The sequence below is a fragment of the Methanosphaera sp. BMS genome (assembly GCF_003268005.1).
Taxonomy (GTDB): domain Archaea; phylum Methanobacteriota; class Methanobacteria; order Methanobacteriales; family Methanobacteriaceae; genus Methanosphaera.
On the sequence record NZ_CP014213.1, the window covers coordinates 980411 to 1038081 of the forward strand.

The window sequence follows — 57671 nt, forward strand, 5'->3', positions numbered from 1 at the left end:
ACACTAATTTGACCTTCATTTAATACTGCATTGTTTCCTTCAACCGTTAGGGTTATACCTCTAAATATGAATGATTTATTGTTGAATGTTCCATCAAGTATCAATGTACTATCTGAAACCACTTCGGTATTTATCAATTCCCCATATTCATCAAAGAACTGACTGTATGTGTCGTCAGTTATGGTGAATGACTGTGCCGTTTTAATGCTTTTTGCATTTTTAACATCCCCCAGGGTATTTTCACCTGAAGGTAATTCATCCATATTTTCATCGTTGACTATGCTTGTAGCTGTATCTTTCTTAACTTCTTTTGTTTGAATGTTCTTGTTGATATAATCATTATTATTATCGACAACCGTATTATCCACATCACCACTTATCGTGTCATCGGCGATACCTGTGGTATCTGTGGCCATACTATCTTGAGCATCATCTGCTGCTACTGCAGAGACTGTTACAAGTAATATGAGTACTGTTGTCAATAAGAATAATCCTTTCATATTCTTATACATAATATTCATCTCATGAGTTAAAATTATTAATCAAAAATGTTTTATTTCTGATTAATGATTATATATATGTCTATATTACTATTAAATACTTACTAAAGCTTGGATTAAATAATAATATCCTAATAGTTTATAATACAGTGAATAATTCATTTATATCGTTTAATTTTATAAAATCATAAATAATTTCTATTAATAATTAAATATTTGGTGTATTGTTTATTCTTAATAAAGCCTTAAAGAACTATTAAAAAAGTAGATATAATACATGTAATAATAATAAAGTTTGAAAAATCCAATAAATATCTAAAATAAAAATGAATAATCGAATAAAAAAATAGTAAAAAAGATAGGATAAGAAAATCATTATTTTTTTTTATCCCATCGAAAATAATCAATCTATTCTGTAATTGTAAATTTTTGCTCAGCAGTTAAACGTTCTCCGCCCATGGTTACGGCACTTAACGTGTAATCTTTTGCCTTCATACCTTCAGGAATTACATAATCAACAGTTGCAATTCCATCAACGACTTTAGCATAGATTACCTTACCGTTAGCATCCTTAAGACTTTTACCGTTTATCTTAAATACAACTTTTGTAGCATCTCCGGTAACTTTTACTGTAAATGTTACAGTCTGGCCAACTTTAGCCGTTACAGGCTCATTTTCAAATTCAATACTAGCCTCATCATCCTTGATTAATAATGTTGAGGTGTTTTGAACTTTTGCAAATCCTGCTGAACCAGCATATACAGCGGTAATGGTATAGTTTTGACCTGCAAGATCTTCAGGTACAGTGTATTCGACTGAAGCTACACCGTCAACTACCTTAGCATAAATTACTTTACCGTTAGCGTCTTTGACTGTTTTACCGTTTACCTTAAATGTTACTTTACCAATGTTGATGTTGTTTCCGAGCATGTCTTTAACAGTTGTTGTGAGTGTGACTGTTTCACCAGCGTTAGCTGTCACTTCAGACACATTCAGTACTGCCTGGTTACTGACTACAGGAATAGTTACTGTAGCTGTGGAAGGCTGGTATGAAGTGCTTGAAGGGATAAATTCAACCGTTAGCTCCAAGTCTCCGATAGTTGTTGGTGTGTATACAACTGTGGTTGTATTGCATGTTTGAGATACTGCAAATTGCTCACCATTTATATATATTGCAAATGTACCGTTAACTTTCTTATTGTCAGATCCAAGGGTACTGACGGTAATGTCATTTTCTACATTTACATATAACTCTTCCGGAGCAACAATGATGTCTGTGGTATATGGTATGTTACTTGTTATTACATTTGTCGTACTTGACTCATCACAAGATACTGCATTATCTCCCATTGCTTCCTGAGCATAGAATGTGTTTGTTTTGATGGTGTTGCCGTTTGAGTTAATCAAGTCAACCGTATTGGCTGAGGTTGTGTTTGCCTTTGTATTTGTAATGTTTGAGTTTTCCACGTTTTCAAGTATGAAATTGTCATTGTTTGATATGAATGCTCCATTATATATCTGTGATGTGGTCATGTCTTTAAAGATTACATTAGGACCGTTTGTCACAGTATAATTTAATTCGTTATATACACGGGTGTAGTTTCCATTTGCTGAGTATACACCAGCTGTTGTAGGCTGTACACTATCCCATGAATAGAAATCTGTTTCGTTTGTCTCTCCGTAGATTTTTAATGTGTTACGGTATAGGTATACGTTATTGGTCATTGATAATCCAACACCCATAGCATATGTACCTGTAACTGTAATATTGTTATATGTTATGTTAAGGTTTTTGAATATTATTGGAGTACCATAATCGGAACCTGCAATCTGTGCTCCATAAGCATTTACTGATTCTACGGTAATGTTGTTGTAGTTTACTTTGAAGTTTGATACTTCAGGTTCTCCCCAGACATTTGCAAATACACCATAAGCGGTTACAAGAGATTTTAATGTAATGTTATTGTATAATATTGCATTGTTTGTCATTGGAACTTCCAGTATGTTTACACCATATGAATAGTACACACTGTCAATGTTCACCTTGTTGTATGAAAACTCATTGTCGTTAGCGTTTACACCTAGGCTTAATCCATATAGATATCCACTACCTACTGCAGTCAGGTTGTTTCTTGTTACGTTGTTGTTTTTGGCTACCCCTAATTTTCCATTGATGGTAATAAGGTCAGTTGATCCGAAACCCTCCTCATTTGTATCGATATATGTTACATTGTTGTATCGAACTATGTTATTGCTTGAAAGTATTGCAATACCGATTACAGGTGATATTGGAAGATCAGAACTATAATCTATAGAAGATGATGGTCCTGTAATGTCAATGCTGTTGTATTCCACAGTGTTTTTATTACCTGTTATGTATACTTCACGTGCAAGTGCATTTGTGAAATTCTTGATAATTTTTGAGTTTCTTAAGATGTTTCCATCTGTTCCAAATATTACACTGTTGTTTAGTTGGCTATTGTTGAATGTAACATTTTCAACTACTGCCCTACCATTAGCGACAGTTACTATCTGACCGTTGTTTAGTACTGCATCGTTACCTTTTATTGAAAATACCGTATCATTAAATACGAATGACTTATTGTTGAAGGTTCCTTCAAGTATCAATGTACTGAAACTGGATAGTTCTGTACTGTTAACTTTACCGTTTTCATCAAAGTACTTACTGTATGTTTCATCGGTTATGGTAAATGTACCTGTTGTTGGCTGGTTATCTTCAATTACGGTTGTTGTTTTTGTAGTTTTTACAGCATCATTACCTGCCTTACCTGCTGCATATATGGTGTTGTTTGCTACTACAACCCCATCTGTTGTGACAACTACCGCCGTTTCATTGGTGGTGTTTATCAGGTTATCTTTTATTGTAACGTTAGCTGCGCTAACTGCTATAGCACCGGTAATGTTGTTGTTTGTTATGTTTGAGTTTTTACCGTTTGAAGATATGGTTATTTCACTTAGGTTAAGATTTGATAGGTTTATAGGCTGGGATACTGTTGTTAAACCTGTAGCTATGCTGTTGGTAAATGAAATATTTGCACCGCTAAGTGTTACATTGAATAATGTATTGTTATTTGCGGTTACATTTGCCTGAAGTGTTACTTTACCTGTTCCGTAATGTACGTTACCATTAAACACACCATTTGCACTTACGGCAACATTTACGGTTCTGTAGAATTCATTATCTATGAATGTACCGTTTGTACCGGAACTGGCTGATCCTCCACTGTAGAATTTGTTACCTTTAATTAATGTACGGGTAGCCATGTTCTGTAACGGATTGCTTATTCCACCGCTTCCACCGATAACTGTACAGTTAATTACATTATTGTCAAAGTTGGTCATGGTGTAACCAGCAGGCATATCCTGAGTATTGTATGGGTTACCTACATATAATAGGTTTCCAACGTTACCTTCACCCTGAACTGTACAGTTTATGATTGTACAGTTGTTACATCCTGTCCATACGAATGATGAACTTCCACCATTGTTTTCTGTGTAGATGGTACAGCTGTCCATCGTAACATTATTACAGTATCTAAGAGAGGTCTGACCTACTCCTCCACCAACACTTGCATCTTTTACATACATTGTCATGTTATACAATACTGAATCATAGAGATTATGTACCCAACATTCGGTATTGTAGAGGTATAATCCACTAATGTTGGAACCGGATGCTCCATTTCTGATTGCAAATAAATTACCAGGATTTTCACCTAATAGACTTCCAGATTTTGTATGTAAACTAATAACTGCATCCTGTGTAGATGATATTACATTAACGGGTTTGTTTATTTCCAATGAATGATTTTTATCAATAGTTCCCTGGAAATCCAATATGTCTCCTTCTGCAATGGAATCGGATAGACTATATTTTTCTCCGCCAAATATTTCATCCACATTATCGTTGTTTACTATGTGTGTTGTTGCATCTTTTTTAACTTGCTTTTCTACATTTTTATTTATATTATTACTTATACTTTTATCAACGACAGCACTGTCGGCCGTATTACTAGCCGCATCATCAACCGATACGGAAGTATCTGCAGCCACATCACTATCAGCATCATCGACCGCTGATACGGCCGCGATACCGACAAGTAGCATGAGTACTGTTGTCAATAAGAATAATCTTTTAATATTCTTATGCATAATTTTCATCTCATGAGTTTAAAGATTATTAATCAAATTTAATTAAATATTGATTAATGATATACTATTTGTATAAATAAATATTAATGATTTACTGTTAGTTTCTATAATACAATAAAATAATAATAATGCATATAAATTAAAAATAATTAAATATATACCAATAAATTAAAAAATAAATAATAAATTGCTTGTTTGATAAAATCAACATATATAACAACACACATGAAAAAAATAACCTTTATCACGCGAGTTTAAAAAGAAAAATAGTATTTTAGTAATGCAAAAAAAATAAGATAAAAAAGAGGATTTTAATGTGAATTATCAAGCACTACATCCTCATCCTTATGGCTAATATTTATAATCGTTGAATCATCATCCACACTAAACAATCCATAGTTGATTACAAGATAATTATTAACACCCATATTGGAAAGGGTAGTGTTGAAAAGATACAATGACGCACTGTTATATAAAGTGGCATTAACCTTGGCCTTGTTTAACGTGAACCTTGAACCGGTAACGGTAACACTGGCCTTAGAATTGTCGTCAACGTTATACAATCCACTACCCACATGACACGTATTATTCTTAACGGCACATACATTCATCCTTAAAGAGCCAATATTATATATTAATCCATACACCGCCCTATTATGATTAACAGTCGTGTAGTTCATGATCAAATTACCGCTATTATATATCGTACCATTACGTGTGGCCTTGTTCTTATATATGTTACCCTTATATATGCTGGCGGTAGCACCACGTCTATTGAAAATAACAGAGCCATATACGGCAGTGTTAAACTTCATCGTAGGAGTATACAAGTCAAGATAACCGCAGTTGTAAATACAGCCGCCCATCTTCAGTGCCACATTATGGTTATAATAATCCTTAGCAGCCTTAAAGACCCTGCAGTTATATAAAACCGCACCCTTAGCTGCAGTATTATAACAGAAACTATTATTATACGAGACAATCTTAGCATTATTAAGAATAATGCCCAAGCCATCGGACGTATTGTTTGTGAATACATTACCGGTTAAGTTAACATCAAACCTATTGTATAATACGGCACCGCTACGGCCAGTATTGTTCTCAAAGAGATTGCCCACTATTTCAAGACGATTCTTGGAACCATAATAATGACTGGTATTTGTCAGATTAATAATGTTGGTCACACTATTAGATAAAAAGCGGTTATGAGATATCCATGAATCGCCAAAATTACTGCATCCGTAAAATAGGATGTAGTTAACGTCATTGTCCTCAAAAAGGTTATCCGAGATATTAAGTAACTCATAATCATGCATACTATATATGACACTGCCCCTATGATTAACGTTGGACGTGAAGTTACAACGGACAATACTTACATTAGCCTGCTGATAAATACGGATAAACGAATCATTATACTGATAAGGATTATCAACACCATCAGAACCATCAAAGCTGTTACCCTTGAAGAGTGAATCGCCTATAAAAAGATTATACTCACTGGAAATGTAGGAACATGAATTATTAGTAAAGCTACAGTTAACAACCGTCAAGTTATCATAAGCATAAATAACATAACTGTCACCGACAAAACTGCAATTGTTCAACAATAAATTAATATTACCAAAGATAGATACACTTGAATTGGTAAAGGTACAGTTGTTAAATGACAAACTTGAAAAAGCGATAGACCTCTCACTATCCATCTCATAAACCGTTTCAAACACGCCCTCAAATGAGACATTTGAATCAAGCACATTCAGGTTATTAACCACAATTATAGATTCACGAAGACCAATATCAAATGAATAATTATTCGTCACCAACGTATTATCGTTAGCCTCAATAGTCAATGACCGCTTAAGTCCACTGCAACCATAAACATCAACAGTAGCGTTAAACGAATCACCGGCAACATAACTAGAATTATTCATATTGATAGTCCTATTCCTACGGACATTCGAATAATTCCTAATAGAGTTACATAATGAGTCATAATCATCAACGGTCACGCTTGGATGAAGATAGTCATTGAGCCTGCGTTGAATTTCATCATCACTCAATGAAGAAGAACTACCCGGCAAATCAGACAGATAACTCGAATCAAGTACATTGCTACGATAAGAAGTACCGGCAGAGCTATCATTCAAATCGGCGGCACAAACACAGCCCACCATGAAAGTCAATAAAAACAATATAAAAACTATGAAAAAGCCATGCGACTTCAAAAATAAAACCTCCCATTAAATTAATAACAATTACTCATCAATAAAAGTAATATCTACATATAGATATATGATTAAAATGCTATATAAAAATAATCAATAATAATAACTTAGCAAAAAAGGATACAAAAAAATATGGAAAGAAGATGAAATCACAACATCCCACTGATTCTTGAATATGAATGATAATTTAAGAAATGTACCATTAATTACATGATACTAACTAAGATATGATAAATGAAAAACGAGATAATAAAAGAGTCATTTAACTTAAAAAATGGTTTTTAAGTTTAAAATATAAAAATAAATATTTATTTGATTTACTAATCATTAAACAAATAAATATTCCCTTTAAAATTCACAAAGTGAAACAATCCAAACAATCCACTGTCTTGCTGATTGAGCACGTCTACGTAAAGTAACTTCCGAATTGATATGATATAATTTCATATCTTTTATAATTTCATATATCTCATCACTTGAGGGAACATGACTTGATACAATAAAACGATAAAATATATCATGAAATGGTTTGTGACTTAATATTAATTCAACAATTATCAAATTTCTAGTTCTTTTATCTAAATTAAATAAAACTTCACCTAGCACTGTTAATTCAGTTCCACTATCTAATATATACAAATAGCGTCCAGCACTAATATAGAAATTAAAGTGTCGTGGTTTAAGATTATGTTTAATTTTCAATTCTTCAATTGACATATTATTTTTTATCGAAAGACAAAAATTTACAAAATTGTTAAAGTTATCCACCTGTGGAAATGGACATTGAGGTTCATCGATAATTTTAACTCGTTTATAAATCTTTAATATCTCTCCTATTGTTATTTTTTTTCTACTTTCATTATTATCCTTCATTTGTACGCCCCCTTCAAAATTCAACCCATTTATCTTCTATGTCATTATACATTATTCAAAATTGTAAATCATAACTACATAGGATCACTTGGTTTAAATCTGCATCAATAAGGATTTATTGTTATTTAATAAACATGCATCAGTACTTTCATAATCTCAAGCAATTTTAGTCTTTGAGAAGAACCTGTTTTTAATTTTTTGTTAAATGAGGTTAATTAATCAGAATATGTCCATCAAAACCAATTTATGATTCAAGATATAAAATTTTTCATTTCTTTCATTTAATCCGGCTTCTAATATACATTCATTATGAATTTACAATATATTACATAAATAAGAATCAATTTTTAAAAGACATATTGTAAAAATTAGAGCAATTTCTACTTTTAAAAGAATCATAAAAAATAGGTTCAACTAAAAAAAAACTTTTTTTACCTCATTATTTATTTTCTATTAATTAAAATACATTATAAAAACATTATTTTTGCATATATAACTTTATGATTTCAAATATAAAAGGTTAAGGTTTAATTAATTAATAATCATTATTAAAACTTATTTTTAGAAAAAATTAATGATCATTTTTTTAAATCACATTGAAAACATTTTTATAATCGTATTGATCATGATCCTTTTAGATCTATTTTTGACACGAATATAAACTATATTTTTACAGTATTTTTTTAAATTATAACGGATTGAAATATTTCTAAATGAATAAAGAATAATAATTGTTTTTTAATTTTTCTTAATTGTGCAAATAATTAAATGGTTATTCAAATAGGCCTTTTTTAGTAACTTATATATTATAATTTAAAGAGATATTAATATAAACTATTAATAATGAATATGTAGGTTATAATATGTCCTTTAATGATATAAAAAATCAAATAAAAAAAACTTATAATTCTGCTGTGGATAATATTGTAGACGATTTTTATAATATTGTTTTATCTGAAGCCGTACGGTATGATAGAATTTCAGGTTTTTTTAGTTCTACTAGTTTAGCAATTGCCGCGAGAGGTATGGATCATTTTATCCAAAATGGTGGACATATGAGATTATTGTGTAGTTGTAAACTAAGTGAAACTGATTTAACTGCTATCAATAATTCGCAAGATTATAAAGAATACATTTCAAAAGAATTTTTAGAAGATATTGATAATTTAGAAGATGAATTAATCAAAAATCATGTGAAAATGTTGGGATGGATGATTTCTAATGATTTATTAGAAATTAAGATTGGTTTAAACATTAAGGATAACCAGAGTGATTCAATGTTACATATTAAAAAAGGTATCTTATATGATTCTGATGAACAAGCAATCTTATTTGAAGGTTCTGTTAATGAAACCGCATATGGTTGGTATAATAACATTGAATCCTTTAAAGTTTTTAATAGTTGGAATACGAATGAATATATTATGGATGATATAAATATATTTGAAGACTTTTGGAATAATAAAAATGAATCATTAGAAGTAATAGATGTTCCAGATGCTTGTAAAAATAAACTTGTAGAGATAGCCCCAAAAACTGAACAAGAATTCAAAAAACTAAATACATTTTTTAAATCTAAAAAACCAATATTAAGAGATTATCAAAAAAAAGCTATTGATATTTGGATAAAAAATAACTGCTGTGGCATATTTTCCATGGCTACAGGTACAGGAAAGACTTTCACAGCATTATCAGCTTTAGATCAATTAAATAAAAAAAATTCCATATTAAATGTTATAGTTTGTCCTCAAAATCATTTAATCAATCAATGGGAAGATAATATTAAACAATTTGGGATAGATTATAAAGTTATTATAGCAAGTGGAGATAATGGAAATTGGGAAGAAGAAGTATTTGATTCCATAATTGATATAAACTGTAGAATTACTAAAAATATAATTATTCTGACAAATTTTGATATATTTTGTAAAGAAAAATTTATTAAATGTATTGAGGAATATGAAGGCATTTCATTAATTATTGTTGATGAAGTACATGGAGTTGGTTCTGGAGAATATAGTAAAGGTTTACTAAATTCTTATAATTATCGGTTAGGTTTAAGTGCAACACCAGATATAGAAGATGATTTAGAAAGAACTGATTTAGTAAATGATTATTTCATAAATGGTACTATTTATGAATATAGTTTAGAAAAAGCAATAAAAAATGGATTTTTAACACCTTATAATTATTATCCCATATTTATAGATTTAGATGATGATGATTTGGATTTATATATTGAATATACACATAATCTAGCCAGATCTTTTTTTAGTAAAACTAACAAAAATAAAGATTCATTTAGTTATTGGGTTAAGAAAAGAAGAGATTTAATAAATAAGGCTCCTCATAAATATGATTTCTTAATAGAATTTTTAAAAGAAAATGAAGATATTAAAGACACAATCATATATTGTAGTGAAAATAAACAGGTTCAAAAAGTTCAAAAAATTCTTAATGAATTTGGTATCAGAAATCATGAATTTACTGGAAAAACATCCCATTCAAAAGATAAAGACAATACTTCTCAAAGAGATAAGATATTAAAAGAATTTGAAAGCGGTTTTTACAATGTTTTGGTAGCTATTAAATGTTTAGATGAAGGTGTGGATATTCCTTCAGCTAAAAATGTAATTTTAATGGCAAGTACAACAAATACACGACAACACATACAACGTAGAGGCCGTATTTTAAGAAAAAGTCCGGGTAAATCTATTGCAAACATATATGATTTAATTGTATTCCCAGAAGTAAATTTCAATGATAGTATGTTTAATAGTATATTATTTAATGAAATGCGTCGATATGATGAATATGCTTATTTAGCAGAAAATTCAACTGAATGTAGTAAAATAATAATTCAAAAAATGAGGCGATTGTAATGATAGATTATGATTTAGAAATTTTAAATTATATTGATAATTCTGATTTTGAAGAGAATATGAAAATTTTTCTGAAATCGGCAATAACTTATGAATTGTTTGAAGAACCTCGACATTATAAAAACAAGTATGATAAATTAATAGAAAATGCTATAGAGGAATAATATGTATTTAGATTATGTTGAATTGGAGAATTATAGACCGTACTACGGTAAACAGAGAATAAATTTTGGTTTTGATGATAATAAAAATTTAACTGTTATTCTAGCTGAAAATGGTAGTGGAAAATCAACATTTGTAAATGGTATTACATGGTGTTTATTTGGTGATGAAAAACATGATGATAGAGAAAAAACAGAACCATTATATAATAAAATCATGGCTGAAGAATTAGAATCTGAGGATTTTACATCTTTAAATGTTAATATAACAATTCGTTTTTTTGATATCATCAATAATGAAAAAAAATATTTCACAGTTTTCCGGAATGAAGAATATAATAATTGGGGAAATTCTTGGGAAAAAAGTACTCAGCATTTAACCATTGAAACATTTGATGGAAGTGTTTATAAAGATGATATGGCTCAATATAAAATTATTGGAACAATACCTGAGGATATGTTTCAGTATTTCTTTTTTAATGGAGCTTCTTTAAATAACTATTTTAATGAAAATTCAAAGTTAAATCTAAAAGAATCAATTTATAATATATCTCAATTAGATATTATTTCTAATGTTCAAAAACATATCAAAGGATGTTTAGATAAATATAATGCTGATTATAAAAAACTTAGCAATAATCATGAAAAAAATTATAATGGATTAATAAATAAGCTCAATAAACAAAAAAGTGCTAAAGAAAATGAACAAAAGGATAATTATAAAAAAATTGATGAAGCTATTAATAATATTAAAATGTGTGATTTAGAATTAGATAATGTTGATATTAGCGAAGTTGATACATTAACTTCAGATAGAGAAAGTATACAAAAGGAACTTAAAAAATCACAAAATGATTATAATGAAATATATGAAAAATATGAGAAAAAAATTATTCAATTATATCCATTAGTCGTTTTATTTGATGAATTAAGTAAGGCTTATGAAATTACTCATAATGCTAAAAAAAAGAAAACAGCTCCTCCTAAAGTTGAAATTGAACTGTTGAGAGATATTTTGAGTGATGGTATATGTATTTGTGGAACAGATATTAATGAACATGATGAATGTATAAAAATTTTAACTGATAGATTAAATAACACCAGTAATGTAACTAAGGATGATTTTTATGAATATTATTATTTATTCCAAGAAAAATTAAAAGAGTTATATTCAATTCATGATATAGATGATATGAAAAATTCATTAAACTCTTTAAAAGAGTCTATCAGTCTTAAAAAAGATCAATTAAATGATATTTCACAAAAATTATCAAATATGAATGAAGCAAAAATTAAAAGATTAGAAAACGAACGAGTGAAAAATATAAATATTAGAGATAGATTACGAAAAGATAATGAAAGGTTATCGAAAGATATTGAAAAATTAGATTCTGATATTGATGATTTGAAAGATGAAAGAGAAAAACAAACTGTAACTAACAGTAAAGCAAGATCTTTGAATAAAAAAATATTTTTTACAGAAGATGCATTAGAAAAAACAAAATCATTATCTTCTGATGTTGAAATGTTTATAAGAAATAAAGTGAATGAAAACACCAAACAACAATTTACAAAGATTAACTGGAAAAATGATAAATATACTGATGTGATTTTAAATGAGGATTATTCAATAAATATTGCTAAGTACGATGAATATGTCACTCCTAATGATCTTTCTGATGGTGAAGTAAATTTATTAGCTTTATCTTTTATGATGGCATTACATAGTTTAATTGGTTTTGAAATTCCAATTTTTATTGATGCACCATTTGAAAATCTAGATACAAATAAACGTTTAGATTTTGTTCAAGGATTACATGCATTCACATCTAACAAACAAATTGTTTTTTTACTAACCGATAGTCAATATACATCAGATGTTAAATCAGCAATGAAACCAAATGTTTTTAATGAATATCAATTAATTCCTCTAGAAAAAAATAAAACGGTGATAAAAAATGAATAATTCAAATTCTGACAGGATTCCAATCGAAAAAAATAAAAGAAACTTATTCACAGAATTAAAAAAAGATATTGAAGGTCCATTAAAAAATTCTGACATTCGTAGTAATGATATTTATAACTTAGCCATAGCATTTGGTTATAAAAATAAAATTAGAATGCCTATTTCTAAAAAAGATCAATTTATACGACAAGAAAATTTTGGAAAATCTTTAAAGGCTATAATTTACTCTTTAGCTATAAGTAATTCAAAAGAAAACATAGATATATTATCTGAAGATTATGATAAGAAATATCTTGTTGCCCAAGAATTTGCAAATGGTGGCATAGACTTTTTATCAAATAGTTATAAAAGAGATGTCGATAAATTCATTAATAAATTAAGATTAGAAATTTCTAAATTAAATAAAGACGATAAAATTTTAAATAAATTAAAAGAAATGGGAATAGAAGATAATTAAATTAATATTTTTTTATATAATTCCTATTTTTCTGGGACAAGAAATTGTCTTCATTTTTTTCTTTTTAAATACCTATTTAAACTGTGATAAATATTTTATTTAAGAATATTTAATCATGCTGTAAATAGTTATCTTGAAACAATGATACTTCAAACAGTGGGATGATTTATAATATATATATATAAAATCAATTAAATTCATAACATTCGAGGGAATTTACTTTAAATAGTGAATATAATTGAAGAATATATTCAGAAAGGGACACAAACTGTTAGGAAAGAGAAAAAAAGAGAAACTTCTCAAACTTATCACATCATAATTAAGTATTTATAGTAGTGATCATATAATTAATACTAGAATATATAATTATAATATTTCCATTAATTATATTGATCATATTTAAACAATGATTAAATTAATCATATTATCAATAATCAAATTTTTAAAATTAATTTAAGTAACTTCATATTGAATAAAAATTGGGAATATAATTTTTTGAATTGACACTGGTGTAAAAATGTTATTTGAAAATTGGATTAATGAAGATATAAAAAAGGTTTTATTAGTTGAACCTAATTTTCCTATCCCTAATAAAAGTAGAAATCATTCTAATTTTCTTCCAATAGGCTTATTAAAGATTGCCAGTTATTTAAGATCCAAATCTATTGATGTGAAATTAATTCGCTATAAACACGATTCTTCAATACAATCCACATTGGATGATCAATTTGAAGAAAAAAAAGACCGATTTAATCCCGATTTAATTTGCATAACTTCAATCTTTACATATTGGTCCAGTCATGTAAAAGATGCTGTCAGTTATTACAAACATATATATCCAGAGGTACCAGTAATTGTTGGTGGTATTTATGCTTCATTACTTCCACAACATTGTAAAGAATATACTAAATGTGATGATGTCATTGAGGGAATAATACCTGAAGCTGAAAAACTAAGACCTGCATATGATTTAGTTGATGTGGATTATCAAATTTTACATACCACCAGAGGTTGTATAAGAAAATGTGGTTTTTGTGGAGTTTATGTTATTGAACCGGATTGGCTTTATAAAAAATCGATTAAAGAGGAGATATTTAAAAAGAAATTAGTTTTTTATGACAACAATCTTCTCGCTAATCCGTACATAAAAAATATTTTAGATGAATTAATTGAATTAAAAAAAGCTAAAAAAATTAGTTATGTTGAATCTCAAAGTGGTTTTGATGGTAGATTATTGATTAATAATCCAACTTTTGCTAAAAAAATGAAAGAAGCAGGTTTTAAAAATCCACGAATCGCCTGGGATCACCATTATTCTGATGCAGATTTTATCCATAAACAATTAAAAATATTGTTTAATGCTGGTTTTAAGCCAAGAGAAATATCAGTATTTATGATTTATAATTTTGATATAGATTATAATGAAATGGAAGATAAACGTGCTAAATGTTTTGAATGGGGAGTTCAAATAACAGACTGTAGAAATAGACCTTTAGATAAAACTACAGATGGGTATAATCCACGTAAAAGAAAACAGACAAGACAAGAATATCATATCAATCCTAATTGGACGGACTATGAAGTTAGATCATTTAGAAGAAATGTTCGTAGACATAACATTTGTATACGAATGGAAGCTGATTACCATAGTTTTAAATTAGAAAGAAAAGCAATACCTCAAGAAAAAGCGAAAGAATATAGATATAAAAGTTATGAAGAAATGAAAGATATTCTTGATGATGTCTGGACACCAAAAATACCTCATTACATTGAAAAATAAGAAGACAATATTGTATTTACAGTAAATAATTACTGTGTAAATATCATCATACTTGATGAATATTATTTTAATCCCCATTTTTTCCGTGAAAATAAATCATTATAATTTTTTAAAGTAACTAACTATCCCCTATTTCTTGTAATGCTCGTTTCATTTCAGATTTACTGGTTCCTTTTGGGAATTGACCTTCTCTAACCGTTCTTCCATTACTATCAAAGTAAGCATTTAATTCAGAATCATATGTTACACCACTACCTGATGAGGATTTTTTTGTTGTTGATTGACTACTCACCTTTTATGTTGTCTTCTTGGTTGTTTGTGTTTGAGTTGTCTGGTTTTCTGTGGTATTGTTTGTGTTGTTGTCTGTTAGGTTTATTGTTGTTTCGTTTGTAATGTTGTTGTCTGTTGTGTTGTCCGGGTGTATTAGTGAGGTTGCTCCCAGTATTGTTATTGCCAGTAGTGCTATTACTACTGCTGCTATTATTATTACGTTGTTTGTTCTCATTTTTTCCTCCTTTGTTTTGGGTTTGCTTTGTGTTATTTATTTATTATTTGTTTTTGTTTTTTATTTATTTTTTGATATACTTTAAATACATAACAATGTTATACAATCATTTTGAATTTGTTTATAAAATTAAATTGAAAAAGTATATATACTAGTTCTGCCATAATAATTATTATACCTATAGGGGTATAGGTATAGTAAGTAAAACGACTGATGATTAAGTAAACTTGATAAAATTATCAAAAAATATTAATTAATATTTTATTAAGGAGGTCATCGAAATGCTTAAAAATATATTTAAAAAAGTTGGTAAAGCATTTGTAAACATTTGTTTAGCATTCATCATGTTAATAGCATTATTTTATTTAAGGTTTTATGAAACAAAACCTTTTTATGCATCAAAAAAAGATTACATACAATAATACTTTATTAACTTTTATTTAAAGATTATAACCTTATTATTTCACAACACATCACAATTGAAATGATTAATACATTAAATGAAAGAAATATAAGAAAAAAGAAATATAAAGAAAGATAATTAATGTATTTTAATCATTTTAATCACCTTTTTTACAAAACCCACTTTATTAACAATCTATCCCTAAAAAGGATTAAACTTCCACTCGTTTTAGATTATTTTAAATGACTTAAGAATTATTCACATACATCACAAAGTCTTAAATCTTATAAACATATATATTTACTATCAAGAAGTGATTAATTATGAATGATTCAGATTTAATATTGGATTCGATTAACTCAAGATGCAGTACAAGATGCTTCACCGACAAAAAGATATCAGAAGACTCATTGGAAAAAATCATCAAGTCAGCCTTTACGGCTCCATCGGCGTGTAATCTTCAGCCATGGGAATTTATATTGATAACGGATAAAGATACGCTAAGGGATATGGCTGATGTTCATCCTTTTGCATCCATGTTCAAGACTGCCACTGCCGGAATTATAGTATGTGGCAACATGGAAAAATGCATCAAAAATCATGAGGAGTTCTGGACTCAGGATTGCAGTGCTGCTACGGAGAATATTCTTCTTGCGGCAAATAGTCTGGATATCGGAAGTGTATGGACGGGAATATATCCCGTGACGGAAAGATGCAGATACCTAAGCGATTACTTTAATCTGCCCGATAACATCATGCCCTTTAGTCTGATAGCACTCGGCTATCCGGGCCAAAAGAAGAATATCATGGATAAGTATGATGAAAATAAGGTTCACTTTGATAAGTGGTAAAAAAAAGGTGGAGATTTTTAAAGACATGTAGTCTTAATATGATCTTTTTTTTTTGATTTACAGTTGCAATGTTATTGTACAGTTTCCCCTGCAACCGTTGTAGGCACCTCTTGTACCCGTTGAGAGGACAACCGTGTGATTGCCGCTTTTATAGTAGCTTGGTAATGTCACGGTAATGTCTATTGTACCGTTTATTACCTTAAAGAGCATTGCTTCGGAGTTGTTTGTTTTTAACGTTAAACCTGATACCTTGATGGCGAAGATGTTTTCGCCCAGGACGTTATGGTTGTGTTCATCAAGAAGTACTCCTGTTATGCGTATTGTTCTTGTGTTGAATGTACGGTTTACCAATTGTATGTGAGTGTCTGGTCTTGTAAGGTTGAAGTATGTCTTGTTTTCTATACGTCCATAGTTGCTTTTGCTGTAGACTGAAGTTAACTTGACTGCCTTTGCTGACCATCCATCTGGCATAGTAAAATTGATTGATGCCGTTCCGTCTTTTAGGTATGCCTTTACGGTCTGGTTATTTTTATCCTTAACGGTTATGCCGTTTAGTTTAAATATGACATATCCTGTGTTTATTTTTCTGTCATCTATCTTAAGGTTTGCAGTAAAGGTTATGTTGTTTCCCATCTTTGTAATGCTGTCGCTGGTTGTTATGACAAAGTCGACCTTAGGCTTGTATGAAGCGTTCAGGATATATGTGTATTTTTGTATGAACATTCCGTTTACGCTTGTCGGCAGTTGACTGGCGGCTATTCGTCTGTTTGAGGTTACTATGTTGTCTCTTAGATATGCCGTGCTTCTTCCGACATATGCTCCGTTGTCGTTTCCTGCATAGAAGTCTATTGTTGATGTGGTTTCATTGCGTTTGAAGTGATATGTCATTATGTTTCTTCTGTTTATTCCATATGGATCCTTTAGTGTTATCAGTCGGGAGAGATATACTGGGGTGGATGTTTTTAGATCGTTTGCACAATTTCCTTTGCGGTAGTATGTTTTGCTGTTTGGACATACTATGTAATCACCGTAGTTTAATGTGCCTGTATTTATCATTGCTCCGTTACGGTATACTTCAGATCCGTATCTTCCATCGGGTGATTTTATGATGAAGTGTCCTATACCTAGTTGTCTGTGTAGGTTTCCGATGTAGTTAAGGTCACTGTTTGTGATTGATTTTGATTGTATCATTGAAAGTGCCCTTGATTCTATGAGTCTGTTTATGTTTGAATTGTCTGCTCCTCCGGTTCCCACCATCCATCCGTCATTGCTTACAAGTACGTGGAAGAAATAGCTTCCTGTTGTTTTGTATTGCTTGATGAATGAGGTATTGTTGACGACATATATGTCGGCCGTTGAGCCTGTTGAATCTCTTCTGAATGAGATTACTGCCTCATTTTCGGATATCTGCATTATCGTTGTACAGCAGTCGCCTGTATATTCTGTTTCATCAATGTTTTCTTTTTTGTTTGTGGTCTTTTCTTTGTTGATGTTTCCCGTTGACTTGTCGTCGATTCGGCTTTGGATATCTGTTGATATCTGTTTATTGTCGTTTATTTCCTGTGTATGAGTTTCGGCTTGATTTTGCGTGGAAACGCTTGTGTCAGTTTCGTGTGTAATTGTATTGGCTGTTGTAGTGTGATTGTCACTTGCATATGCTGCGGTGACAAATAGCATTATTAATACAATTAATAGAGCTGATTTATATATTTTAATATTTTTACCCCCCAAATTTTAAAAATAAAGTTTTTTATTCTTTTATATGAAATAGTTTATAATTTGTGTTATAAATAGATTCCTTTATATTTTTTTTTTGAAGGATTACTCTTTTTAAAAGGGGTTGTTGATGAGCATAATTAGATTTTATTGGTTTTATTTTGAACAAGTAAGATATTGAATTTGTTTATTAGGTTAGGGGATATTTAATTATTTGTGCTGTTTGAAATTATTTTTAGAAAAAATAGGTTAATGTAAGATGTTTTTGTCATCTTTAGATTGTGGATTATTTGATAATGTTATATGGGATAATCTATTGTTTTTGACATCCCATATTCCCTACACATATTTATGTATTTTTAGAGTGATTTGATTTTTGCTATGTGTATCTGATGTTTTTATCAAACGATTTATTTTAAATCATAGGCGATTTATGATTTATATGGAGTTTGTTTATGTGATTTTTTAATCTTGGCATTACCAATTGCTTTTTTAATATATAGGATTTAATTTTTAAACTTAATTTTTGGGTTTTTTTTCTTTAAACTTAAACTTTATACCTATACCCCCATAGGTATAATAATTATTATGCACTTACTACTATATAAAGATAATCAAAAAAGTTATCAAAAATGGATTAAAAAAGGTCAAAATAAAAGGATTAAAAAACATATTAAACATACAAAAAACATAAAATAAAAAAAGAGAAAAAACAATAATATAACTATAAAAAACCACATCCTCGCCAAAAAAACATTAACAAAAAGATAATCCGGTTTGATTAAAATGACACTTAAAGACAAGATAGACAACATATGTATAAACATGACCACACTACATGGCTATGCATCAATAGAAGACTATCAGGATTACATGATAGATGAACTTAAAGGATACTCCCATGCAATAGTAGTGGGCATAAAAATACCAGACAATATAATAGACAACCTCGAATCACCACAGGGTGAACTGGATTATCAGGATAGCTACAACAGGATAAACAATAAACTCAATCAAATAACCTCAGAACTTGAAAATCTGATTAAAAATGAGGGTTACTCAGCAAAAAGCGTCAATGCATCATACATCATACCCGATGGAAAGCTATACGGTGAACTATCACATAAGATGATAGCAAACCTTGCGGGACTGGGCTGGATTGGAAAAAGTTGTCTGCTTATAACACCAGAGTACGGTCCAAGACTAAGATGGGCCACACTGCTAACGGATTATGATTTGAAAACAGAAAATAATCCGGTGAAATCACAGTGTAACAATTGCAGATTATGCGTTGAAAAATGTCCGTCACACGCACTTAATGACGTTGAATTCAGACCGGAAGATCCAAGAAGCGTACGATATGATGCATACAAATGCAGCGAATACTTTGACAAGCTGGAAAAGATGAACAGGCCAAGACTATGCGGGTTATGTGTAAAGGTATGTCCATGGGGGAAAAAGTCCAACTAAAATAAATTATAAAAAAAGAGATAGGTGGAGTTAGAGTTTCTCTCCACAGTTCAGGCATAAGTCAACAAAGTCCGGATTTGAATGGCCGCACTTGGAACACCTGGTAAGACTTGTCTGTGTCAAGTCCTCCTGTTCTGAGCTTTCAAGGTACTCCTCGAATGAATCCTGTGAAACGGGACCTTCTTTGATATCATCCCGTGAATATTTATTATAGTCAAAGTCAGTACTGGAAACACTATCTGATTGTTCTACAGAAACACTATTTTCCTTCAGGTTACGCTCATTGTACAATAATCCAACCACACGTCCATTGAATACAACAGATAGCGTCATGATAAACGCAAATATTATAACGCCAAATATTGGTATGCCCATCAAGAAGCTGAAAAATGACATGAGTATTGACGTCAGTATTCCCGCTAGAAGCAGTGTCACGTATATCTTCAGCTTACCTATCCTATCTGCCACTTCCCTGAGCTGACCAAAGCTTAACGCGTCGGCAAGGCTATTTGTCTGTGCCAATTTACCGCTGGCAACCACATTAAGTACACTCAGGTATATGCTTATTATAGCAAAGATTATGATGAATATGAATATTACCAATGCAAAGTCAGTATGCAGCTTGACATATTCCGAGAGGAAATATATTATGCCACCTGTTATTCCCACAAGTACAAATTCAACTATGATATACTTTAGTCCGTCAAGCAAAAACAACTTAAGGTTAATCTCCGGCAATACGTCATTCAAGTTAACGGTATGCCTGATGACATTCAGCATTAATCCGGAATAAAATAATGCCAGAAAGATTCCCAGTATGAAATATAATGGAGATAAAACTACAAGAAAATCCAAATCAAAATAGATGATTGATGAAACCGACAGTAGAATTATGATTATTGCAGGTACCGACAGAACAAATAACTGTACAATATCCGAAATTGTGTATCTAAGTGAATCTTTTATTATACTCATTGCATCCATGAATTCTTCCTCCATACTTGTTTAAACAATATAATTTATATAAGTTGATATATTAAAAAGTATTTATTGGCTTGAGCATGATAAAAGATGTGAAAACACTAAAAAAGGATATTGGAAGGGGATTGATGATTATCTTCTGCGTCTGAATCGGAGCAGTCTGCGAAGTATGGCCAATGCCACTATAAACACAAGTATTAATGCTGCTATCGGCAGCATGTCTATTATGAATGAATGATTAACCTTTTCCAGGTAATAGCTTCCATAGAAGTTCATGCTGCTTGAATCCGTATGGTTTTCTGTAATCTTGGCAAATGTACGTACAAGGTCCGGGTAGGCTATGTATGCCCCATTGTATTCTATGTAATCCGGGGCCTTGTTGTTTTCATCCATGTACTGCTTTACGATACCGCCCATCTTCATGTAATCGGATATTGTATATGCATCCTTTGCAAAGAATGAGTAAGTCCATGGAGTGGAAGGTGCTTCATAGCCGGAGGGACTTTCAAGTCCGTTGCCGTTAAGATAACTTGCCGTTAGGTATAATACCTGGCTTGCCGTGTAGCCGTTGTATGTATCATCATATGATGAATCCTCACTTTCATACAACTCTTTGCTTGCCTTTGCCATCTGTGACACGTCAAGCTTATGTGTCAGCACAAGGCCATCATCATATGCCCTGTTGTCATTGTTGTTGTTTATCTTGTCTACTATCTGTTGGGCTATGTACTTGTTTACCTCATCTCTTGACTGTGAGTATGTTCCCTTGTATGCAGCATCCGGATACTCCTGCAGCGGCTGGATATATTCTATTCCGGCATCCTGCAGGTACTTGCCGGGATTGTTTATTCCCGCAAATACGTTTGATGAGTAGTCATCATCCCATGCTCTTCTTATATATCCGTCACTATTGTTTAAGTCAAAGTCTCCGGTGTTTACGTATATTATTTGCTTGTCTGTGTTGACTGCATATTTTGCCAGTATCAGCAGGTTTCCTGCACAGGGATTTGCAACGTTTACTCCCACGTCATAGTTTGACTCTATCAGCCGTGTTCCCTCTCCGGGACTTGGTGCCTGTGAGTCTATGGTGACGGTTATCTGTCCGCCGGACAATTCTTCAACATAGTTTTTTATGGACTTGAGCATATCCAGGTCATTATCTGTATTGGATATGCTGTCTGATGTGAGAAATACGTTTGTAGCACTCACGGTTGAGGTTAATATCAATGCTATAACCAGCAGTATGGATATCTTTTCCTTCATAATAATATTTTTCCCCCTTCTCATTTACTCTTAATATGATTATCTACTTTGATAGACGTATCTTAGCGTCTTCATATATTCCCACGTTTTCTGAGTGGTTTATTTTCATGCAGAGCTTTACGTCCTCTTCTAGTCCTAGTTTTCTTAGCTTGCATCCTCCCCATGAGTCATATATCAGTTGTTGGCTTCTTTTGTGATCTTCGGATAAGATGCTTGCAGCCTGTGCAGATTCATCGGGATGTACATCCAGTTTCATTTTTTCTGCTAAGTTTATTAGCTCTTGTGTTATTATACCCGCCGCTAGTGCATCCTCGATGTTGAAGTTTGTCCTTCTTCCTGCCATTATTATTTCTATTTCATCATTGGCCATTTCCAATGCCTTTTTTGCAACTGAATGTGCGTTTATCATGGATCCTACCAGTACCCTTGTGTCCTCTGATTTTTTCTTTACGTTTTCCAGTACCCGTGTTCCGTTTGTGGTTAACAGTACAAGGGTATCGGCAGTGTTCTGTTGTATTTGATGTGGTGAGTTTGTCAGGTCAAATCCATCTATTGTTTTAAGGTCCAGTTCTCCGGCAAGCAGCGTGTTTTCATCCTTGAGTGATAGTGCCTTATCTATATCGTTTACTGGTATTACCTCGTTGAAGTTGTCCAGTGCCAGGGTTATTGTTGTGGTTGCCCTGAGCTGGTCTATTACTATACATAAGTCCTCCGTTGTAGAGTCAAATAATGATACTTTTATATTCATTTTTCTAAAAACACCGTCCCTTATTTTTATTTGATTGGTCTTGTTTAAATTCTTTTGCATATTAATCTATAATGTGTATTCCACGCTATGACTTCCGCATATCAGTTTCTGATTATCATCATCAATGACACTTTGACCATTAATCATATTGAAGTAAGCGGAATACTTTTTGTTTAACTGCTTGCATGTTTCATATTTTAAAAGTGCCTTGTTTTTCTTATCAATTTCCACTATATCATATACATCACTTGGTGCAAAATAACAGATGCTCACTTCCATGTTTTCATTGGATAATATTACATGTTCAAAGATGACAACACCGAATGAGTATAGCATCTCTATTTCCGACTTATTGTCCTCATCAACCTCTATTCTGGTATGCTGCGTTTCCTTTATTCCTTCGGCCAATTAAATCACCGTCACAAAAATCATTTAAGTTAATCACTAAATTACAGATGCATATGAACGCTTCACATGATGATTATACTATATGTCATATACATCATCGTTTTCAAAGTCATATCCGTCAAGATACTCGAATACCTCATCTACAGTATCAACTACGTAAAATAGGTCCCGGTTATTCTCGGGTATGGTATTTTCCTTTATCATATCGTCAATCATCGACAGAAGCGGGTCATAGAAGTTATATGCATTCAATATTATGATGGGCTTATTGTGACATCGAAGCTTCTTTAATGTTATCACTTCAAAGACTTCATCAAGAGTTCCTATTCCACCGGCCGTTATTATGAATGCGTCCGACTTTTTGATAAATTTCTTTTTGCGTTCATCCATGGACCTGGTGTATATTATATTATCACATTCATTAAATAAGCGTTCAAATCTGGTCATCCAGTCGGGTATGATGGCCTGTATGAATCCGTCATTGTCTGCAACTCCACGGGCGACGCTTCCCATCATTCCATCATTTCCACCGCCGAATACCAGACAATGATTGTTATCGGCTATCATTTGCCCCAATTCATAGCCCAACTTCAAGTATTTTTCGTCAACTTCATTGCTTCCAGAGCCGAATAAACATATTTTCATGATAATACTTCCTAAGTAATATTTTAATTATTTAACTATAAGTATTTTATAATTTCAGATATTACATAAAAGTTATTAAGTATTAGAATAAAACCTATATAATAGGAGATAGAAATGGTAGGCTTTGAAGTAGTTTTGACTATAAATGATTCACATCCGGTTACAAGCAGAAAACTTAAAATACCTTATGGCATTACATTTAAGCAAATGCATAACATTATCCAGATTGTATTCGGATTTGAACATGAGCATGAGTATCAGTTTAAATTTAAGGATTTTGAATTTACTATTGAAGAGATTGATAGATTGGATCCGGAGCTTATTGATTCAAGACGTGAGCCTATCGACAAATACTTTGAATCATTCACGCAGTGCACATATTACTACGGGGACTGGACCATCATCATGGACATTGACGTTATTGAATATGATGAGGTCTTTGCACAGATTGATACCGTTCATGGCAGGTATAATCCTATTGAGGAATGCGGTAACGTTGAGGAGTTCAATAAGATTGTTGACATTAAGAGAAACTCACTTGACTATGATATTGTCAAGTACGGTTTTTATGTGGATAAAATCAGGTTTATTAACCGTAAGATTGTTCAAAAAAAGTTCATGCTTATGTTTAGGGTTCCGTTTAAGGAAGTAAATAATAGGATTGTTAAAGTTGAAATTGATCCTAATTATTCCCTTGATAGATTCTTTTAAATTATAATTTTTTTTGTTAAACTTGTTTTAGTTAACTTTTATTTTTACATCATTATTGTTATCATTCCGTAGAAAACTATTATGAGGAATACTACGGTGATGATTGCCACGATTGCTTGTGTTAGTTTTTCACTCATGAACATAAACCTCCTATAATTTTAGGTATGCCTTACTTTATATATAATTATTAAATTCATCATATATAAAGATATTCAATTTAAAATATAAACCAAGAAAAAATAGAGACAAAATCCATACAATACAAAATAAAAAAAAATATCCAAAATACACAAAAAAAATAATTACAAAAAAGAAATGGTAAAAAATAGAATTATAACAGTTTTTCTGCCCATTCAGCTTCCTTAAAGCCTGTAAGGACAAAGTCATCACATACGATGATGGGCCTTTTTACAAGCATTCCATCGGTTGATAAGAGTTTAAGCTGTTCATCCTCACTCATATCGGGTAACTTATCCTTCAGCTTCTTTTCTCGATATATCTTTCCGCTGGTGTTGAAGAATCTTTTCAGGGTTAAATCACTTCTTTCATACCAGTCCTTAAGCTCCTCATACTGAGGGTTATCCTTGACTATGTCACGGTCCTCATAGTCTATTTCATGTTCATCCAACCACTTTTTGGCCTTGCGGCATGTCGAACACCTTGGATATTCTACGAATAACATTTTCTATTTCCACTCCCACTTGTTTTCATTAGTATATTATATGACTCTTATAGCATTTAATGTTAATATGAGTTTTCAGGCAAAATATTTCAACGGGATAACGGCCAATACAGACTCGATAAAATCACATCCAATAAAACACACCAGCTTAGGACATAAGTTAAACGTTACATACAGCCGGATATGCAAAAACGCTCATTTAATTAGAAAGCAAGCCAATAATCTCTATCATTTTCTAAAAAAATTCATGTACATAACATACATTAAACCTATTTTATGCTTTTTACCATAATGGCATTTTTTACATAATATGTACATAGATATATATACTAACACAGACATAGATAGTATCATGAAAAATTATACAGTTAAAGCTAGACAGAGATATGGTAGCAATTCCATTGATTTAACATTACCGGCTAGTATAAGAAAAGAATATTCAATAAACCATGGAGATATATTCAAAATAAGTCCCATAGAAAAAGATAACGTGTTAACACTTGAATACAGGTTAATCTACCACAATGAGGATGAAGATGAAGAGGAATAATATCTACCAAAAACGAATACAGGGCAAAAAAAATGATATCAAAAGATGTTAACATATATATAAGCTATTTTCATATAGACGAATACTTTAAAAATCTCTTAAATGACATGATAGGTGAAAACTACAAGATAAAATCATCACCCCAGGAATATTATATCAAAAACAATTTCAACTCATACATGGACCAATTAAACACGAACAACAATGAGGAAAACATATTCATAGTACTTGTAGGTACCGATACCTATCGCAGCGTAAACGTGGACTGGGAGTTGGAGTTCGGACTGACACACCATGATGCAATACTGGGATTGTGCCTTCCGACAAATGATGACTACAAGAAGGACGTATGCACCCCAAAAACCACTCCGACAAAACTGTTGAATAACCTGTACACAGGTTACGCATCATATTTTGACTGGACAGACAGCTTTAATGATCTAAGCGAATATATCAATATTGCAGTAAACAACAAACTTCATAGACATGCACTGATATAAAAGAAAAAAATTTAAAACATATTTTAATATAGACAATCCAATAAAGATATTGATTAGAAAAATTTTTTTAAAAAGCACCAAATAAGATTACATTAGGGGAAGGACAAATTATGCAAAGATGTGAAAAATGTGGACAAGAGAATAATAACTATGCGGAACGTTGTGTCTACTGTGGAGAATTCCTGTACATAGCAGTAGATCATGATGACATCCAGTACAATCATCCACGACGAAAAATAAAAAGAAGACATAACGACTTCACAGAGGATATAATTGATGAACTGTCAAACTCCAACAATGAAGCATCAGAGTACATGGACATAGATGACAATCCATTTACACAGGCCATAGAGAAAAACTCATACCATGAAAAGAACAGATACATCAATGACGACTACATCGATGAAAGCTTCATAAACCCGGGCGATTCAAGCTTTCATGATTTGGAAGTGAATAATCCGGATACACTTGAAGAGGAGATAATAGAAGAACTCACCGGCACCCAAGAACAACAGCCACCAAAAAAACAGCACCTGATAGACCTTCAGGATGACTTGAAACGAAAGATCAAAAGAAACAAGACGCTTGAAAACTCGATAGGAATAAGATTCAGCGATATAGATGTAAACGTAACATCCATAAAAAATCCGATAGAGATAACAGGCAGGGCACACTTCAACCAGAACGATATACATGAGGACTATAAGCTCTCGGTCATATGCTATGACGTGCTTCAAAACAAGCTTGACAGAAAGGAGATAATGCTTGAAAACAACAACCACGATGAACACGTGGACTTCAGTATATCCATAACACCGAACATCCACAAGACTGCCATGATAATACTGCTACCGGAGATAATAGAAGAGGACCAAGAGGATACCACAGAGTTTTCATATGACTATAAGAAAGCATCACATGACGTGTCACCAAGCATTACCAATCAAATATTCATAGAAAACATGACCGATATCGAAAGAAAAATAGGAATAAAAATAGACAATACAAGCATACTCTTTAAGTCCGACAGAAAAATAGAAGTGGTAGGTGAAATCTACATCAAGCATCCGGACAAATACACCACCATAATGATAACCGCCACATGCTATGACAAGAACAATCACATCATAGCAACAGAGGCCACCAAGATAAACACCAGAGTTTACCTTGGATTTGACACACTGCGTCTTATCATCAATGACGTTGACGTAAAGAAAATCCAAAGAATAAAGATATATCCGACACTGCAGGGACTTGACTACTAGAAGTTGCCCTAAACTATGACTTGATAGTCAGTAGTCCAGGTATTGGCATCTTGCCTTGTATCTGGCATATTCAAGGGGATAATTATTTTCCAATATCTCCAGAACCCTTCCCTTTACCTCTTTATCATCACTTATTTTTAGAATGTCAACCAATATGTCAAATTCCACCACCTGATTTTTAATCTGCACGGCAAGATAGTCATGATATTCATCATCCCTATTGTACAAGTCCACCAGCCTATATGTCTCCAACTCCAGGTATAACGAGGACAATAAATATGATACACACTCTGTTATAACGGTATCTGCGACAACATCATACTCGTCGATGTTAACAATCAAATCGGTTATCCTGTATATTAATATCTTAAGCTCCTCATCATCAACGATAATCTTGGCCGAGAGCACATCCTCAATGTATTCATAGAAATCCGCCAAGTCATCCAGGCTTTGACTGTTATGACGAAACATCACCCTCAGGTTAAAAAGAAGCAACTTCAGGTAATGATTTGTCCTGTCAGATAATATGTCATTGTTAAGGCTTGTTATATCACCTATATTCAACACGTCTAATTTTTTACTCTTCCACTTCATAAAAAATAAACCCCCCACACACACTTATGAAATATGTAATACTATATATTATATAAGTTTAGCATTATTGATATAATTATCAATGAGCATAAATCCAATTGATATAATTCAATCGTCCATAATTAAAAGTGGATAAAAAAAATGAACAATACCCAAAATTTATATTCAAAAAAGACCTAAAATAAGTATATCTGATAAAAATGAATAATTATTCTATTGGGAGTTGATGAGTTATAACAGAACATAAGACAGAGGGAGTAAAGACAATACTCGGAGATCCACGTATAGCGGTACGTAAAATGAGCGTACCACTTATAATATCAATGCTCTTGGTGAGCATATATAACCTCGCGGATGCAGCCTGGGTAGCGGGACTGGGCTCTGATGCACTGGCAGGGGTAGGATTTGTAACGCCACTGTTTCTGATACTGGTAGGACTGGGAAACGGACTTGGAGCAGGTGCAACCTCATCCATTGCAAAGTATATCGGACAACAGAAGAAAGAAAAGGCAGATAACGGTGGATTACATGTAATTATAATTACTATTATAATATCACTTCTTGTTACCGTGGCACTGCTATTGATATTAAAGCCCATACTGGCCATGATGGGAGCCGGAACAACGACAAGCTACGCATTGGACTACGGCTACCTGATGTTCGGCGGAACGATATTCTTCGTACTTCCAAATGCAATGTATGGAATCCTAAGAGCAGAAGGTGACGTAAACCGTACCATGCATGCAATGGCAATAAGCGGCGTATTAAACATCATAATAGATCCAATATTCATATACGTACTGAATCTCGGCGTAAAAGGAGCAGCCCTAGCCACACTCATATCATCAGGGCTGGTCATAATAATAATAGCATACTGGTTCTACATCAAAGAGGATACCTACGTCAAACCTACAATAGCAAACTATCAATTCAGCCGTGAGATAACATTCGACATACTAAAAGTTGGAATACCTGCAAGCCTTGAATTGTTAATGACGGCAATACTCACGGCGGTTCTATCCACAATACTTACAACCGTCGCATCAACCGATGCAGTGGCAGTCTACACTACAGGCTGGAGAGTGGTAAGTCTGGGTACCATGCCGATAATAGGAATATCCACCGCACTGGTATCCATCGTAGGAGCAAATTTCGGGGCAAAGCAGTTTGAAAACATTAAGCTGGCACATCATTACAGCATGAAGCTGGCATTTCTTATAGCGGTACTTACCGGAGTACTGATATATGTCTTTGCACCACAGATAGTGATGCTCTTTTCATACAGCACAAACAGTGCACACCTTGCAGATTCAATGGTGGGATTCTTAAGGGTGATGACATTCTACTACCTGTTCATGGCATTTGGTGCACCATCCACATTCCTCTTCCAGGGTGTGGGCAAGGGATTGACTGCAATGTTCCAGACAGTACAAAGAACCGTGATATTCAGTATCATATGCTCATACATATTCGCCATACCAATGGCCATGGGCGAACACGGAGTATGGTACGGTATTGTAGTAGGCCAGGCAATAGCCACCATCATTACATTCATCTGGTCAAAGGAATATGTGAAACGATTAATAAAACGTGGAACATAAATAAACCCTCCCCTTAATTTTACTTTTTTTGATGAGAATACACTACTTTTTAAGATATTCAGATTCATTTACCAAGTTCATCGATAGGACATGTTATCCGACAATCACCCCAAATAAAATGACAGTAAATAATTTTAATACCGCCATAAGATTATCAATTAGTTTTCCAAGAAAAATTAATAATAAAATTAATACCATAATATATATACAAGAACAAAAAAATTTTGTTCAACAATATTCAATAATAAAAATGGAAGTATAAAAAGAGGAAAGGCAAACTAAAAAAATTACTGCTTTTTACTACAATAATGGTACTGCTGGTAGGAGTAGCAACGGCAAGTGAGGTATTCACCGATGCAGATACACCCTCCAGCGATACACATGCAATGGTGGAAAAAGCAGTACAGGAAAAACCAACAGTATCACCAGGTGATACAGATACAGTAGAAAATATAAAACAAAAAACGGAGACAAATCAGACAAAAAACATAGAAAAAACCACGAGTAACAACCTAAAAAAGGATACAACGGTAGACTCATGAACTACACTTAACAGTACAATAACTGATGCAACACCAACACTCACCATAACACCATTCGAAGAACCAGTAACCACAGGCTCAACAATAACACTCAATGCAAAAGTAACAGTCAGTGACACACCAATCACAACGGGAAAAATAATTTTCAAAATCAACGGTAAAACATTGAAAGATGCTAACGGTAAGGTGATTTACGCTAAACTAGACTCCAACGGTGAAGTATCAGTTAATTACAACATTGGCAATCTTAAGGTTAATACCTACACTGTTAAAGCAGTATTTACCGATTCCCGATATGACAAAATAGAAAGTGACACTACTATGACTGTTGTAAAATGTTAAAACACCAGTCAAATAATTAAACAAAACCTCAATAAATAGGATGGAAGTATCACAATCTTCCATTTCTTTTAACTTTTTTTATCGAACTATTTTTACTCATTTTCATTAACTTTATTAGTAGATGAAATAGAAATATTATTTTAGTAATCACTTTACAAATAAGTATATAAAGAATTCAATAGATACAAATCATATTAAACTGAAACCGTGAATAAACGAATTGTAATTGCCCAAAAATTGCTAAAAACATAGTATCCGATAAAATAAAAACCATTATCTTGTTTGAATTTAGTTGCACGTAGTGAAGACACTGAACTATTAGACATAGACTGACTGATAGTTACAGACTAATGGGAAGAATTGGATGTTGAAATTTCAAAATTAGTTGGTAAAATAATGATTGAAGAAAACGAATTAATTTCAACCCATAACATGGACACCTACCATTTCAACACAACAAAATACTATTCCTTAATCTGCCACTTGAACAGATATAAGTTGCTTGAAGAAATCAGATATATTGATGAGTTACTCATCTATGTTGACTGTGAAATTAATTACCCAATACCGGGAGAATTTTAATCCTAAAAACTATGAAGGATTATTTGAATTTATCACGGTTTTCTATTGCTCCTCCACTTTTTGGCACTATTATTATTTAGTATGGAATTGTTGATTATTAACGTTCCTCTACTATAAATTGCTCCTCCATTTTCAGCATAGAATTTTATTAATGTGATATTATTTAATGTTAAAGTAATGTTTTCAGGTATCTTCATGAATTGATATGTGCCCGTCCATCAAGCGTATTGTTGTTACCGTTTATGATAATATTTTTGAGATCTGATTCTTCTAAGGTCATGCTTGTTGTTGCATTATAATCACCAGGCAGTAAGTTAATTTATAACTGGTAAATCCGTAGTTTGTGGCGTTTTCTATTGCCCGTACTAATTGATTATAACTTGTCATATTAACTTCCATATCACCATCCACTATGAATGTTATAGTGTTTGATTGTTGGTTACATGTTTTAAAATATGCGATTGTGTATTTTATATTTATTTAAATAATAATATTAATTATATACTAGAAATACCATGAATAATATAAACTAACATAGTTAATAATAAAATAATTAGAAGAATAATAAAATAAAATCATAATATGTTATACATAATAAATTATTGAATAAATACTTAAGGAGAAATTCAAATGGCAAAACCTATTGGTAATACTCCAACATTATACGGTAAAGATGCAACTAAATTTTTAAACGATACGAATAAACCCCTTACAAAAAAAGATAAAGAATTTAAAAAAAGATTTGATGAAGTGAGGAAAGTATCATTCTAATAATTACAAATCAAAATATAAGAAGAAAGTTTCAATTGGAATTTTTTCCATAATTTTTTTAGTTTCTTTTAATTTTTTCAATATCCCGTTCTAGAGGATTAAAATTATTATATTCTACATAAAATTTTAATGCTTAGCATAAGCCTCTACAAGTACATATCTTAAAGTACTCATTTTCATTAATTATATGTTGATAATCCTTTAAATCAGTACATTAATATATTAGTATAATTAGAACTTGCTTAAAAGAAGATTAAAAGGTGGGGTGGTTAAGTGTTTACTCTTTGCTGATTTTAATCATTTCACATAGAAGGGTATGGCCGGTGATGGTGCCGTATTTACCCTGTGACATGTCTTCGGTGTATGATTGGGTGTCATCAGGTTCCTTGATGCTGGTTGAGTAGATTGCAAACGGTACCGGTGTCATGGTATGTGTCTTTATGTTTACCGGTGTTGGATGATCAGGAAGTACTGCGATTGTGTATTCTTCATCTATTTCCGGTAGCTTATCGAATAATGTCTGTAGGATGATACTGTCTATGTTTTCTATTGCCCTTATCTTTTCGGGTAGGTTTCCTTCGTGTCCTGCTTCATCCGGTGCTTCTACGTGAATAAACTGTACGTCATGTGTCTTTAAAGATTCCAGTGCATAGTCTACCTTGTTCTGGTAGTTGGTGTCAAAGTATGCTGTTGCTCCTGGCACTTCTATTACGTCGAGGTCTATGTAGTTACTTATTCCTTTTAGTAGGTCTACACCGGTTATGGTTGCACCCGTCATATCATATTTTTCCGGGAAGTTACCTATTACTGGTTTTGCTCCCTGACCCCATAGCCATATCATATTGGCAGGTAGTTTTCCTTCAGCTACACGTTTCTGGTTTACTGGGTGATTTTCAAGTACCTTTTGTGAGTCGTACATTAATTGGTTGAGCTTGTCTGCCTTTTCCGGGTTTCCTTTTAGGAGGTATTCCTCTACGTCTCCACCTACAACATCATGTGGTGGTGTATTCTGTAAATCTTCTGTTTCCAGGTCATCTATTACAAATAGGTTTCTGTAGCTTACTCCTGCATAGAACTTTCCAATATCTCCGAATTGATCGTTTAATGCTTTGATTAGTTCTTCTGCTTCAGGTGTGGTTATGTGTTGAGCGTTGGAGTTGTTGATTTTTCCATCCTTTACGTTTATGAAGTTTAGTCTGAATGCTACTTCTCCTTCTTTGAGGTCTACTCCTACACTTGGTGCTTCGAGTGGTCCTCTTCCCTTTAGCATTGATGGGTCAAATCCCATGATGGATGTGTTTGCAACATCTGAACCGGGAGTCATTCCATCAGGTACATTTTTTGCATAACCTGTATATCCATTTTTTGCTATGAAGTCCATATTTGGTGTTTTTGCCACCATTACTGGAGTTTGTCCGTCTATTTCATCTACTGGTTCATCTGCCATTCCATCGGCTATTACTATTACGTATTTCATTGTTATCACTATTTGTATTTTATTTATTTGTTATATTATATTATGATTTTCTTATCTTTTAATTGTTTCTAAAAAATTTAGGCTTACTTAAATTTTTGTATTAGTGTGTGTGCACTGAACATGTGCATCTTTTCACGCTGTTGGGCTTACCGGAGATTGTCCAGTCAACTTTTGAGTAGTTTTTGTATACATCAATCAGATGATCCCTAAGCTCCATCGTGGCTATACCCATAAGGTTATTTCCAACCAGGCTGCCGTCACTTTTTTCCTGTAATCCGTACTCCAGGTTATCACTGTAGCAGGCTATTATTTTTCCATCCATCTTAATCATTTCATTGATGAAGTTTATATCATTAGCCAGTTTATAGTATAATGCATTCAAGTATACCGTATACTTCATTTCATCCCATAACTGCTCGGTTTCATCGGCATTTAGATTCATATCCTTTATGGACTCCTTGACTAGTGAGACTATCTCATTAAAGCTGTGGTAATGTGTCTTTCCTATAGGTATGTGCTTTTCTTCGGTAAATATGATGTCATACATTATGGAGTATTTTCCTTTGACGTATTCCGGATTATATTTTGATTTTGCATCAGCTGACCATAACTTGATAAAGTATGGTCTTTTGTCGCTTTTTAGATATTTCTTGAAGTTTTCGCTCAAGCTATCTGATGCTTCAATCTCCTCGGTGAAGGTTATGGCTCTTGGAAATACATCTTCAATGTCACCATTTTCCTTAACGTACTTATTGTATTTTATAAGATATTCCGCACCACTGCCGTCCTTCCAGAAATCTGACTCTGCAGGAGCATATGGATATTTAATCCATGGGGGAGCGAGGTATTTTTCATTATCCATTATATCACCTTGAATTGTTTTTATTAGAAATAGATTGTTATTATTTAAAAAGTTTTTTTGGGGTAAAAAAAGAATTAGAAGCAGAATATACTACTTAGTTAGTATTATTCTTACCTATACTGATTATGTCACTGAGAATTGCGGATGCCGTTTCTATTGAACCTGCTCCAATACCTACAACGGTTACGTCCTCGGATAAATCAGTCTTAAGAGTTATTACATTTAATGTTCCGTTTACTGCAAATGGGGAAGTTTTCTTAACAAGCATTGGTGCTACGGTTAGTTTACCGTCCACTGCTTCTGCCACTAATTTTATCAGGTAACCGTCCTTCTTAGCAAGCTGTACCGCATTTGAAGTAATGTTGGATATTCCCTGACGGTTAACGTCTTTAAGTGTCACGTCCCAGCCCATAAGTGAGTTTGCTATGATAACTATTTTACAGGCCGCATCTAATCCTTCTACATCCTGGTATGGATTTGTCTCGGCTATACCTAACTCTTGTGCTTCCTTGAGTGTTGGTTCATAGTCTGTTTGTTCATTGGCCATACGTGATAGGATATAATTTGTTGTACCGTTTAATATACCTTGTACTTCATGGATATTATTTCCTGCAAGTGATTCACGTGCAAGGTTGATAACAGGCATTGTTCCACCAACGGATGCTTCAAACCGGAATTTGACCTTATTTTCACGTGCTGTTTCTATTAATGTTTTGAAGTTTAATGCCAATGGTCCCTTATTTGATGTTACCACATCTTTCTTATCGTTCATGGCCTTTAGAATGTGTGATTGGGTAGGTTCTCCGTCCTCGATGTTTGTTGGTGTTGCCTCTACAAGACAGTCATATTCTGCCTTATCAAGTACTTCTATTCCATCAACGCCTTCTACACCATATTCTGGGTAATCCTTTATTTTTCCGGTATCTTCTTTTGTATCCAGTGCCAGTTGTAAGTCAAGTCCATCTGCATTAATTGCTGCACCAGATCTATCTGAGATTGCAGTTATAGATAAGTCCAAGTTATATTTGTCAATAAGTTCATCATGTTTCATGATTAATACTTTTGCAAGTCCTTGACCTACTGCTCCAAATCCAAGAAGACATAATCTCATTTTATTTACAGTCATATTTACTCCTCTAGATTTCTTTTATTAATATTAGGTTGTTTTTATCAGAAATTTCTTGTATGTAACGTAATGTTTCCAGTTTTCTATGATTTCTTGTCTCTACTACCAGTTTACATACTGATTCTTGCAAATCATTTCCAATGTTTAAGTCAACACTTACAATTTTAACGTCCTTGATATCATCAATACTGTGAATTGTATCCATGATGTCCCCTGTTGTAATATCACCTAACAGTAGGAATGTCTGTGTTTCCTTCTGCAATACACCATCAATTTCTACAATGTCTATGTTACTTTCATCCCTTATTATGTCTAATCCTTTTTTCAGTACTTCACGACTACCGTCTAATGTGAAATGTACTGGTATTTTACCATCAGCGGTGGCGTTATCATGTTCATGGATGATTGTTGATACGTTAGCACCCAGTGATGATAATGGTTTGAGGATATTGAGCAATTGACCAGGAGTATCTGGTAATTCTATTAATAGTTTTAATCTCATTTTGTCCATTTCCCTTTTTCAGCTACAACGCTGTTGTTTTTATCTACATGTGCATTTCTAAGTATTTTATCAGGATGTGATTGCTCGTTTACATCCTCTCTTGTTCTGTTTAAGTTATCAACTATGTATTGTGTTTCTTCTAAATCTGGAATTTCATCTAATACTTTTGAAAACTTGTTTAATATATTTTCTGCTTCTTTTTCTATTTCCATGCATAATAACTCCATATATTTTTATGATAATAAATAAATCAATTATCTAGTAATATAATATATTATGTTTTATCTAATTTAAATAAATTTGTCTTTTTGGTTGTTTTTTATGGTACTGTTTTTAAACTGATGACCATAAGGTGGTTATAAATATTTTTTAATCAAAAAAAATGAGTGTATATACCATTATATTATTATATGATTACTATTAGTTATAATATATATAATAAAAAGTATGTATGTATACGCTTATTTTGAATGTATTACATATTTACACCTGTAAAGATTGATTTAGATTTCAATTGCTTTTGTAAAGGTTTAAGAGAATAATTTTCTTTACGATATCCGTGAATATATAAAAAAGTAGAAGAAAAAGAAAAAACTGGAAAGTATTATATTCCAAGCAATATCGTGTTTAACCTGCTTGAAAGGTACTTGCCGTTTTCACCGGCTATGATGCATACCTGATGCAGTCCTTTAGTAATGTTTAAAGGTACCTTGAAGTTTATCCTGCCATTAGTATTGTTTAAACTGTAACTTTTGCCGTCAATCTTTATTACAACGGTTGTCTGTCTGTTTATTAACTGGTTGTTGTCATCGAGTATTTGTGCCTTAATGTATGCGGTGGCCTTATTGGTAAATACCGGTTCGGCTGTTATATGAGTGTTTAACTTGTTGGTTGTCAGGACAGTTGTAAGCTCCATTCGTCCATATTTTTTAGATGAATATACGGCCGTAAGGTTATGAGCCCTAGAGGCAAGAGTATCCGGGATTTTATAGTCAAGCACTCCAAGACCTTCCCTGATGTTTACCATGACTGTGCTGTTATTTTCATCCTTAAGGGACATTCCATTTAACTTAAATACAAGTTGTCCACCTGTAATGTCCACGACATCCTCCGATAGGTGTGCTACCAGCTTAAGCCTGTCACCCACCTTAACTGCAGACGAACCGGTAAGTATGCTCAGTATCTTACCTGTCTTGGTATCGCCACTTTTAAGTACCTCCTTAGCATTCAAGGTATTGTTGATGTAATTTGTCTTTATGATTTTATCGGATTTCACCAGTAATGTTTTAACGCTAGATGCCAGGTATTTACCGTTTTCTCCACTAATTATTGTCATGTTGTAATAGCCGTCTTTTAGTGTCTGATTTATTGTATAGTTTATCGTACCGTTTGTTGTATTGAATGTGTAGCTTTTACCGTTTATCTTTATACACATAGTGGTTTGTTTGTTTAATGCATGGTTGTTCTGGTCTACAACCTGAGCTGTTAGCCTGATGATATCACTGCTTGTGTATAGGGGATTTACATCGATATGTGTAGTGTATTTGACTATCGTCATAGGCGTTGACAGCTCAACCCTCTGATAATCCCTTGAAGAGTATACAGCCGTCAGGTTATGAACCCGGGCTCCTAGTGAATCGGGGATTTTATACTCCATTATTGCCAGTCCATTCTTAATGGCCACTATTACCGGATTGTCCTCAGCGTCTTTAAGTGACAGGCCATTGAGTTTGAATACGAGTTGTCCTCCATTGATATCTAGATTGTTATCCGTTATGTGAGCTACAAGTTTTACAGTGCCTCCAGGTTTTGTATTGAATGATCCCGTGAGCAACTGTACGTCCAGTTTATATGTCCTGTTCAAGGAGAGATTACTTGTGGATGCCATATATGATGTGTTTCCATCATAGTTTGCAGTTATTGTGACGTTTTTATCATCTTTATTCACCAGATACTCCAATGTTACAACACCCTTTTTATCGCTTGTTAATGTATATTTTTTGTTGTTTACATTTGCAGTTATCCTTTGAGCGTTAACGGGATTTTTATTAGCATCGGTTAAGGTGAACGTTAATTTTATATTTTCATTAACTCTTGGAGCATTGTTGTTTGATTTGACTACCAGTTTTGTAGTTATCTTATTGACATTTAATGATGCTGTCTTATTTACCGTATAGTTATCGGTTGTCGTGTAAGTTGCTGTAATATTTACCTTGTTTGCATTTAGCGGCGTGCATGCTATGCTTGCTACTCCGTTTTTGAATGTGATGTTCTGTTTCTTGTTGTTTACTTTGACTTCCAGACTACCTTTGTTTATAGTTGAATTGTTCTGGTTTGTTAATTTAACAGTAATATTGGATGGTGTAAATACAGTTAAACTTCCGGTTATATTAATATTTACCTTGTTTACAGTAACGGTTGTCCTAGCCGTTGCCTGCTTATACGTACTTGAATCGGAGTAAACTGCCGTAATGTTATATATGCCAACACTTGGATAAGATACATTGACTGATGCCTGACCGTCAACTACCCTGACACTACCCCAAAGTTTACCGGATGAATCACTAAATGACACCAACCCATCCCTCACAGCTTTACCCAAAACATCCCTAACGGATGCAGTCAAAACCACCTTCTGATTAACCAAGATGTTCTTAGATGATACCGACATTTTAGCGGCAATCATAGAAACCTTCAACGTAGCAGTCCTACTGACAGAATAGTTATCCGTAGTGGTATAAACCGCGGTGACATTTACACTATCCATACTCTGTGGTGTATAGCTAAATGTCGCTACACCTTTATTGAATGTGATGTTCTGTTTCTTGTTATTAACTTTGACTTCAAGGCTACCCTTACTTACAGCCGAGTTATTTTGGTTGGTAATCTTAATCGTTATATTTGATGGAGTAAATACCGTTAAACTTCCGGTTATATTAATATTTACCTTGTTTACAGTAACCGTTGACTTAGCCGTTGACTGCTTATACGTACTTGAATCGGAGTAAACTGCCGTAACATTATATATGCCGACACTTGGATAAGATACATTGACGGATGCCTGACCGTCAACTACCCTGACACTACCCCAAAGTTTACCGGATGAATCACTAAATGACACCAAACCATCCCTCACAGCTTTACCCAAAACATCCCTAACGGATGCAGTCAAAGCCACCTTCTGATTAACCAACACAGTCCTAGATGATAAGGAAGACATAGTGGCAATCATTGAAACATTTAATGTGACAGTATTTCTAACACAATAGTTTTCCGTAGTTGTATAAACCGCGGTGACATTTACACCATCCATACTCTGTGGTGTATAGCTAAGTGTGGCCACTCCGTTTTTGATTGTTGCATTCTGAAGTTTATTGTTAACAGATACTTTAATTGTTCCGGAAGTTACAGTGGCGTTATTCTGGTTGGTAATCCTTACCGTTATATTGCCAGGAGTAAATACGGTTAAGTTACCATTTATGTCAATATTTACATTATCCACAGTGACCGTTGTATTTGCACTTGATTCTTTGTACTCGTTTGAATTTGAATATACCCCGGTAATGTTATAAATGCCGACACTTGAATAACTTACGTTAACCGATGATTGACCGGAGGATACGTTGCAGATAGCTAATATTGTACCGTTATCATTTGTAAATGTCACACTTCCATCCTTAACCATATTACCCATAATGTCCTTTACGGTTGCAGTGACAGTTACCTCCTGGTTTACTAATGCAGTCCTTGAGGTTAAGGTTATCCTGGTATCTATCATGGATACCTCGAGCGTTGTGCTGTTGCTTCTCTGTAGCTTATTAGGACTCGTGTATACTGCAACAACACTTACATCATCCATTGTCTGAGGAGTATAAGCAAATGTTGCCTTTCCACCTTCAAGTATAACATCATTATCCATATTGTTTACCGTTAACATGATGCTTCCATAGTTTATGGAATTTCCGTTCAAATCCGTTACCCTTACTATGATATCGCTTGGCTTATATATTGTCAGATTTCCACTTATTATTACTATACTGTTTAATATATTGTTGTCATGTACGCTGGTTGTTGATTCTGTAACCCTTACGGATGCATCACCCTGCTGTTTGTTAGCATATAATCCATTATTTGTCACGTTTGCATTGATGGAATTGGCTACCTCCACCGTATATTCACTGGTAACATTGATGTAATTGTTATCCACCAGTACATCACGTGAACTATCTATCAATAGTCCTTCACCTATATTGGAGGTAAACTCCGAATTTGTTATATTGGCATTTGTAGCGTTGACAAATGTCAGTATGCTTGCATTGTCTGTTGATTTTATCTCTACGGTTATGTTATTTATGATTATGCCTGTTATATCGGATAGGTTTATGGCCGTTATATTTGATCCTTCAAGCATATAGAGTGAGTTTTCAATCGTTATATCCTGTACTTTATCCGCATCTATGGCTTTTATATTATTTGTGTTTATATTTGCTTCAATACCAGAGAGTGTTATGTTACCGGTTTTATCCGGAGCTGTTTGAGTAATGTAGGCAGCATAGGATAAGTCAGTAGCGTTAATTGTTATTTTACCCGATATCTCCGTATTTATTGAGTCTGATATGTAAATTGGATAAGCGGTATTTGTTGAACTTATGCTAATGCTGATATTTGATGCACTCGTATTTGTAGTTTTATTCAGAATCAATCCATAGGCCTTGTCAGCACCGGCCACGTCAATGTGGGTATCTTTTATGAGAGTATTTGCTATGTTTTTTCCCGATTTTTCTGACTCTACGACTATGGCATATATTGATAAAGGATCAATTTGATTGTTAGTGCTTTTTACTGTTATGTTAACATCATTTACTGTGTTATTGTCATCTGATATGAGTATTGTCCTTGTTTGCGTGTTGGTATTTACATCTATTTGTGTATTGACTATTAAGTTATCCTTGGACTCGAGGATGATTGTTTCGGAGGGAACGTTGACATTTTTAATCTTTAATCCGTAAAGCAATACATGTGCCTTTGATTTGACGTCTATTGTAGAATTGTATAATGTGAAGCCTCTAAGGTTATTGAAGATTACATTGGCATCATTGAATATGAAATTCTTATTTTTGACATTGCCTGCAAGCATTAGAGATATGTTGTTCCGGATTACGTCACTTTTTGCTGTTCCATCAGGATTGAATAGGTTTGCATAGTTGCTGTCCGTTAATTCAAATGTTACCAGGCTGACATTTATCTTATTTAGAAGTACGTTAGCCTTAGCCTTTATTGTTATTGTACTATTCGTAAATGTGTAGTTTTTCGGATTTGTAAAGTTAAGGGTTCCATTGTCAAATATGAATCCTTTGTTATGAATGTTACCCACTACAACTAGCGTTATGTTGTCATGAATCATGTCAAGTTTAAATATGGAATTATCGTCGAATAATCTGTCATAATTAGCATCGGTTAATTCATAGATAATCCTGTCGACTTTGATTTTATTTAATGATACCGTGCTATTTGCCTTGACCTCTACCGTTGAATTGGTAAATGTATAACCCCTTGGATTGGTAAAGTTAACCCTTCCATTAACAAATGTGAAATTCCTGTTATGAATATTACCCGCAACAACAAAGGTAACGTTATCACCAACAGTATCCACCCCAACCGTAGCATCAGCATTAAACAACCTACCATAACTACCATCGGTAACCTCATAAATTATCCTATTTACTTTTATGTTATCTAAGGACACATTGGCATTGGATTTAATCTCCACAATGGAATTTGTAAATGAATAATTCCTTGGATTGGTAAAGTTAACCGTCCCATTAACAAATGTGAAATTCCTGTTATGAATATTACCCGCAACAACAAAGGTAACGTTATCACCAACAGTATCCACCATAGGCGTAGCATCAACATTAAACAACCTACCATAACTGCCATCAGTTACCTCATAGATTATCCTATTTACTTTTATGTTATCTAAGGACACATTGGCATTGGATTTAATCTCCACAGTGGAATTTGTAAATGAATAATTCCTTGGATTGGTAAAGTTAACCCTTCCATTAACAAATGTGAAATTCCTGTTATGAATATTACCCGCAACAACAAAGGTAACGTTATCACCAACAGTATCCACCTTAGGCGTAGCATCAGCATTAAACAACCTACCATAACTGCCATCGGTAACTTCATAGAGTATCCTATCCACCTTGATTTTATTTAATGATACCGTGGCATTGGCTTTGATTTCTACTGTGCTACCGGTCAGGTTATATCCCTTTGGATTTGTGAAGTTTACCTGTCCGTCGGTGAATATGAACTTCTTATTCTTTATATTGCCAGTTACTTCCAGTGTAATGTTATCGGGCAGGTAGCTTTTTAATGTTCCGTCGTTATTGAAGAATCGCTGGTAGTTTGATTCGTTTAATTTGAAGACTTTCATGTCATTGTTTATGATGTAGTCCTCATAGAAGGGGTAAATGTATATGCTATCGTTTCCGGTCAGATTATTTGTCATCAGATAGTTATCTGATATGTTAAGTCCCCTTACCTTTTTGTCCACTGTTATCGTGTAGTTTTCATCGTTTATTATGCTGTTGTTGTATATTGAGACGTTGTTGTTGAGGCTGTTTTTTCCGGAAATTATTATCTGCCTGCCGATTGTGTTGTTTGTTATCGTGATGTTCTTTGATCCGTTGAGAAGTATGTATCCTCCTATATTATTGTTTCGTACGGCCATGTTTATTGGAACTTCCGCGACGCTTGGACCCTTTATGGTCAGATTGCCTGTTATGTTACAGTTTTCTATGGTGATGTTGTCCCTTTCGGTGGTTACCATTACATTCTCGACTTTGGTGTTTGAGAGAGTTAGGTTGTGATAGACAAGTTTTATGTTGGTAAATGTGTTGTTTTCGACTATGCTTCGTGTACCCATCGTGAAGTTTCCGGTTACCGTATTGTTTATTACCGTTGAACCGTTTGGCATGAAGAAGTTTGATCCGTTTAAGGTATTGTTGGCTATGAGTGTATTCATGTCATAGTCAAATGAATATGCCTGTACGTTTATTCCACTACCGTTGTAGTTCAGGACTGTGTTGTTTATGATTCTGTTGTTTGTACCGCTTAGACATATTGCATAGCACATTGGCTGTGCATATCCCGGCCCTATGAGAAGATTGTTTTCAAATGTATTGTTTACGTTTATTAGTGTGTAGTCAAGCTGTCCAGCGTCGTTATAGGGCATTCTTTCTTCCACGTTGAATGTGGTTAGGTAAAATAGATTACCTACCTCTCCTATTCCGGTAATCTTATTGTAGCGTATTGTACAGTTGTTTGCCCATGCCAGTACCAGTGTACATCCACCCCACTGATCCTTTGTGGAGAATGTACTGTTTTCTACCGTGACAAAGCTTGAGTTGTCCCTTATTGAGGTTTGTCCTACTCCACGGCCTACTGTACTTTCCTCTACTATGGCTGTGATGTTGTTGAATATGATGTGATGTGATCCCTTGACGAATATCTGTGAATTATAGAAGTGAATATCACTTACATTTGTGTATGCTCCACTTTTTGTTATTGTGAATGCCGCTACATCATCACCCCCGAACCAGTCCTCGGCGGTCGTGTTAAGGTAGATATATGCATCCTTTGTAGTGGATGTTATGTTTACCGCCTTGTTGATAAACATGGAGTAGTTTCCCATGAATTTTCCCTGAAAATCCAATACATCACCATCCGATACTCTATCGTTAAGGTATTGATTTGTAAAGTAAGTGTAATATGTCTGATTGTTGATTACTATTCTTTTTGAAGTTTTTAAATTCCCGTCTTCTTTTTTAAGCTTGGAATTTGAAGTATCATCAATACCCGTATTATCATATGAATGTGTGTTGTCACTTGTTTTTTCTGCTAGCGTTTGACTAGTCACACAATCTTTTATTGATGAATCTATTGACGTGTCCATGGCATTATCAGCACCATCGTCAACATTGTCCTCGGCCGATACGACTGATAATCCGAGGATGAATATCATGGATATTAACGTGAACAATACTAGTTTACTGTTTGACATCACATAACCCCCTAACTTATTATAGAATAAACATCTTTTTATTAATGTTTGTTAATCATTATATACTATATATGGTTTTAAAAATATTAATAATATTATATTGACCGATTGAAAAAAAGCTTTAATCATTTATAAAGTTGAAAAAAAGAGTAAGAGAAGTAAAATATCAAGTGGAGGTTATAAAAGGGTATGATTGTATTCATCATATACCTAGTTGAGTCGTATCCCCTGATAGGCATACGACTTGTTTTACTTTAATCATGAAAATTTGCCTATTGTATGGATGAAATCCTCTTTACATTATGGGTATTTGTATCCGAAACTCATTTCATCATCAACAACTGTACGGCTGACTTTGATGTTAATTCCGGGTGCAATTATTATTTTCATAATCTTCTATTAAATAGGCAGTATAAACTCTTGATTTATCAATATTATTGACCTATAAGTCAATTTTCCATAATCATATTTTTGTTCAATACTAGCCGGTGGGTCGGGAGTATACAAAAATAGAGTTTGATGAGAATGGGATTATATGATAAAAATAGGCCATGTTATAGATTAAAAGCTAAAATGATTAAATTATGATGAGTATATTATGAGTAGAAGTTTAAAATAAAAGATTTTTAAAAAAAAGGAATGTTAAAAAGAAAAAAATAGTTTGATGAATTATTGATTTATGTTAATTCACTGCTTTAAACGACAACACCCTTTTTATTTCCACTATCAGAAGCTGGTTTGTTGCTTACAACATTATCATCTGATGGTTCATTAGCTGTGGTATCATCTTGGGTATCATCATCTGATGCTTGACTGTCATCTGCATCGGCAGTGGAATTTTTATCATCGGTTGAATTTGTATTATCATCATCGGTCAGGTCTTGGCCTATTATGCTGTCTAATCCAAACCATGAAAGTGTTCCGTCAGGGTTTTGTTTTAACTCTGATGTATCAATTCCTTCATCATTTAACTTTTGAACCAATTGATCAAAGGTTATTTCACCACTAAAGTACTTGTTTAATAAGTCCCTTATTATACCGATTTTATTTGAATCAAATGAGAAGTCCTTTTCTTCTTTGAATATTTTTTGTGTTCTGAAATTGGATATTTTTGAATGTGAACTGCTTGATGATTGTTGACCATTGCCACCATTTACTATTTTGTTTATGGTATCAGGTATACTTGTAATTGCTGATACTACATCTATTTCCTCATCATCCCCATCGTTATCATCCAATAGTTGAACGAAATTAAAGAATGTTTCCAAATCTTCATCACTTAATTTGTTTAGTTCCTGATACAAGTCCAATATTGTGTAATTTTCATGATGTTCCAGAATATTGAGAATGTTATCAAATTTTCCATCATTGAAGTAATTTAATATGTCTGTGAAGTTTTCAGCGTTTTCAACATTCAAGTCGCTGATATCATCCATTATATCAAGTGTTTTTTGTGATCTATCTATTTCAGCATCTGATCGATATTCATCGTGACAGAATTCAAATATATCTGATAAAACATCATAATCCTCATCACTTAGCTTGTCAAGTGCTTGGCTTAATTCATCAAGTGAAACATTATCATTTGTGAGAATATTTAATATTTCATCGTATTGACCATTTGAATTGGCCTGAGTAATATCATCAACGAATTTATAGTATTCTGCAGGATTTAAATCTGATACTCCAGTTGATACTACTTTGGTACTTTCAGCCCTTTCTTCAGGGGTCATTGTAGTATTATTAGCACTTTGATTTTCCGTCGTGTTTTCATCCGTCAGGTTATCCTCTGAAGCCGTTACTTCCGGTGTTTGTTCAGATTCACTTGTCGGTGCATCTGTTGATTGATCTTGTGATGTTGTCTGTGAATCATCACTTGTTGTTTGTACGTTATCACCTGTTTGATTAGCTGCTACGCTACCAAATGATACGCTTAACATTACAAATATCAAAAATATTGATAGTAATTTCTTGTTCATTATATCCTCCTTATATATCATTGATGTTAAATATATTAGTTAAAGTATCTAACGATATGTATTTTATTTTTAAGAGTATGAGTGTTGGCATAAATTATGTTTTTTCACTCTTAAGTAATACTTTTATAAACTTACTATTTATTAGTATCTGTTTTAGTTAATAATTTAAAATAATTATATTATTATTACTTATCATGACCCCCTTTGAATACTTATCAGATGCTCGCATTTTATTTATATAGTATCTATGAATAATATAATAATATAATCATGTAATATGTTATATCTTTATAATGGGGGACTGTTATGAATGTTTATTGGGGAACATTTTGTTAGATATTATGTGATTATGTTTATTCAGTGATTATAGGGGAGGTGAACTAAGAGAGATTATGTCTGATGATTGTGTTTTATTAACTCAAAGTGTTCTTATTCGTGGTCTTACCATGAAACAATATAATGTTTTGGTGGATATTTCCTTGAAACTTAACTATTTGAGAAATTGTGCTGTGGAAAAGACTCCATTTGTTAAATCTACTGATAAAAAGCATTTTAAGAAAATAAATTTTAAATCAATAATTAGCAAGGTCAAAGAGGAATTTAAGATGGAATATTCTTTTATTCAGGCTCAGTTAGCTAATGCTGCTATAAAAAAGCATGTTGAATCATTCAATAGCTATGTTGAGTTGAAAAATAAAAAAATTGATGGTGAATATGATCAAAAGGTTAATCCGCCTAAAAAACATAAGAATTATCGATTACATAACATTATAATTCCGAAAGAATCTATTACTTCTTCTAAAAAGAAGCTAAGGGAGGGTTTTATAGAATTACCATTAAGTAGAAATTATAAGAAACTTTTGGAATCAAAGAATTGTAGACCTAGAATAAAAATTCCTGAGAACATACGAGATAAAAAGATTATTCAAGTGGAAATCATTCCTATAAATAATGGAAAGATGTTTAAGGCAAATTTCACTTATGAAGCTGAAAAAGAGCCACTGGATTTGGATAAGGATAAAATTATGGGTATTGATCCGGGTGTAAATAATTTTGCAACAATTGTTACAACCGAAGGGCCTCCATGTATCGTGGACGGGAGAAAATTAAAAAATCAAATATACTTCAAATGTAAGAAAACAGCACACTACCAATCAATACTTAATAAACAAGGACGTAAAACATCCAATAGAATCCGAAAAATAAACCAAAAATTCAAAAACATACAAGACAACTTCCTCAACCAAACAGTAAACTTCATCATAAAAAAATGCAAAGAACAAGATGTAGGTACAATTGTGCTTGGATACAACAATAATTTCCAGCACAAGACCAATATGGGAAAAAAACAAAACCAAATATTTTCACACATAGCATTCAAACAATTCAAACAAAAACTAGAAACACGATGCCAAATACACGAAATAGACCTGATAATACAGGAAGAATCATACACAAGCCTAAGCAGCTTCCTAGATGAAGATATACTACCAGAATACCAAGAAAAAAAAGACGCTAAAAATAAGGGGGATAAAAAGAAGAAGGATAAAAAGAAGAAGGATAAAAAGAAGGAAGATAAAAAGAAGGAAGATAAAGTTAAATATGAATTTAAGGGCAATAGAACAAAACGTGGATTATACGAAACACAAAATGGAAAAATTATTAACGCAGATGTAAACGCTGCAGCCAATATTATAAGAAAATGTAAGCATAGGTTCAATTTTGAGCTATTGTGTAAGTGGGTCCAGACTACTCCAAGTAAAATCAAATTATAACCAAGACATCCAGATATATAATAGGTGCGGTATAAAAAAAAATGTTTATCCCTTATTGTCCATTATTGTTATTATCACATGTTTGTCGTTATTTGATTTGAACAAAGGCAAAAGAGAGTATTCCATGCAGTATGATTATTTCTGGGTTTTAAATCTTTTATAATAAAAGAAAGAAAGGTTGTACTGTTTATTGTTTACTTGCTTTAAGGTGAAAAAATGGTTGTATTATAAAATATATGTTTATGGAAGTTTTTTTTCTTCTTGACTTATATGAGTAATACTTTTTTTTTGTTTTAAAATACTTTTGGCCAAGTCTCGAGTATTTAATTGTTACATATAAATGTTATCTTTTTAGAATAATCAATAGTTTGGGTTATCCAATATTTTCCGATACTTTTCTTGTTTTAATAGTTTTTTTCTGATAATCTTATCTATTCCCGTTCCGTATTGGGCGGCCTTTTTAGGTCTGTATGCGATTGTTTCGGGTACTCCCAATTCATAGGCCACATCCCTCAGTATGTGTTTTCTTATGGAATCCTCTGGTGAATCGATGAGGTATTTGACGGGTACCCGGCAGGCTACATCAACTACATCCTTATCTAGAAACGGTACTCTTAGCTCCATTGAGTTTGACATGACAACCTTGTCATCACGCTCAAGGTTTACCAGGTACATATTGTTTAAGTCTGATGACAGTTCATCCAGCAGTTGTTGGGGTGTGTTTATCTTATTTTTGTATCGGTTGTATCCGGCAAAGAGTTCATCTGCTCCCTGACCTGATAGGATTACCTTACATTCATCCATGCTTGCAAGGTTACTTGCCATTTTAATTGCCATACCGACTCCCAATTTCATAAGATTATTGTCTTCAATAGAATTTAATGTAGGCTCAAAGTAATATTCAACATCTTCTTTGGTTATTATATTATACTTCAAGGGAATATCTATATCACATGCCACTTTTTTAGCAAATTCCAAATCCTGGCTATTGGCAGTACCTATGGTATATGCAGTAAAGTCAACATCCAATTCTTTTAGAATAACAGCTATCAATGTGGAGTCAACACCAGCTGAAAAAAGAAGTGCTAATTTATCCAAGTTTCTGGACCTTTTGTCTACGGCAGTTACCAATGCATCCCTTAATTTACATTTGATTTCATCAATATCCGTCAGGCTCTCACATCTTGTGTATTCATCGGCAACATCAATCAATTGACCGTTATATATCGCTTGTCTCGGATTTAATGAAGTGACTTCTGATTTGTCTTTGAATGCCTTCTTTTCGGATGCACATATGAATTTATCCAATCTGTTGGAGTAGTATACGGGTTTTACGCCCATCCTGTCACGGACAATCAAATAATCATTATGGTCATATACACAAAAAGCATAATCCCCATCCAATTCACCCAATGCTTTAAAAACAGCATCTTTTAGATTATCAACATAATGATACTCTATTATCTTTAATATTATCTCACAATCAGAATCCGTATCGAGATTATACTTGTCCATCAACTCTTGGGAGTTATATATCTCGGCATTGGCAACAAGCACGAGATTAGATGAAGATAACGGTTGGGCTATATTATCACCAACAACTGATAACAAGTTATGTGCCAAGATTATATCATCGTTCATCTTTTTACTATTATCATCAAATTGATCCGGTTTTCTATTGTAATAGACATTTCCTTTATAATATACTCCATGAGCATCCGGTCCTCTATGATTTAACTTATCCAACATCCAATATGCATCATCCAATGATGATTTATTATCCAATACAATTATAGAACACATACTCTTGAACCTAAACGAACTTATTTAAAAAAAATAATTTAAGAAAAAAATGGGGGAGATACTTATTAACTTTACTATTTTGTCATTTTATACTACGTAGTTTATTAAAACAATCCATACTACCATACATATAAAGTAAAATGGCACTACACCATTCATAATCCATGAATTTAAACCGATTGTTTCTCTACCATATTTCTTTTCGGCATGTTTACCAAGTAAATATACGAGTACTAAACTGATAATTACACCTATAACTTCATTTGCTATACCAAAATATCCTTTCTGAAATCCAAAACATATAAAACCGGCCAATATTCCACCGACTATATGTTGTACGGACATGATTCCTGCTTCATCCATATTATCTACCGTTGTATTATATTAAAAAAATTTCTTAAACCCTATGTAATTAATATTAATAATATATATTAAAAATATCATTTATATAATTTGTTATATTAGGGTGATTAAAAGAATATCAAAAAAAGAATAAATGTGGAATTTAATGTGCTATTGCTCAAATAATATATCCATATCATCATTGGTTAAAGATTACAAGTAATGAAACAAAAATATCAAAAATAAAAATAAAAGAGATTTTAAGTAAAAAATTAGACATTTTAGGAGTGTTGTAGCACTCCATTATTTCCATTATTTATTTAATCAGTTTTTCATATATGTCCATGTATTCATCGGTCATCTCTTGTGTTGTTTTTATATTTATCCCTGTGATTTCATTTACCCTTTCGGCGTATGCATCTTCGTCGGCTATTATGTCAAGTATGTCCCGGTATGCCCTTTCGGCATCCATGTCTATGAAGAATCCTCCGCCGTGTTCATGTACACGTTCACCCAGTGCTCCAATGTCTATCGTCAGTACCGGTACTCCACATGACCAGCTTTCTGTTAGCGTGTGACAGTACGTTTCGGGCCATATCGAGAGTATTCCAATAAAGTGTGGGTTCACCTCTCGGACTATCTCTTCGAAGTCGCTTCTGTCATAGAAGCCGTGGTATGTTCCATAGTCTTCAAGGTCTTCTGATCCGTAGATACTTCCCATGTAGTGGAATTCAAGCCTGTCATCAACGTCCAACTGTTTTATGCCTTTAATTAGTTCATAGCCTTTACTTCGTCCGATATGTCCCGGAAAGAGTATTCGTACGGGTTCATCATCCTTGAGTGGCATGACTTCTATTTCCGATGGTGTTTGAAGGTCCCTTCCATGTTCTATGAATCTGAAGTCCTTATCCATCAGTTGCGGATACGCCTTTTTGTACATGTCACATACGCACTGTGACGGTGCCTGGAACACATCACACAAATTGAGCATTTCACTTACCTTTTTGTGCCATTTTTGTTTGTATAACTTTAATATTGGCAGGTTTAATCCGGCAGCTACACTGCATTGACCGTTGTTTATTGAGTCCGGGTTATATTCACTGCATATGCCGGCACAGTAGTTTCCATTGTCATCAAGCAGGTTGTGTGATGGGCATATGTAGTAGAAGTCATGGAATGACATTACCACAGGTAATCCCAAGAGTTTTGAAAGCTCCACCAAGTCGAAGCTGCTGTGGATTAAGTGCATCACATGCACTATGTCTATCTTTAGGTTAACCAGTATGTTGAAGTAGATCTTCTTCAATTCATCGATTGTTGTATCCATGGCCGTGTAGGAGTATTCCTTTGGCCATTTTCTTAACAGCTGCAGGTATTTTACGAATTCCTTGTCACCGTCCTTGTGTTCTATGTCATTGTTTCCCAGACTGTTGTATTTGTAGAGTGCTATGTCCTGTTTACCAGTTACTATGAGGTAGGTGTCCATGTTTTTGTCAACGTTTTTCATTATGTCCATGGTGGTGTGGAGTGCTCCTCCTGATCCGTTGTGTATTGCATAGAGTATTCTTTTCCTGTTGGACTCCTTGGTGGTGGAGTTTATTGCATCATCTATGTTGTTTCGTATCTTCCTGAAGTTTGTTGAGGATATGAATTCATTTACGCGTTTTTTGTAGTCGGGGTATTTCATTCGCAGTATCTGTGAGTGCTTTTCTATGAGTTTATCCTTTTTGGTGCTGAAGGATACACTTCTTTTATGGTAAATGTATACTGATGGGTCTATTACATGTTTCCAGCCTTTGCGTAGCAGTCTCATGCAGAAGTCATTTTCTTCTCCGTATCCCATTCCGTATATTTCATCGAAAAATCCCACGTCATTTATGGCCTCTTTCTTGATGTACATGCAGAATCCATTGGCGGTAGGTGTCTGTACTATAGAGTCATCGGATGCCTTTTCAACTATGTTTGCCATGTCGTTTATCGTAAATTGGTCAGGGATGTCGTTTGCCTCGGGCTGTGGTACGGAGAATGCTCCCGCATTGTTTGATACGGCAGTCACCGTTGCTATTTTCTGGTTGGTGTATGCCTTGTATTTTAGTTTCTGCAGCCATTTTGGCGTTACTATGGTATCGCTGTTTAGCAGTACCACGTCATTGGAGGTGTTCATGAATGCCTTGTTAACGTTTTTTACAAATCCCTGGTTGACATCATTATGTATGACTGTGATGTGGGAATAGTCCCTGTATGACTCGAGAAGGTCGTGTATTCTTTCATCGGTTGATGAATCGTTTATTAAAAGCAGTTCATAGTCTATCGTTGTGTTTTCCAGTACGCTTTCTATACATGATTTTGTCTCCTCGTATGCATTGTATATCGGTATGACAACGCTTGTTTTCCTGTGGAATGCTTCACATATGGTGTTTACCTCTTCATTGTCATATTTGAGGTGATACCATGAGTCATATTGTGTGTTGACCTTTCGCATGAAGTATCCATTATTTAAGTGGTCATGTATCTGGAAGTATTCGTTCTTGAATATGTAACTGTCGGTTGCGTCATATGTGAAGTTGTTTTTGTAGCAGGCGTAGTTGAAGCTTAGCTGATCGCGGTAGCTTCCCTCGATTATCTGGCCAAACCAGTCCTCCATCACACCTATCACGTCGGGGTCGTTGTGCTTTCTGAATAGTATTCCCGAACTGATTAATCCGTTATGTTCAGGGTAGCCTTCATCCCTGTATCTGTTTATCTGTGGGATGATATTGTCCATTTCATCCTTTTTGAGCCTGATGCATTCATCTGCCTCATCATAGATACAGTCCCTCTGTGGATGTTTGAATGCCAGTAACTTATTGTTGACAGAGTACTTGTTTATAAAGTCACGTATGTCTCCTATTATCTCGATGTTGGTATCTATCCATAAGGAGTAGTCATAATCGGAGAGGTATTTGTGGGCCAGTATCTTGTACATTCGTGCCGTTTGTGTAGCATTCAGGCCTTCACTTTCTATTGGCCTTATATCCCAGAAGTCTGACTTTAAGAATGGATTGTCGGTAAAGCATATATAGTCAAAGCCCTCTATTCTTTCCTGTGGTATTAACGGCTCGTCATATGTACCTGTTACCGCCGTGTATACCACCATCCGTTTACCTGTGAAGTCTATGTTGGATGATTTTTTGCTTATAAGATTGTCGAATGAGTCTACCGGGTTTAGCAGTTTGTCGCATGCCGGCAGTATAGTGTCTATCGTATGTGTGGATTCGGTTATCTGTTCTATTTCAAGGTATTTTATCATCCTGTTATATATCAATACTTCACTGTTTGATGAGTGATATAATCTGCGTGCATTCTTCAGGTATACTAGGTCTATCTTTAGATTTACGAGTATGTTGAAGTATAGCCTGAAGAACCTGTCGCTGTCATATGAAAAGTCATACTCCCACTGGTTAAATATTGGACTCATCTGTGGGGTATACTTGAATAATCTGATGACGTTATCCCCTACTGCCAATACAATCGTATCATATTTTCTTGACAGTCTAAGAAGCATCAAGTTGTCAATATCCGCCTCGTCATCTATCAGTTCGGTTATGCATAGTATTCTCTGTGAGTTTATGCCCCTTTTGACGTTTTCTGTTATGTCATCAAGTGTCTTTTGCACCTCTAGTGATGATGCAAAGTTATCCCACTTGTCAAATACCTGAGGGTAGCGTTCGAGTATTATTTCTTTGTTTTTGCTTTTTAGTTTGTCTGTGTTTTGCTTCTTGAATGATGCGTGTCTTTTATGATATACAAATACCGATGGATTTCTTATGTTTATCCATCCGTTGGCTGCAGCCCGGCTTGTAAAGTCTGTTTCTTCACCGTAGCCCATGCCGAATATTTCATCGAAGTATCCTATATTCTCGAGTACTTCCCGTTTGATGTACAGGCAGAAGCCGTTACCTGTTGGACTTAGCAGTTTGTCGGTATTTGCCAGCTTGTTTACCTGGTATGAGTAGTCATTTAACACTTCCTGATTGTCATCAAGTCCAAGCTTTTCTATTGACAAGTCGGATGAGTTACTTATGGGAGTTACGGTTGCTATCCTGTCATCAGAGTATGCACTTGTCACCAGCCTGGATAGCCATTTCGGCGTTACCTTGGTATCGCTGTTTAACAGTACAACGTCATTTGATGACTGCTTCATGCCCATGTTCACGTTCTTGACAAATCCCTGGTTGGACTTGTTGTGAATTACCCTGATAAATGATATGTCCTCTAGGCTGTCAAGCAATGTTTCTATTCGTTCATCACTGCTTGCATCGTTTATAAGTATCAGTTCATAGTCCACTTGTGTATTTTCAAGTACGCTCCTGATACATTCCCTGGTTTCTTCATATGCATTGTATATCGGTATTATTATCGATACCTTCCGGTGTAGTGCTTTGATGATTTTCTTTGACTCGAGGATGTCATATTTTGAGTCATAGTTTTTGACGTAATCCTCTTTTGGTATATGGCAGAATCTGCCTTCATGTATTCCATTGTTAAGATAGTGGTATAATGGGTTTATATGGCTGTTTTTTACGTCCCCGTATACCCTTAGGTACTCGTTTGTTGAGAAGTATTTGGATGGATTCTTTCCGTTGTCTGCCCCTATGAGTATGTAGTGTAGTATCGGATCTATATCAAGTGCCTCTACTTCGGGATTTTCCTCCATGTAGTAGTATTCATCGAAGTAATCGGACTCGTAGATTACATCGTACCAGTCACATATATTGGAGTCATATGCTGCCATATCCGATAGTTCTAGTTTTGCTCTCTTGAATGGCCTTTTTTCTTTATGTCCGTTTTGTGTAAAATGTATGACAGGGTCTATGCCATATGTCTTCAGGTCAAGGTTTAATCTGTAGTATTCCTTCTTGTCGAAGTATTTGCTGGTCGGGTAATCCTCATATCTTCCCTTTCTTATGTAGTAGTCTATTGCATCATCATTGTCTGATAGGTTGGGGTTGTGTTCTATGTAGTATATTGGGTCAAAGTACTTTGAATTGGAGAGTATTGAATAGTCTTCAAGGTATTTTTCATCAATAGACTGATAGTTGTCCTCCAGGTTTTCGGCATGAATTGAATCATCACCATTTAGTATGTATTCTACAAGCGGATTGATGTGTGAATCGTTAGGATATCCGTGTCTTGCCATGTATTCTATGCTGTTGAAGTTTTTGTTTGGATTGTTTTTATGTGAATTTTCCATGAAGTGCATGATTGGATCTGTAAATTCATCCAATTCATCTGCATAGATTTCCGTGTAGTAGTTGGCATCAAAGAGTCCTGATTCTTCAATCAAACGATATTCTATGCTTTCGCTTATGTCATCGGTTAATTGTTCATCGATGAGAATGTCCTCCTTGAAGTTGAGTATGTAATGATACAGTGCATTGGTATTTGTAAGTGCGTGCTTTTTCTTGTATTGGACCGTGTCAAATATTTCGGATGGATTGTATCCAAGTGCGTCTCCCGTTGTAAGGTAGTGTTCCAATAGGTCCACATCACCCTTTATATTATACTGTCTTCTATAGTATTCATCATCGAATAACTTTTCCTCACGGATTATGTTATATTCCCTAGTGTCGGATATAACGGCCTCTTCAGGCTGGTCATAGTCCTTTTTGGAGTATTTGTATTCGTTATAGGCCACGTCATAGATGTAGTTGTCCAGCGGATTGTCAAACAAATCATGTGTTGACTGGTAGCTGTTTGAATCGAATTCATCATTCAGGTAGTAATTGTTTTTATAGCCCACTTCAACGTAGTTTAGGATTTCATCATCATAAAATCCCTTATCCTGATGTTTGTTGTACTTTTCATAGTCCAGGAGGCCGTATTGCTTTATGTGGTTGTATGGGTAGCTGTCCTGTATGTCGGGTAGAATGTTTTTATCATATAGGGTGTTTGAATTTGTCCTGTCATCCTCCGATTTTAGTATGTAGTGTATCAATGGTATTTCATCTGTTAATTCATAGTTGTCGCTGTAGTATCTGCTGTCAAACTCAGCGTTTGGATTATAATCCTTTAGGTATCCTATTGAGAGGTAGTGGGTTATTGTATCGGTCATAACGTGGTATTTATCCCTGTAATACTTCCTGTCAAAGAGTCCTGATTCGTCAATTAATGTGTATTCATGGGTATTTGTTATGTCCAGGCCAAACTCTTCGTGTGGTGGCAGCGGAAGCTTACCCTCGTATTGGCCCTTAAGCAGGTAGCTGACAAGTGGGTTTGCGTTGTCATCCAGGAGGTATCTCTGTTTATACCAGTTGGTGTTGAAGTTTTCTGATGGATTGTAGCCTAGGGTTGCTCCTACCAGCAGGTAGTGGCTTATGGCATCCAACTTGTCATCATCCATATACCTGTCGGTGTAGTAGTTGGCATTAAAGAGCTTTGATTGGCTTATCACGTCATAGCCCGGACTTAATCTGATATCACTATCCAGGTTAAAGAGATTTCCATAGGTGATGTTTGTGTCTATTATGTTCTTGATGATATCCAGGTTGGCCAGTACCTGCATGAGGTATTGTTTCTTTAGGGTTAATTCATAGAGTTCTTCATTGTCCGATTGATGAGTTCGGGATATGTCCGTATAGTATTTGTCCATCCGGTCATTTAGTGCCTTTTGGATATGATAATTCCTATTCAATTGCCTATTCTTATTTAGTGTAGCGTCGTATAAACCTTCCATTTTATATGCTTTCTTCTCAAGGATATCCATCCGCCTTGACAGTTCATCACGGTAACGGTTTAGTTGGTTGTTGATTCGCCTTAGGCTGTTTAGCTTCTTATCATTTCTGGCGTTGTCATCTATTAGTTCATTTATGAATCCTTCAAGATTATCAATTACTTCATCATCATATTCTATGGATGAATCATTCAAGCTATCCCGTAGATTGTTTAGATAAGTGTTTAAGCTTATTTTATCATTTTTCATAATCAAAGGCCCCCATTAATAGTTCAAGTAATCCTCATATACTTCCAGGTAGTCCTGTCCCATCTGTTTTGTTGTTTTGAATTTTATGTTTGTTATTCTGCTTGCCTTTCTCAGGTATTGTCTTCTGTTTCGTGATATCTTTATTATCTTATCATATGCCTCTTTCGGGTCATTGTCTATGAGGAATCCTCCACCGTTGACTTTTATTCTTTCACCTACGGCTCCAATGTCAACCGCAAGTATCGGCACTCCCGATGCCCATCCTTCAGTCAGTGTATGACAGTAGGTTTCAGGCCATATCGAGAATATTCCTATAAAGTGTGGCTTTATCCTATGCACTATATCCGAAAATTCACTTCTTTTATATACCCCATGATTTACTCCTATCTTCTCTAGATCATCATGTCCACCTATGCTTCCCATGTAATGGTATTCTAGCCTGTCATCGGTGTCGTATTCTTTTATCTTTTTAATTAATTCATAGCCCTTGGTGTATCCGATGTGACCCGGAAAGAGTATTCTTATCTTGCCCTTATTGTTTATTGGAGTCACGTATCTTGTAGAATCCGGCGTTTGCAGATCCCTTCCATGTTCTATTATCCTGAAGTCGCCATTCTCCA

General features: G+C 33.8%; 45 protein-coding genes (2 of these 45 running past the window's edge). 18 read left to right on the plus strand and 27 right to left on the minus strand.

The annotated features are described in order from the left end of the window. The 4 genes from AW729_RS03520 to AW729_RS03535 all read right to left on the minus strand — a co-directional run. A protein-coding gene (locus tag AW729_RS03520; protein ID WP_112123801.1) for an Ig-like domain repeat protein crosses the window boundary here: on the minus strand, positions 1 to 512 show its 5' end (the start). Its footprint begins 2104 nt before the window's first position; the window shows 512 of its 2616 coding nt (coding positions 1-512); the start codon lies at positions 510 to 512; the stop codon falls past the left edge of the window. Positions 513 to 908: 396 nt separating this feature from the next. After that, the gene (locus tag AW729_RS03525) at positions 909 to 4673 is read right to left on the minus strand and encodes an Ig-like domain-containing protein (RefSeq protein WP_162685766.1); all 3765 of its coding nucleotides are present in this window, start codon (positions 4671 to 4673) and stop codon (positions 909 to 911) included. Positions 4674 to 4984: 311 nt separating this feature from the next. Next, complete coding sequence (locus AW729_RS03530; protein ID WP_162685767.1) at positions 4985 to 6850, minus strand: hypothetical protein; 1866 nt, start codon at positions 6848 to 6850, stop codon at positions 4985 to 4987. Positions 6851 to 7249: 399 nt separating this feature from the next. Next, positions 7250 to 7774: a hypothetical protein gene (locus AW729_RS03535; RefSeq protein ID WP_112123804.1), complete on the minus strand. Its 525-nt coding sequence runs from the start codon at positions 7772 to 7774 to the stop codon at positions 7250 to 7252. 863 nt (positions 7775 to 8637) lie between these two features. Here AW729_RS03535 and AW729_RS03540 point away from each other — a divergent pair. The 5 genes from AW729_RS03540 (at position 8638) to AW729_RS03555 (ending at position 15020) form a co-directional block, all read left to right on the plus strand. Next, the gene (locus tag AW729_RS03540) at positions 8638 to 10656 is read left to right on the plus strand and encodes a DEAD/DEAH box helicase family protein (RefSeq protein ID WP_112123805.1); all 2019 of its coding nucleotides are present in this window, start codon (positions 8638 to 8640) and stop codon (positions 10654 to 10656) included. Next, positions 10656 to 10820: a hypothetical protein gene (locus AW729_RS11185; protein WP_162685768.1), complete on the plus strand. Its 165-nt coding sequence runs from the start codon at positions 10656 to 10658 to the stop codon at positions 10818 to 10820. The genes AW729_RS03540 and AW729_RS11185 overlap by 1 nt, the downstream gene beginning before the upstream one ends. A gap of 1 nt (position 10821) precedes the next feature. Then, positions 10822 to 12783, plus strand: coding sequence for an AAA family ATPase (locus AW729_RS03545; protein ID WP_112123806.1), 1962 nt, complete (start codon positions 10822 to 10824; stop codon positions 12781 to 12783). After that, entirely contained in the window at positions 12776 to 13240 is a 465-nt protein-coding gene (locus AW729_RS03550) for a hypothetical protein (RefSeq protein ID WP_112123807.1), read from the plus strand. The genes AW729_RS03545 and AW729_RS03550 overlap by 8 nt, the downstream gene beginning before the upstream one ends. Positions 13241 to 13757: 517 nt before the next feature. After that, entirely contained in the window at positions 13758 to 15020 is a 1263-nt protein-coding gene (locus tag AW729_RS03555) for a cobalamin-dependent protein (protein WP_112123808.1), read from the plus strand. 118 nt (positions 15021 to 15138) lie between these two features. Here the strand turns inward: AW729_RS03555 and AW729_RS11190 are convergent, their stop codons facing one another. Together AW729_RS11190 and AW729_RS03560 are read right to left on the minus strand one after the other, a co-directional pair. Further along, on the minus strand, positions 15139 to 15312 hold the full coding sequence (locus tag AW729_RS11190; RefSeq protein ID WP_162685769.1) for a hypothetical protein: 174 nt from the start codon (positions 15310 to 15312) through the stop codon (positions 15139 to 15141). Positions 15313 to 15315: 3 nt separating this feature from the next. Continuing rightward, positions 15316 to 15525 (minus strand): hypothetical protein, encoded by a 210-nt coding sequence (locus AW729_RS03560; protein WP_112123809.1) that lies wholly within the window; start codon positions 15523 to 15525, stop codon positions 15316 to 15318. Positions 15526 to 16251: 726 nt separating this feature from the next. On the opposite strand from AW729_RS03560, the gene AW729_RS03565 reads away from it, so the two are divergent. Continuing rightward, the gene (locus tag AW729_RS03565) at positions 16252 to 16779 is read left to right on the plus strand and encodes a nitroreductase family protein (RefSeq protein ID WP_112123810.1); all 528 of its coding nucleotides are present in this window, start codon (positions 16252 to 16254) and stop codon (positions 16777 to 16779) included. A gap of 57 nt (positions 16780 to 16836) precedes the next feature. Here the strand turns inward: AW729_RS03565 and AW729_RS03570 are convergent, their stop codons facing one another. After that, entirely contained in the window at positions 16837 to 18456 is a 1620-nt protein-coding gene (locus tag AW729_RS03570) for a hypothetical protein (protein ID WP_112123811.1), read from the minus strand. An 825-nt stretch (positions 18457 to 19281) separates the two neighbouring features. Between AW729_RS03570 and AW729_RS03575 the strand changes: the two genes are divergently transcribed. Continuing rightward, a complete protein-coding gene (locus tag AW729_RS03575; protein WP_112123812.1) occupies positions 19282 to 19965 on the plus strand; it encodes a 4Fe-4S double cluster binding domain-containing protein in 684 nt (227 codons plus the stop codon). Positions 19966 to 19995: 30 nt separating this feature from the next. Here AW729_RS03575 and AW729_RS03580 read toward each other — a convergent pair whose 3' ends face one another. The 5 genes from AW729_RS03580 to AW729_RS03600 form a co-directional block, all read right to left on the minus strand. Beyond that, entirely contained in the window at positions 19996 to 20949 is a 954-nt protein-coding gene (locus AW729_RS03580) for a DUF4013 domain-containing protein (RefSeq protein WP_162685770.1), read from the minus strand. Positions 20950 to 21078: 129 nt separating this feature from the next. After that, complete coding sequence (locus AW729_RS03585) at positions 21079 to 22209, minus strand: adhesin (RefSeq protein ID WP_112123814.1); 1131 nt, start codon at positions 22207 to 22209, stop codon at positions 21079 to 21081. A gap of 43 nt (positions 22210 to 22252) precedes the next feature. Then, entirely contained in the window at positions 22253 to 22957 is a 705-nt protein-coding gene (comB, locus tag AW729_RS03590) for a 2-phosphosulfolactate phosphatase (protein ID WP_112123815.1), read from the minus strand. Positions 22958 to 23023: 66 nt separating this feature from the next. Continuing rightward, positions 23024 to 23365 (minus strand): hypothetical protein, encoded by a 342-nt coding sequence (locus AW729_RS03595; RefSeq protein ID WP_112123816.1) that lies wholly within the window; start codon positions 23363 to 23365, stop codon positions 23024 to 23026. 78 nt (positions 23366 to 23443) lie between these two features. Next, complete coding sequence (locus tag AW729_RS03600; protein WP_112123817.1) at positions 23444 to 24010, minus strand: TIGR00730 family Rossman fold protein; 567 nt, start codon at positions 24008 to 24010, stop codon at positions 23444 to 23446. Positions 24011 to 24124: 114 nt separating this feature from the next. Here AW729_RS03600 and AW729_RS03605 point away from each other — a divergent pair, with 114 nt between their 5' ends. After that, positions 24125 to 24721: a hypothetical protein gene (locus AW729_RS03605; protein ID WP_112123818.1), complete on the plus strand. Its 597-nt coding sequence runs from the start codon at positions 24125 to 24127 to the stop codon at positions 24719 to 24721. A gap of 331 nt (positions 24722 to 25052) precedes the next feature. Here the strand turns inward: AW729_RS03605 and AW729_RS03610 are convergent, their stop codons facing one another. After that, a complete protein-coding gene (locus AW729_RS03610) occupies positions 25053 to 25403 on the minus strand; it encodes an arsenate reductase family protein (RefSeq protein WP_112123819.1) in 351 nt (116 codons plus the stop codon). Positions 25404 to 25443: 40 nt separating this feature from the next. Here AW729_RS03610 and AW729_RS11195 point away from each other — a divergent pair, with 40 nt between their 5' ends. The 4 genes from AW729_RS11195 to AW729_RS03625 all read left to right on the plus strand — a co-directional run bounded on the left by AW729_RS11195 (position 25444) and on the right by AW729_RS03625 (position 27718). Beyond that, positions 25444 to 25695 carry a hypothetical protein gene (locus AW729_RS11195; protein ID WP_162685771.1) on the plus strand — a complete coding sequence of 84 codons (252 nt, stop codon included), beginning with the start codon at positions 25444 to 25446 and terminating at the stop codon, positions 25693 to 25695. 60 nt (positions 25696 to 25755) lie between these two features. Next, complete coding sequence (locus tag AW729_RS03615) at positions 25756 to 25953, plus strand: hypothetical protein (protein ID WP_162685772.1); 198 nt, start codon at positions 25756 to 25758, stop codon at positions 25951 to 25953. 32 nt (positions 25954 to 25985) lie between these two features. Further along, positions 25986 to 26453: a TIR domain-containing protein gene (locus AW729_RS03620; RefSeq protein WP_112123821.1), complete on the plus strand. Its 468-nt coding sequence runs from the start codon at positions 25986 to 25988 to the stop codon at positions 26451 to 26453. A gap of 110 nt (positions 26454 to 26563) precedes the next feature. Further along, positions 26564 to 27718, plus strand: a complete 1155-nt coding sequence (locus AW729_RS03625; RefSeq protein WP_112123822.1) for a hypothetical protein — start codon at positions 26564 to 26566, stop codon at positions 27716 to 27718. A gap of 27 nt (positions 27719 to 27745) precedes the next feature. Here AW729_RS03625 and AW729_RS03630 read toward each other — a convergent pair whose 3' ends face one another. Further along, positions 27746 to 28312 carry a hypothetical protein gene (locus tag AW729_RS03630; protein WP_112123823.1) on the minus strand — a complete coding sequence of 189 codons (567 nt, stop codon included), beginning with the start codon at positions 28310 to 28312 and terminating at the stop codon, positions 27746 to 27748. A 299-nt stretch (positions 28313 to 28611) separates the two neighbouring features. Between AW729_RS03630 and AW729_RS03635 the strand changes: the two genes are divergently transcribed. The 4 genes from AW729_RS03635 (at position 28612) to AW729_RS03650 (ending at position 31379) form a co-directional block, all read left to right on the plus strand. Further along, a complete protein-coding gene (locus tag AW729_RS03635; protein ID WP_112123824.1) occupies positions 28612 to 29913 on the plus strand; it encodes an MATE family efflux transporter in 1302 nt (433 codons plus the stop codon). A gap of 308 nt (positions 29914 to 30221) precedes the next feature. After that, on the plus strand, positions 30222 to 30455 hold the full coding sequence (locus AW729_RS03640; RefSeq protein WP_112123825.1) for a hypothetical protein: 234 nt from the start codon (positions 30222 to 30224) through the stop codon (positions 30453 to 30455). 45 nt (positions 30456 to 30500) lie between these two features. Continuing rightward, entirely contained in the window at positions 30501 to 30797 is a 297-nt protein-coding gene (locus AW729_RS03645) for an Ig-like domain-containing protein (protein ID WP_257791420.1), read from the plus strand. A 396-nt stretch (positions 30798 to 31193) separates the two neighbouring features. Next, positions 31194 to 31379 (plus strand): hypothetical protein, encoded by a 186-nt coding sequence (locus AW729_RS03650; protein WP_162685773.1) that lies wholly within the window; start codon positions 31194 to 31196, stop codon positions 31377 to 31379. Between the two features lie 32 nt (positions 31380 to 31411). On the opposite strand, the gene AW729_RS11200 is transcribed toward AW729_RS03650, so the two are convergent. Together AW729_RS11200 and AW729_RS11660 are read right to left on the minus strand one after the other, a co-directional pair. Beyond that, positions 31412 to 31576 carry a hypothetical protein gene (locus AW729_RS11200; protein WP_162685774.1) on the minus strand — a complete coding sequence of 55 codons (165 nt, stop codon included), beginning with the start codon at positions 31574 to 31576 and terminating at the stop codon, positions 31412 to 31414. A gap of 79 nt (positions 31577 to 31655) precedes the next feature. Further along, positions 31656 to 31778: a hypothetical protein gene (locus AW729_RS11660; protein WP_257791414.1), complete on the minus strand. Its 123-nt coding sequence runs from the start codon at positions 31776 to 31778 to the stop codon at positions 31656 to 31658. 231 nt (positions 31779 to 32009) lie between these two features. Between AW729_RS11660 and AW729_RS11400 the strand changes: the two genes are divergently transcribed. After that, positions 32010 to 32150: a hypothetical protein gene (locus AW729_RS11400; RefSeq protein WP_204355194.1), complete on the plus strand. Its 141-nt coding sequence runs from the start codon at positions 32010 to 32012 to the stop codon at positions 32148 to 32150. Positions 32151 to 32427: 277 nt separating this feature from the next. On the opposite strand, the gene AW729_RS03655 is transcribed toward AW729_RS11400, so the two are convergent. The 7 genes from AW729_RS03655 to AW729_RS03685 all read right to left on the minus strand — a co-directional run bounded on the left by AW729_RS03655 (position 32428) and on the right by AW729_RS03685 (position 46170). Then, on the minus strand, positions 32428 to 33627 hold the full coding sequence (locus tag AW729_RS03655; RefSeq protein WP_112123828.1) for a cofactor-independent phosphoglycerate mutase: 1200 nt from the start codon (positions 33625 to 33627) through the stop codon (positions 32428 to 32430). A gap of 100 nt (positions 33628 to 33727) precedes the next feature. Continuing rightward, the gene (locus AW729_RS03660; protein ID WP_112123829.1) at positions 33728 to 34489 is read right to left on the minus strand and encodes a hypothetical protein; all 762 of its coding nucleotides are present in this window, start codon (positions 34487 to 34489) and stop codon (positions 33728 to 33730) included. Between the two features lie 94 nt (positions 34490 to 34583). Continuing rightward, positions 34584 to 35615: a homoserine dehydrogenase gene (locus tag AW729_RS03665; protein WP_112123830.1), complete on the minus strand. Its 1032-nt coding sequence runs from the start codon at positions 35613 to 35615 to the stop codon at positions 34584 to 34586. A 10-nt stretch (positions 35616 to 35625) separates the two neighbouring features. Beyond that, a complete protein-coding gene (locus tag AW729_RS03670) occupies positions 35626 to 36117 on the minus strand; it encodes a hypothetical protein (protein ID WP_112123831.1) in 492 nt (163 codons plus the stop codon). Then, positions 36114 to 36329, minus strand: coding sequence for an Asp-tRNA(Asn) amidotransferase subunit GatC (gene gatC / locus AW729_RS03675; protein WP_112123832.1), 216 nt, complete (start codon positions 36327 to 36329; stop codon positions 36114 to 36116). Before gatC ends, AW729_RS03670 begins: the two co-directional genes overlap by 4 nt. 392 nt (positions 36330 to 36721) lie before the next feature. Further along, positions 36722 to 44191: an Ig-like domain-containing protein gene (locus AW729_RS03680; protein ID WP_112123833.1), complete on the minus strand. Its 7470-nt coding sequence runs from the start codon at positions 44189 to 44191 to the stop codon at positions 36722 to 36724. A 695-nt stretch (positions 44192 to 44886) separates the two neighbouring features. Further along, positions 44887 to 46170 carry a hypothetical protein gene (locus AW729_RS03685; RefSeq protein ID WP_112123834.1) on the minus strand — a complete coding sequence of 428 codons (1284 nt, stop codon included), beginning with the start codon at positions 46168 to 46170 and terminating at the stop codon, positions 44887 to 44889. Positions 46171 to 46562: 392 nt separating this feature from the next. Between AW729_RS03685 and AW729_RS03690 the strand changes: the two genes are divergently transcribed. Continuing rightward, positions 46563 to 47945, plus strand: a complete 1383-nt coding sequence (locus AW729_RS03690; RefSeq protein WP_112123835.1) for a transposase — start codon at positions 46563 to 46565, stop codon at positions 47943 to 47945. Between the two features lie 360 nt (positions 47946 to 48305). Here the strand turns inward: AW729_RS03690 and AW729_RS03695 are convergent, their stop codons facing one another. The 4 genes from AW729_RS03695 to AW729_RS03710 form a co-directional block, all read right to left on the minus strand. Next, positions 48306 to 49748, minus strand: a complete 1443-nt coding sequence (locus AW729_RS03695; RefSeq protein ID WP_112123836.1) for an asparagine synthetase B — start codon at positions 49746 to 49748, stop codon at positions 48306 to 48308. Between the two features lie 87 nt (positions 49749 to 49835). After that, on the minus strand, positions 49836 to 50111 hold the full coding sequence (locus AW729_RS03700) for a DUF5379 family protein (protein WP_112123837.1): 276 nt from the start codon (positions 50109 to 50111) through the stop codon (positions 49836 to 49838). Positions 50112 to 50406: 295 nt separating this feature from the next. Next, a complete protein-coding gene (locus tag AW729_RS03705) occupies positions 50407 to 57051 on the minus strand; it encodes a glycosyltransferase (protein ID WP_112123838.1) in 6645 nt (2214 codons plus the stop codon). A gap of 15 nt (positions 57052 to 57066) precedes the next feature. Beyond that, a protein-coding gene (locus AW729_RS03710; RefSeq protein WP_112123839.1) for a glycosyltransferase domain-containing protein crosses the window boundary here: on the minus strand, positions 57067 to 57671 show its 3' end. It continues 5938 nt past the right edge of the window; 605 of the gene's 6543 nt are visible here — the last part of the coding sequence; its start codon lies beyond the right edge, outside the window; the stop codon is at positions 57067 to 57069.

Bases quoted from the DNA above. Each gene is read 5' to 3' on its own strand.
- AW729_RS03525 (WP_162685766.1), bottom strand. From the start codon at position 4,673: ATGCATAAGAATATTAAAAGATTATTCTTATTGACAACAGTACTCATG.
- AW729_RS03530 (WP_162685767.1), bottom strand. From the start codon at position 6,850: ATGGTGGGCTGTGTTTGTGCCGCCGATTTGAATGATAGCTCTGCCGGT.
- AW729_RS03535 (WP_112123804.1), bottom strand. From the start codon at position 7,774: ATGAAGGATAATAATGAAAGTAGAAAAAAAATAACAATAGGAGAGATA.
- AW729_RS03540 (WP_112123805.1), top strand. From the start codon at position 8,638: ATGTCCTTTAATGATATAAAAAATCAAATAAAAAAAACTTATAATTCT.
- AW729_RS11185 (WP_162685768.1), top strand. From the start codon at position 10,656: ATGATAGATTATGATTTAGAAATTTTAAATTATATTGATAATTCTGAT.
- AW729_RS03545 (WP_112123806.1), top strand. From the start codon at position 10,822: ATGTATTTAGATTATGTTGAATTGGAGAATTATAGACCGTACTACGGT.
- AW729_RS03550 (WP_112123807.1), top strand. From the start codon at position 12,776: ATGAATAATTCAAATTCTGACAGGATTCCAATCGAAAAAAATAAAAGA.
- AW729_RS03555 (WP_112123808.1), top strand. From the start codon at position 13,758: ATGTTATTTGAAAATTGGATTAATGAAGATATAAAAAAGGTTTTATTA.
- AW729_RS03560 (WP_112123809.1), bottom strand. From the start codon at position 15,525: ATGAGAACAAACAACGTAATAATAATAGCAGCAGTAGTAATAGCACTA.
- AW729_RS03565 (WP_112123810.1), top strand. From the start codon at position 16,252: ATGAATGATTCAGATTTAATATTGGATTCGATTAACTCAAGATGCAGT.
- AW729_RS03570 (WP_112123811.1), bottom strand. From the start codon at position 18,456: ATGCTATTTGTCACCGCAGCATATGCAAGTGACAATCACACTACAACA.
- AW729_RS03575 (WP_112123812.1), top strand. From the start codon at position 19,282: ATGACACTTAAAGACAAGATAGACAACATATGTATAAACATGACCACA.
- AW729_RS03580 (WP_162685770.1), bottom strand. From the start codon at position 20,949: ATGGATGCAATGAGTATAATAAAAGATTCACTTAGATACACAATTTCG.
- AW729_RS03585 (WP_112123814.1), bottom strand. From the start codon at position 22,209: ATGAAGGAAAAGATATCCATACTGCTGGTTATAGCATTGATATTAACC.
- comB (WP_112123815.1), bottom strand. From the start codon at position 22,957: ATGAATATAAAAGTATCATTATTTGACTCTACAACGGAGGACTTATGT.
- AW729_RS03600 (WP_112123817.1), bottom strand. From the start codon at position 24,010: ATGAAAATATGTTTATTCGGCTCTGGAAGCAATGAAGTTGACGAAAAA.
- AW729_RS03605 (WP_112123818.1), top strand. From the start codon at position 24,125: ATGGTAGGCTTTGAAGTAGTTTTGACTATAAATGATTCACATCCGGTT.
- AW729_RS03610 (WP_112123819.1), bottom strand. From the start codon at position 25,403: ATGTTATTCGTAGAATATCCAAGGTGTTCGACATGCCGCAAGGCCAAA.
- AW729_RS11195 (WP_162685771.1), top strand. From the start codon at position 25,444: ATGACTCTTATAGCATTTAATGTTAATATGAGTTTTCAGGCAAAATAT.
- AW729_RS03615 (WP_162685772.1), top strand. From the start codon at position 25,756: ATGAAAAATTATACAGTTAAAGCTAGACAGAGATATGGTAGCAATTCC.
- AW729_RS03620 (WP_112123821.1), top strand. From the start codon at position 25,986: ATGATATCAAAAGATGTTAACATATATATAAGCTATTTTCATATAGAC.
- AW729_RS03625 (WP_112123822.1), top strand. From the start codon at position 26,564: ATGCAAAGATGTGAAAAATGTGGACAAGAGAATAATAACTATGCGGAA.
- AW729_RS03630 (WP_112123823.1), bottom strand. From the start codon at position 28,312: ATGAAGTGGAAGAGTAAAAAATTAGACGTGTTGAATATAGGTGATATA.
- AW729_RS03635 (WP_112123824.1), top strand. From the start codon at position 28,612: ATGAGCGTACCACTTATAATATCAATGCTCTTGGTGAGCATATATAAC.
- AW729_RS03640 (WP_112123825.1), top strand. From the start codon at position 30,222: ATGGTACTGCTGGTAGGAGTAGCAACGGCAAGTGAGGTATTCACCGAT.
- AW729_RS03650 (WP_162685773.1), top strand. From the start codon at position 31,194: ATGATTGAAGAAAACGAATTAATTTCAACCCATAACATGGACACCTAC.
- AW729_RS11200 (WP_162685774.1), bottom strand. From the start codon at position 31,576: ATGAAGATACCTGAAAACATTACTTTAACATTAAATAATATCACATTA.
- AW729_RS11660 (WP_257791414.1), bottom strand. From the start codon at position 31,778: ATGGAAGTTAATATGACAAGTTATAATCAATTAGTACGGGCAATAGAA.
- AW729_RS11400 (WP_204355194.1), top strand. From the start codon at position 32,010: ATGGCAAAACCTATTGGTAATACTCCAACATTATACGGTAAAGATGCA.
- AW729_RS03655 (WP_112123828.1), bottom strand. From the start codon at position 33,627: ATGAAATACGTAATAGTAATAGCCGATGGAATGGCAGATGAACCAGTA.
- AW729_RS03660 (WP_112123829.1), bottom strand. From the start codon at position 34,489: ATGGATAATGAAAAATACCTCGCTCCCCCATGGATTAAATATCCATAT.
- AW729_RS03665 (WP_112123830.1), bottom strand. From the start codon at position 35,615: ATGACTGTAAATAAAATGAGATTATGTCTTCTTGGATTTGGAGCAGTA.
- AW729_RS03670 (WP_112123831.1), bottom strand. From the start codon at position 36,117: ATGAGATTAAAACTATTAATAGAATTACCAGATACTCCTGGTCAATTG.
- gatC (WP_112123832.1), bottom strand. From the start codon at position 36,329: ATGGAAATAGAAAAAGAAGCAGAAAATATATTAAACAAGTTTTCAAAA.
- AW729_RS03680 (WP_112123833.1), bottom strand. From the start codon at position 44,191: ATGTCAAACAGTAAACTAGTATTGTTCACGTTAATATCCATGATATTC.
- AW729_RS03685 (WP_112123834.1), bottom strand. From the start codon at position 46,170: ATGAACAAGAAATTACTATCAATATTTTTGATATTTGTAATGTTAAGC.
- AW729_RS03690 (WP_112123835.1), top strand. From the start codon at position 46,563: ATGTCTGATGATTGTGTTTTATTAACTCAAAGTGTTCTTATTCGTGGT.
- AW729_RS03695 (WP_112123836.1), bottom strand. From the start codon at position 49,748: ATGTGTTCTATAATTGTATTGGATAATAAATCATCATTGGATGATGCA.
- AW729_RS03700 (WP_112123837.1), bottom strand. From the start codon at position 50,111: ATGGATGAAGCAGGAATCATGTCCGTACAACATATAGTCGGTGGAATA.
- AW729_RS03705 (WP_112123838.1), bottom strand. From the start codon at position 57,051: ATGAAAAATGATAAAATAAGCTTAAACACTTATCTAAACAATCTACGG.